Source organism: Pedobacter nyackensis (assembly GCF_032678475.1).
Classification (GTDB): domain Bacteria; phylum Bacteroidota; class Bacteroidia; order Sphingobacteriales; family Sphingobacteriaceae; genus Pedobacter; species Pedobacter nyackensis_A.
In genome coordinates, this window is the sequence record NZ_JAVTSF010000003.1 from 346,030 (window position 1) to 403,700 (window position 57,671).

Genomic DNA, 57,671 nt, shown 5'->3' on the forward strand with positions numbered 1-57,671 from the left:
TTAGAGAAAGACGAGATCTTTAAAAAATATAAAGATAGAGTTGGCGAGATTGTTACCGGTGAAGTTTATCAGGTTTGGAAAAAAGAAACTTTGGTACTTGATGATGAAGGTAACGAATTAATGATGCCTAAAACGGAGCAAATCCCTGCTGATTATTTCAAAAAAGGAGATGCTGTACGTGCGGTGATTTTGAAAGTGGACATGGTAAATGCAACACCAAAAATCATTATTTCAAGAATTGCCCCTGAGTTTTTACAACGTTTGTTCGAAATTGAGGTTCCGGAGATTTTCGATGGTCTAATTACCATTAAGAAAATTGTTCGTGAACCAGGAGAGCGCGCTAAGGTTGCGGTAGAATCTTACGATGACAGAATTGATCCGGTAGGAGCTTGTGTTGGTATGAAAGGTTCACGTATCCATGGTATTGTTAGAGAGCTTAAAAACGAGAATATTGATGTAATTAACTTTACAAATAATATCTCACTATATATTACAAGGGCATTGAGCCCTGCAAAAATCACTTCTATTAAATTAGATGATGAAACCAAACATGCTTCAGTTTACTTGAAACCAGATCAGGTTTCACTGGCAATTGGACGTGGTGGACATAACATTAAGCTGGCTGGTAAATTAACCGGTTATGAAATTGATGTATACCGCGAAGCAGGTGAGGAAGATGAGGATGTGGATATCGAGGAGTTCTCGGACGAAATCGATAGCTGGATTATTGATGAGCTAAAATCGATTGGCTGTGATACGGCTAAGAGTGTATTGGCCCTGTCTGTTGATGAATTGGTGAAACGTACCGATTTAGAAGAAGAGACCATCAAAGAAGTCATGAGCATTTTAAAATCAGAGTTTGAATAAAACAAATGACATACTCATGAAATAAAGAAGAATAAACGTTACTTTTGTATAAGAATTAAAGAAAAAATAGGATATCAATGTCAGACGACAAACCAATAATTTTATTTAAAGCAGTTAAGGAACTTAACGTAGGCATAGCTACGGCCGTTGAGTTTTTAGAAAAGAAAGGCTTTTCTGTTGAGAATAAACCCACTACTAAGCTCTCCCGCGACATGTATAACGCATTGTTGAAAGAGTTTCAGGGCGATAAGATCGTAAAAGAAGAAGCCAATCAGATCGTTATTGGTAAAATTCGTCGTGATGAGCCTGAAGTAACGGACAAAGTTGCTGAAGCACCTAGAAAAAATGTTGAATTTGAAAATGAGGGGATTTTAGTTAAAAACCTTCATTCTTATACTCCTCAGGTTGAAAAACCTGCTGCTGAGACTCCTGCTCCTGAAAAAGCAGAAGAAAAAGCTGATGAAGGAGCTTTACCTGGTGTGAAAATAGTAGGAAAGATCAACCTTGATGATTTGAATGCTAAAACACGCCCTGTTAAAAGAGAGGAAACTCCTGCGCCTGCACCAGAACCTAAGGCCGAAACGCCTGTTGCTCCGGTAGCACCAGTAGCTCCTGTAGAGAAAGCACCTGAGCCGGTTAAGGAAGTAGAGAAGCCGGTTGAACAGCCTGTTGCAGAAATAAAACCTGAACCTGTTAAGCCTGTGGAAACACCTAAAGCCGAGGAGCAGCCAAAACCGGTTGTTGAGGCACCAGTAGTTAAAGCTCCTGAGCCAGTAGTTGCACCAAAAGTAACTCCTGAACCCCCTAAAGTTGAAAAGCCTGAAGAAACTGAAGTGATTAAAGCACGTTCGGTAAAATTATCGGGACCAAACATCATTGGAAAGATTACCTTGCCGGTAACGCCTGATCGTAAATCACAGCCTGTTGCTTCTTCGGGAGAAAGCGCTGATGCGAAAAGAAAACGTAAACGCAAGAAAACTCCTGGAGGACATCCTGGTCAGGGTGGCAGTCATGGTGGCCAACAACAGCAACAAGGTGGACAACACCAAGGTGGTCAGCAAGCACAAGGTGGTGGACAACCGAATGCGCCTAAACCTGCGCCTACGTTTACGAACAGGCCAGATTTTAGAAATAATACTAACAATACAGCCAACAGGCCTAATTTTAGGAACAATAAACCAGGAGCTCCTTCTGGCGGACCTAAAGAAGAGCCTACGGAAAAAGAAATACAAGATCAGATCAAAGCAACACTTGCACGTTTAAGTGGAGCTGGTAAGTCTGGTAAGTTTGCTCAACGTGCCAAGTTACGTCGTCAGAAACGTGATGATGTTGCGATGTCTGCTGATGAGGCGGCAATGGAGCAAGAGTTACAATCACGTGTACTTAAGGTTACGGAGTTTGTAACGGCAAATGAATTGGCTACGATGATGGATGAGCCGGTTACAAAAATTATCGCGACTTGTATGAGTCTAGGTATGTTTGTGTCGATCAACCAACGTTTGGATGCCGAAACTTTAACCATCGTTGCTGATGAGTTTGGTTACGAAATTCAATTCGTTAAACCTGATGATGAAAGTGACATCGTTATTGAAGAGGAAGATTCGGAAGAAGATTTATTACCAAGAGCACCAGTTGTAACCATCATGGGTCACGTGGATCATGGTAAAACATCCTTACTGGATTATATCCGTAAAGCGAATGTGGTTGCAGGTGAAGCGGGTGGTATTACCCAGCACATTGGAGCTTACATGGTAACTACGCCAACAGGTAAAAAAGTTACCTTCCTGGATACACCAGGTCACGAAGCCTTTACGGCCATGCGTGCTCGTGGTGCCAAGGTAGCGGATATTGCAATTATCGTTGTTGCTGCGGACGATGCGGTGATGCCTCAAACAAAAGAGGCGATTAACCACGCACAGGCTGCAGGTGTTCCATTGGTATTTGCCTTCACGAAAATTGATAAACCGGGTGCAAACTCAGATAAAATACGTGAACAACTTTCTATCATGAATATCCTTGTTGAGGATTGGGGAGGTAACTTCCAGTCGCAGGAGATTTCTGGTAAGAGCGGTTTAAATGTAGACTTACTTTTAGAGAAGGTTTTATTAGAGGCTGAGTTATTAGACCTTAAAGCAAACCCGAACAAACGTGCTACAGGTAGCGTAATTGAGGCTACGCTTGATAAAGGACGTGGTATTGTTACTACTGTTCTTGTACAGGCTGGTACTTTAAAAGTAGGTGATCCTATTCTTGCAGGTAGCTATAGTGGGAAAGTTAAAGCGTTGTTTAACGAACGCGGACAGAAAGTAGATAAGGCAGGCCCATCAGTACCGGTACAGGTATTGGGTATGCAAGGTGCACCTACTGCAGGTGATAAGTTCAATGCACTGGAAAGTGAAGTTGAAGCCAGAGAGATTGCAAACAAACGTTTACAATTGATGCGTGAGCAAGGGCTTCGTACACAGAAACACATTACGTTGGATGAGATCGGTCGTCGTTTGGCTATCGGTAACTTTAAAGAGCTTAATTTGATTGTTAAAGGTGACGTGGATGGATCTATCGAGGCATTGTCTGACTCGTTATTGAAATTGTCTACTCCAGAGATTCAAATCAATATCATTAGTAAAGCGGTAGGTCAGATTTCTGAGTCTGATGTATTGTTAGCTTCTGCTTCTGATGCGATTATCATCGGTTTCCAGGTGCGTCCTTCAACAGGTGCACGTAAACTGGCCGAGGCTGAGCAGATTGATATCCGCTTATATTCTATCATCTATGATGCGATCAACGAGATCAAAGCTGCGATGGAGGGTATGTTGGCCCCTGAATTCGAAGAGAAGATCACTGCTAACGTTGAGATCAGAGATACCTTTAAAATCACTAAGGTGGGTACAATTGCCGGTTGTATGGTGTTAGATGGTACGATTACACGTAACAGTAAGATCCGTATCGTTAGAGATGGTGTGGTAATTTACACTGGTGAACTGGCTTCGTTGAAACGTTATAAAGATGACGTGAAAGAGGTATCAAGAGGTTACGAGTGCGGATTGAACATCCATAACTTTAATAACATCGAAGTAGGCGATATTGTTGAGGCTTACGAACAAGTTGAAGTAAAAAGGAAGTTGTAAGACTTCTGGAAATTATATTGCAAAGCGCATTGGAGAGTTAATCTTCAATGCGCTTTTTAGTTGTATTAAAAATCTTCTAAAATAGGAGATTTAGTCAGGTCAAATTTATCTGTCAAATCCTGATCCAGCGCGCTGGCAGTTTTTATATTATCTTTGGACATTTTAAATCCGGCACGACTTTTTGTAGTCATTGAAGTTTCAATAAAACTCTCATAAGTTGCATTGCTTGTAGTGTCTGATCTATGTTTAAACGCTATTTCAGTAATAGTAATACGATATTTATAGTCTTTTACCTGTACCGCTACTGAGGCGTTCATGGGATAACTGAGGATCGTTGATGCATCCAGCTGTCCCCTCTCAAATTTTCCTATGTGACATCGGTAGTCCAATAAACGGCCAAATATATTCGATTCTGAAAGAGAATTTGTTTTGTTAAACCTAAAATTACGCATGTTTGTTAGTAGTGTAGTCAGTTTGTCTAAAAGGTCTTCTTTTTTCAGATTCGAACTGAAGACTTTTTGGTAGATAACTTCTTTGTTTTTTAAAGTAACCCCTGTGTTTGGAATACTGTCTTGCGATGGTACGCGGATTTTCATGGCCGTTCCGTCTTGCGCATAGCAAAATAGTGGAACGAGTAAAGTTAGCATTAGTCGTTTCATAGTTTCATTTTTTGTGTATCGTTAAAATATCAAAAAATGTGCTAATTGTTGTCGTTGGGATGAAGAATTATATTTTGCCTATTGTATTGTTACAGAAATTATCTGTGATTAGAAGAATCTTGTGTGTTAGGTCAAGGCGCCTTTTTTGCGTTTCATTCTATTATATTTTAAAGCAGATGGCAGAGTTGCTTCTCAAAACGTTTTTTATGTTTAATTCCTTCTCTTTCAGCGCTTTGTTTTTTTTATGAAACTTTTATTTTATATTAGAGATAAACACATCGCTAATGTTTAAAGAATCACTTAAAATCAAAATAATAAAGAAAATTTTTAAAAAATTTAAGATTGATCCTCTAATATTTGCATACAATCAGATAGGAATTCTAAATTGGGAAAATGAATATTTGTCGGGCGAAGCATATTTCGTAAAAGAGGTTTTACCAGAAAAAATTAGTGATCTTAACAACCCGGTTTTTTTCGATGTCGGAGCAAACGTAGGAAGATATACGGAAAGTTTACTTAAAACGTTCAATCATGCAGAGGTGCACTCATTTGAACCTTTACCGTCTTGTGTTATTAAACTTAATAGACTTTCTGACAAGTACACTGAACGGATTGTAATTAACGATTTATGCGTTAGCAATGAAGAGGGCCGCTTTTTTATAAATACTTATTCTAATGATTTAGAATCAGAGCATGCTTCACTATATCAGGATGTTTTAAAAACAATCCATCACTCAGGTGAGGTTCGGTCAATACCTGTAACAGCAACCACAATAGATAAATATTGTGAAATCCATAAAATCCATAAAATAGATTTTTTAAAAATTGATACTGAAGGGAATGAATTCAAAGTGTTACTTGGTGCGAAGAGAATGTTAAGTGAAAAGAGAATTTCAATTATACAATTCGAATTCAATGAAATGAATGTTATTTCACGAACGTTTTTTAAGGACTTTTTCGATTTACTTATTGATAACTATAACTTGTATCGGTTACATACTAATGATTTAATCCCGCTAAGGGAGTATGATACTTCATTAGAAGTTTTTAGGTTTCAAAATATTATAGCATTCAATAAGAATTTTTAAAAATTGATTGCAGACTTTAACATTTTCATAAGTCTCGTTAGCTAAAATGCAATTGTAGTCAGCAAGTAATAATGTAGTGTATTAGGGGAAATGCTGCAGAACTCCAGTGATAAAGCCATTTTGGGAAGGGAACACAGAGCTTTACGCTTTTTTTATTTAGTTGTTCGAGGATGCTTATATTCGCGACTATAAATGGTGGGAATGATTAGAAATCAAATAAAATTTAGTTTGACCAGTTTGTATGGTTTGACTTTTCTTTTTTTTATTTGTTTTTCCGCATTAGGTCAGCTCAAAATGCCAGCGTGTAGTAGCTCTGCTGAGTTTTATAAAGGAGATAGTATTAATGTGGTAACTTTTGGTGCAAGTACAGTTGAAGGTATACCTGCGCCTTTTAACTTTCAACAACCTTTAAAATCTTTTATTGAGAATTGTTATATAGGTAAATCGGTTAATATCTATAATTACGGTATTGCAGGTGAAACGACTAGTCAGGGCTTAGCGAGGTTTGATTCTGCTATTGCAGGGAAAACAGGATTTGTGATGTTGCTGATGGGAGTAAATGATGCACTGCAAATGGCGAGCGGTAATGGAGGAAGTGTTGAGGCAACGACAAGTAACATGCGCAAGATGATTGAGAAGGCTCAGCGGGCTAAAATGGCTGTTATTGTAGGAACTCTGCAAGCCTTTCTAGAACCTGTTGGTAAAGGTCCACAGCTTAATCGCATTAGAAAGATAAATAGCATTATTAACGACATCAATATCGCTTACAAAGCATTGGCTGCTTCGAAAGGCTTAAAAGTAGCTGATATTAATTCAGTGATGAAAAAAACGCACTTGTATGCTGACGAGGTGCATCCAAATAAAAGAGGCTATTATGTAATGGCGATGATTTGGTTTGATGCATTTAACCAAGAAATTGTTGCAAATCACCTCAAAGCAACAGTAATACAAAACTATCCCAATCCGGCGGATACTTTTACCAGGATTGGCTTTACCCTGTCTTCTGCATCTGAGGTCAAGGTAAGTATTTTTAATGTTTACGGACAAAGTTTAGGTGTAGTATTTGAAGATTACAAAAACGCTGGGTATCATGTTGAAGAAATTTCTACAACTAGGTATTCTCCAGGGGTTTATGTTCTTTACTTTGAGTTTCTTAACAGGAAATTTACAAAGAAAATGATTGTAGTTCATTAAATATCAATGGTATTTTTATAGAATTGTAAAGATTACCAAACTATGTGTGTATTTCGGTTAGAAGGAGTACGTGTGAATATTGATGAGTGAAATAGAGCAGACTAAAGTAAAAGAGAAGAAGAATTTTGATTTTGTAGATACAATTAGGGGATTATCTATGGTGGGCATTGTTTTTGAACATTCGGCCGATTTGGGCTGGATCAAATACGATGACTTTTCCTCTACCTTTGTTCAGGCATCTGTGCTGCAATTTTTTAAATTTACAACAATTGCCTTTTTTCTAATTTCGGGTTTTTTAATCAATTATAAGTTTACCGAATATACGCCGGTTCAATACATGAAGAACAGGCTGAGGAGTACCATTGGGCCATGGTTGTTATGGCTTCATGTATTGATTCTAATGAATTTTATTGATCTATGGTTTAGGCACGCTAGAAATGCCGTGGCATATCCCTTGCCCGACGATGTAGTAGCTTATTTAGGGGGGGAGTATTATAACGCCGTTACTGGTACGAGTTTTTGGTTTGTGCTCAATTTTTTGATTTGTATTGCATTGCTGCTTCTTTTTAAGAAACACTTATACAAAACCGGCTTTGGGATAATATTGGGCCTAACTTCATTGGTGTATAGTATTAACCTATATTTTGGGTGGTTTATAACCGAGCATACGACCGCGGTGTTTGGCTTTGTGTTTTTTCTGTGGCTTGGGGCTTATATCAATCGTAATTATGCGCGGATTATGCATTTTATCCATAGTATTACCACTGGGCGGTTGCTTACTTTTACTTTTTTGCTTTTTTTGCTGTCCGTTTTGGAAACGGTTTACCTTAAACTGAACGGTGTAACCGACGCCTATAATACTTTGCGCGTCACTAACATTCTCTACTCATTGTCGTTTTTTGCCTTGTTGTTAAAAAGAGGTGCTATGCCAGCCGTTAATAAAATACTGGAGCCACGCAAAACGACTTATGGGATTTACCTCTTGCACCATATCGTCATTACCTATTTGTTGAGAGAAGTTTTGAGGCCTTTTAGTATAGAAATCCAAGATCTGAATGTCTATTTAGCCGCATTTTATAGCTGTATCCGTTTTACAATCTCCTATCTGTTAACTTTTATTATTGTAAAGGGGCTAGTTAGAACCAGGTTAAAATGGACTATTGGTAGTTGATGGCCTGTGATAACCCATTGATCTTGTGTTGATTTCATTTTTTCTATTTATCCCCGTACCTTTGTATTTTATTTTAAATCGAAGCCGATGCCGATTGATTATTCCGTAATTATTTGTACTTACAATCCAGATCCCAGGTTAATAGAGCGATGCCTGAATGCGGTCGCCCGCCTAAATATGGATCATTTAAATGTTGAAGTTATCCTTGTTGACAATAACAGTACAGAGCCTATAAAGGATAGTTTAATGGTTAAAGAATTACTTGGGAACATGAATAACCTGAGATTGATCAATGAGCTAAAGCAAGGGCTTACTTCGGCAAGGCTCGCCGGAATAAAAGATGCCAAAGGCGAGGTGATTGTTTTTTTTGATGACGACAATGAACCAGAAGTCAATTATCTGCAGGAATTACATCGTTTAAACCAGAAGCATAAGCACATCGCTGTATGGGGGCCGGGAAACATTTGGGTAGATTTTGTGGATGGCATTGACGAGGATATTGAAGAATACGCAAGGGGTGTTTTTCAAGAACGACACAATGAACACGTGGCTTATGCAAATACCAGGGAATGGCAAAATTGTTATCCTTTTGGAACAGGTATGTGTGTAAAGGCAACCTACTTGAAAAACTATGTCGAACTGGTAAATGGTGGTAAATTAACTTTATCTGATAGAAAAGGAAATCAACTAAGTAGCGGCGGTGATGTACAAATCGTATTGTCGTCCTTAAAAATGGGTTTAGGTGCAGGTGTGTCACCAGGCCTTAAACTGAACCATATTATCCCGGCCAAGCGTGCGAATTATGATTATATCGCTAGATTACTTTACGGGGTTTTTATAGAAAGTACCATAACGACAGGACAGGTTTTTCCTGAACATTATGAAGCAGAACGATCCAAAACTTTAGGAAGAAGTAAATTCTCCAAAATGGCCATGAGAGGATATTTGAAATTTATTTTCAATAATAATCCTTACAATAGGTTTGCCTATATTATTGAAGTTGCACAAAATTGCGGATTGTATTATGCATTCGAAAAGCCTATTCCAATGCCGGTACAATGGATAATTAGGCAGCTTAAACTGGGTTAATATATTTTTTATTGACGAGTTTTTGCCCATGGAATGGTAATGAGGGATTAGCGCATTAATTTTCCGTAAACGTCTTTAGTCCCCTGCATTGATTTTTCGAGTGGAAATTTTAACAATTGCTTAGTTCCGTAGGCAGTCATTTGCTTTTTAATTGAACTGCTTTCTACTGCCTGAAGTATCTTTTCTTTCATGTCATCAATTGAAAGCGGGTCAAAATAAATGGCGGCATCACCAGCTATTTCGCGGAAGCAGGGGGTATCACTTAAAAGAGCGAGACAGTTGTTGGCAAAAGCCTCTAATATGGGGAAGCCAAAGCCTTCGAGCAGGGAAGGACTGACATAACATATTGCATGTTGATAAAGGGCGTCTAGACTTTCATCAGAAGCTGCAATTTGCACTATTTTATCATTGAGGTTGTTTCTGATTAGGAATTCGCTTTCAACGGGGTTAAATGAATTGCCTGTACATACGAGTTTAAGATTGTTGTGGACGAGGCTGAGTTCTTTAAATGCATAAAGAAGGCGAAAGAAGTTTTTGTATCCTGCCCGGTCTCCAATGTATAAAATATAAGGAGAGTGAACGATTGACAGCGCAGGTAGTTTAGCTTTCAGGCTAGTGTTTATGCCATGGTAAACCACAGTTATTTTTTCATCTGGGATGGCAAAGAATTTTTGTAGATCTTTTTTTGTGGACTCCGAGATGGCAATGATATGATCTGCACGATTAATAGTTAGCCTCTTAAATTTGCTGAATTCATCATAAGGGGCAAAAAATTCAGGATATATTTCATGAATCATATCATGAACGGTAAGCACAAATGGTTTTCTTAATTCTTTAAGAAAGTAGGGGTCATAATATGTAGGGTGAAATATATCAAAATTATTTTCGCTTATTTTTTTTGCAGAAAACTTTCTATTATACTTGAGCTGTTTTTTATGCTTTTTTAAAATAAATTTTATAAACGGATTCTTTGAAAAGACATCTTCTCCCAGGTAAAAATTATTGGTCTTTAGCAGGCTGATTTCGCTTTTGTAGTCAGAATCATCTAGTAAATAATGATATATATTGGCAAAATATCTTGAGATCCCACCATATTTTTGCATATCAAACGTCTGGTGATCCATTAATACATTTATCATGGAGTAAAATTATAAATTTATTCTAATAAACTGTTTTTTGTGCATACATTGAAGCTAGACCTCCATTAATGTAAGCGCTTCCTTGAGTCTTGGTATATTTACTGTAACTTCTACAAGGTGCGTGTTTTCCGTATTACCAGTGTTTAATAGATAAAAATAATCGTGCCCTAAGTCTGATGCTAGAGAAAAGAAACAATTATTGTGGTTGTCGCCTTCATTTCTGAGTTCCATTACCTGGCCATTACAAGGCATAAAGAGCATATTGGTTAAGCCGGCTCCATGTAGGCCTATAAGTGATTTCGTTTCTGACATTATCGCTATCTGTTGCAGAAAATCGTAATCTTCAAAGAAGTGTATTTCGTAACCGTAATGTGATACCAAAGAGATGACCTGATTCTCATTTTGGATTTTTCTTCTGGTCGCCTTTTGCCGACTGATAAATATTTTTCTAGTCGGGAATGATTTCTTGTCTTTTAAAAATCGATCTCTGAGATTATTTATTATATGTTTATTATAGTTCCCTGTGGGGGCGGTATGAGTGCATGTATAGAGATTGCTTATAACTAATCTCTTTCTTGGGTTGTAATAAGATATTTCAAATTTAAGCAGTTCGAGGGATTGGGAGATATAAGGTTTTGTTTTGTAAGATTCAGGTAAGATTACCAGTCGATTAGGTGTAAAAGTTCCAATTGTAATTAATCTGGTTAGTGCATCTGTTAACCAATGAAAATACTCCTCGCTCCAATCGTCATTTATCCAGATAGCATCATGGATTTTATTTTGTGGGAGTATTAATTTAAAAATCTTTTTGAATAGTACTTTTTTTGATACCGGCTGTATACTGGAAAGAGAAGGATAGGACTTTAGTTTACTGACATTGAATATTGTGCCTTTTAGAATGTTTACCTTCTTTAAGTTTAATAAAGTAGTTTGATTAATTTCCTGTTGAAATGCATTTTTAAACAGATGTTCATGATTGTTTTGATAATTTGCAGGCCTCTTTCTGATTGAAAGATGAGCGTTTAATTCTGATTTTAATATATTCATTTATGTGTTTTACGAGGCTTTTTCCAGAATTTTTAAAGGTATTAAAAAAGCTAGCAATTGAATTGCTGGATTTGAGTATTTGTATGTAGACGTTTATTGAAAGTTGGTATCTTTGAAGCAATAATAAAAATGTCTTTATGAATAAAGGTGGGTATGCTATATCGGGTATAAGTTCTATAAAGGAGGATCACATTCCTCTCATTTCCGTTATTACGGTAGTGCGTAATGGAGCCGAATTTCTCCAGGCTTGTATTGATACTGTAAGAAATCAGGAATACCCGAACATAGAGCATATAATATTGGACGGCAATAGCCAGGATCGAACGGTAGATATCTTAATAGAAAATAGTCATAATATAGCTTTTTGGTTAAGTGAACCTGATAATGGGATTTATGATGCTATGAATAAGGCTATTCAATATTGTAATGGGGACTGGTATATGTTTCTTGGTGTTGATGATTTGCTTTTGCCGGGATTTTCAGAATTGGCAAATAATCTGGTTGATAAATCTACTGCTTACTATGGTTGTGTAATTTACAAGGGAATTCCGCAATATGATGGCCCGATAAATAAGTTTAAGCTCGTAAGAGCTAATATTTGCCATCAAGCATTACTTTATCCCAAAATAGTATTTGAAACTCACCAGTATGATGTAAACTATAAGATAGCTGCCGACAATGTTCTCCTTCTTAGACTATGGAAAGAGCAAAAGATTAAATTTGAATATTATGAAATTGTTATTTCAATATTTAATCATTTAGGTATTTCCGGCACAGATTGGGATCGGTTTTTTTTTAAAAACAGAAGCAAACTGATTTATGATAATTTAGGCACATTACCTTATTTATACCACCTATATGTATCCTTTTTAGAAAAGGCGCGCAAAAAAATAAATAAACGAATTCATAAGTTTAAGCATTTTATTGGCGCTGATGCTGGTTAGCGTTTTTTCAGAAAAGATTTTGTGTTTTTCCACATCCTAGATAATTTGTTTTTTCGGGGTGGGATATAGCTTTCTTTTTCTTGCGTAAATACATCCGCTTGAACATTTGGGATGACGTATCGAAGATGGGTTATTGTATTGATCTCTCCAGTAGGTAATGATGCAAAAACATAATTTTGGTCAAAAGTATGTGTAGCATTGGGTCCAAAACCGATATTCGAGATTAAATTGACATTGGGAATCACAGACAGTCCATGGTTTATTAGGTTCGCATAGGCATACTGATAGTCCCAGGTATCAATTTCTCCATTGTAAGTTTTTTCCAATGCATTTAACCATCCTTCTTTAAAAGGAAAGTGACTTTGACAGTTATTGATAAGGTCTTGTTCTTTAAATGAAGGGAAGCTCTTTAGATCAACATCGTAATTGTTCCACGTCCTTCTCCAGCTGGCCCAACCCCATACAGGAGTAAGATTTGAAAAATAATAGCTAGCCTCACTTCTTTTTGTTCCGAGTTGAAAGTTTGAACCACCAATATGAGTAATTCGTGTATCATATCGATAGTGGGCTAATAATGTGGAGCAAAATGCAAAAAAACTAGCTGAAGGTAAGCAATCATCTTCAAGGATGATGCCCTCCTCTTCTTGCTTGAAAAACCAGGAGATACCTTCGCTCATGGCTACCCTACAACCTTTGTTATGTTCGGATAAGTTGGTCAATACCGTGCATTCCCAATCGATATTTTTAAGAATAGCTCTGGTTTGTTCGCAAACTGTTTTTTCTTCTTCAGTACGAGGCCCGTCTGCAGAAACGTACAGTTTTTTTGGTTTTGCACTCCTGATAGCTTCAAAAACTTTAGCTGTATTGTCCGGCCTGTTAAATATTAAAAATAAAACAGGGGTATTTTTATCATAAACCAAAGTGTTCATCTTTTTGAGAATATCGTTTTAATAACTAATAGATGTCTTAATCTTCAAATGTTTGCATATCAATCAGTCTACGATATAGACCATCATTGAGCATTAATTCATTATGAGATCCCTGTTCAATTATCTTTCCTTTTTCAAGTACAACAATAGTATCTGCGTTTTGTATGGTCGACAAACGGTGAGCTATAATTAACGATGTACGATTTTTCATCAGTTTGTAGAGGGCATCTTGTACCAGTTTCTCCGATTCGGTATCAAGCGCTGAGGTCGCTTCATCAAGTAGCATGAGAGGAGGGTTTCCTAATACGGCTCTTGCGATACAGAGTCTTTGTTTTTGTCCTCCTGATAAGCGGACTCCCCTGTCTCCCACAAAGGTCTCATATCCGTGCTCAGATTCTTCAATAAAATCATGTGCATTAGCAATTCTTGCGGCAGCGATTACTTCGTCCATTGTTGCATTGGGCTTTGCGAATGCAATATTGTTAAAGATCGTATCATTAAACAGTATCGACTCCTGATTCACAAAACCCATCATACTTCTCAAAGATTGTATATTGACATCTCTGATGTTTAGATTGTCTATATAGATGTTTCCGGATTGTGGCTCGACAAATCTTGGCAGTAGATCCATCAGGGTAGATTTCCCCCCACCAGAAGGACCAACAAGTGCGATTGTTTTACCTTTTGGAATTTCTAAATTTACATGGCTTAATATCTCTCTTTCTCCATAAGAGAAGCATACATCATCAAGTTTGATTGAATTATCGAACGATTTTACTATTACAGCATTTGGTTTATCGATGAGCTCTGGTTTTACATCGATTAGATCGAGAACTCTTTTACCTGCAGCAAGGCCAGTGTGTATGCCTGTGAAAGCATCAGAAAGTGCTTTTGCAGGACGTGTTACTTGAGAAAAAATAGCGATGTAGGTAATGAATTCTGCTGACGATAAAGTCGATTGACCGGTTAAAACCATCGACCCTCCAAAATATACGATCCCTGCTACCATTATTACACCTAGAAATTCGGATACAGGAGAAGCGAGTTGTTGTCTGCGCGCCATTTTTCTGGTAATATTTGAATAAGTTACATTTTCCTGATGGAAACGGTCTTTTACATATTCTGTAGCATTAAAAGCTTTTACAATCTTTATCCCCGCGAGTGATTCATCTAAATAGCCTAGCATGGTAGCGAAAGTTTCATGTGCTTTGGTGGCCTGTTGCCTGAGTCGTTTTACTATTTTCGCTATGATAAATCCGGATATTGGAATAACCAATAAAGAGAATAAAGTGAGCTTTACAGAAATGGCAAAAAGGAGTGCTACATATACAATTAAGGTTAAGGGCTCCTTAAATACAACTTGTAATGTATTGGTTACTGTAAATTGTACAACCTGAACATCTGATGATACTTTTGCGATAATATCACCTTTTCGTTGACTGTTAAAATAACCTAGATGAAGGTTCATCACGTTATTAAAAACAGATCTCCTTAGGCTAAGCAGAGTATGGATGCGGAGGTCTTCCATTGTTCTGTTAGACAGGTATTTAAATATGTTTGATAAGAATACCGAAACTACAATAACTATGCATACGAATTTTAATGCTTCCTGCGGACCATAATTGTGAATGTAATAATCGGGGATTTGTTTTATCATTCCCATAACATCCCACCATTTTTGGTCTCCCTCAATTGTAGGGAGACTATCTGGAGCTATTGCCTCTGCAGTACGACTATTAAAAAGGGTATCTAACAACGGAGCTAACAGAGCAAGGTTTAATGTGTTGAATAGTATATAAAGCAGGGTCGTAATAACATACGGTATGGCGAATTTTTCAATTGGCCTTGCGTAGGATAGTAATCGGAAGTAGTCCTTCATTCTATAATTATGATAATTAAAAGGGCAAATGTAAGTAATTATCTTTGTTAGGATTAGAAGAATTTGCTTCCAGGTCTTCTGGATTCTTTAAATTTTCTGATCCTGTATCTTACATAAGTTACATTTCCCAGATATTTTTTTACAAATTTGGCTTTGTCTTTTTTAAAAGCCATGTCTTCTGCTGTCGAAGAGAAACCATCCATATTGTAGAATGCAAGGTTGATATTCAAATAGTTTTTTATAAATAAAGGATCACCCCAGCATTGAATATTTAATAGATAGTCGGCAAAAACAGGATATTTAAGGTTAAAAGAGTATTTTTTGAAAACAGTTAAAGGATAAAGAATGGCCTGGTGACATAGATTCATTTTCGCTAGTTTATATGCTGAAAACTCTCCCCCAAACTGATTTTCTCCATTTATACAATTTCCATAGTAAATGGTATTGCTATTGTTGAGGTGGCTAAATATTTTACGAAAGGAAGGCAATAGTCTGTCGTCTGCACCTAAAAACAATACCCACTTCCCAGTGGCAAGACTAGTTCCTTTATTCATTGCATCATAAATTCCTTTGTCCTTTTCAGATATTACAGTCGCGTTTATAGTGGTAAAACTCTTAACAATTTCAAGTGTATCGTCACTACTTTTTCCATCTACAATGATGAGTTCATAAGGTTCAATTATATTTTCAGTAATGGAATAGAGACAATCTTTAATATATTGAGCTGCATTATACGTAGCAATAATAATCGTTAAAATCGGTTGCGAACTTTCGGTTGCATCGGTATTTATCATATTCAAAGATAGGAAATGACATGGTGATTTAAACTATGTATATTTGCCGATATATGTATGTAACTGATGTCATAGATGTTGTAATTCCATCGTTTCGTATGGATGAAGACATATTGCTTAGGATAGTAAATGTTGATAAGCCTGCTGGTTTCAAGCTTAATTTTTACATTGTAGATGATAATCCGGGTTTAGAAATTCCAAGTTCTATTTTAGCACTTGCGAAAAATGGATCTATTCAATTGATTTTAAATGAAACTAACCTTGGTTTTTCTGAGACAAGAAACAAAGGGATAGCTCTTGGTACTGGTAAATGGCTATTGTTATTGGATGATGACGTAGTCCCAGATAAAACGTTATTGACCGCGTATGCCGATGCAATTGCTAAGGACACCGATGCTTTAGGTTTTGCCGGGGTTACGACTTTTCCTGAACCGTATGATATGGCAACATTGGCGCTTGATATCAATGGGAATACCGGACATTCTAAAGGTGCAAAAACGCAAAAGGAGTTAATGTGGATTCCTACTACTAATATTATGTTGAATCGGGATAAAATGGATCCCTCGTTGTTTAGTGAGGTGCTAAAAAAAGGTGGTGAAGACATCGAATTTTTAGTTAGAAATGCGCTGCTGAATGACCAGAAGTATATTTCTGTTCGTGATGCGGTAGTAGAGCATCCCTGGTGGGATGGGGGGCACACGCGGCGTTTGCTTAGATATGGAGCTGGTGCAGCACAAATAGCACCTTTGCCTTCAATTAGGTCATTTACCTATCATGATTTTACAAATACCATAGAAACATTATTATTGCTACTTATCTGTTCCCCATTTATAATAATAAATTATTCATTATCTGGCTTATTTGCAATTCTTTCTGTTGTAGTGTTAGCCGAATTTATAACAAACTTTATAAGAAGTGTTTATCTGTCAGGTAAATATTCTTTATCGCTGGCATTTTACCTGTTCTGGTTAAAAAATTGTTACGAAGCCGGTTATTTGTATGAATCGCTTTCAAAAGGGAGGCTTAGCGGTTTTGCCGAAAGAATTGATATGAGTTTTTCAAAAAAGAATCCCAGTTGGTTCAGGCTAAATAAATGGAAAATTATAAAAACATGCCTTATTGTAATTGGGTCGTTACTGATTACAAGTATTTAATGCCGTTTTTACATTGAATAACGCCGTCTTGAATCACTTTAAGGTATTTCTGATAATTTAAATCCTCATTATGACGTGGATTTATCTTATGATATAGATGGAAACAAACTGCCCTTAATTTTAATTGTCTTTGTTTAATGCCCAGATTGGTTAAGCGGGCAGCTAGTTCGATGTCTTCATGACCCCAACCTTCCAGGTCATTGTTATAGCCATTTACAGCTATAAAATCTTCTTTCCAGAAGGAAAAGTTACAACCTCGCAAATTGTTTGACCTGAACTTGTCTCCTCTGAATATATGAGATAAGGAAGCAAAGTGAGTTGCGTTGATCTTACTGCCAACGCCCGAGCTAAAGGGACTGATATCGGTGTTTTTGAATTTTAGAATTTTATGCGTCCGGGTTGGGGAAAGCATAGCACGGCTGCCTTTGATGTAATGTCCCGGTAAAGCCTCCGATACATGATCTGCAATGAATTTCGGATGAAGAATTATATCCCCGTCAATCTGAATAATGTATTGCCCACCTGCCGCGGCAATGGCTTTATTCATAATAATGGTTTTTCTAAATCCAATGTCTTCCTGCCAAAAATGTTTTATTGGTATTTGGGTATTCTTTTTAAAGAAATCAATTACTGTTTTCGTTGCTTCTCCAGAGCCATCATCAGCAATTAGAATTTCATTAGGCATTCTGGTTTGTGATAAAACGCTTTTTAAAGACAGACGTAAAGCCTCAGCCCAGTTATAAGTAGAAATGACCAACGAAATTGAATTGATTTGCATTACTTAAAGGTATTGATTGATCCCAAACTCATTGTATGTTTTTTTGTGGAGAATTGCTTCTTTAAAGGTTTCTGTGTTTTCCTTTAAAAATGTTTTTGCATTTTCCTTGTGGTAGATGTGAAATGCAATTGCACCAAGTTTAATAAAGCGTTTTTGGACTCCTGAATTTAATAACCTTGTGATAAATTCTTTATCTTCTGGCCCCCAGCCATTAAAAGATTCGTTGTATCCATTAACTTTAATAGCATCTTTTCTCCAAAACGCCATATTACATCCATGTATTTCGTAAAGCTCTTCTCCTTTCATCTTATAGTTTTTTTCGAAGTACTTCCATAAAAATGGGATTCTTACGGCACTGAAAAAATTAGATATTCCTTTGCTAAACGCGCTTATTTTGTACTGACACTTTTCTAGCATCTGATTAGAAACTACTTCATTAATGTAGACCCTGCTTGCCCTGACAAATGAATTGGGCTTGGCAAACTTAATATGATCTTGTATGAAGTATGGATGCATGATGATGTCCCCGTCTATTTGGATAATATAGTCGCTATTCGTTTTTGCTATGGCTTTGTTTCTTATTTTAGCCAATCTAAATCCTTTATCTTCCTGCCATAAATGACGGATTGGAATGGGGAATAATAACGCGTATTTTTCTATTATAGTCTTTGTGCTTTCTGTTGAACCGTCATCTGCAATTAGTATTTCATCCGGCATCTGCGTTTGATTTAATGCTGAAAGGAGTGTTAGCTCCAGCGCTTCAGGCCAGTTGTATGTGGAAATTAATAAAGCAACAGTTATTTTTTTTTGCATTGTATAAGTTGATGAATGCTTATCGCATTCAGAAAAGTTATTTATTTAACGATTTTATAATTGCGGTATTCAAAGAGCCGGACTCCTGTAAGGTCTTCTATTTTTTGTAATACTCTTCTTTTAAGGTTCATTTTCGGAACAGACTTAGTCAGGTCCTCATCAAATGTCCAATTGGTTGCTGTTATTCTGTCTTGAATTACTTTAGGGTGACTTCCTTGAAATCGAATCAGCCGGTCTGCATTTCGCATATCAAAGGTTCCCTGAACCGGAAGGTTTTGCTCGATCCAGTCTTTAGTTTGGTAGAACTGGTTAAAATTCCTGACTTTGCCTTGCAAGGCTTTAGGAGCTTTTACCCAGCCGTAATGATAAATATAAGCATCAATTAACTTTACCCTTAATTTTCGGTCATTGATTCTGAATCCTTGGGCATCTCTATATGAATGTATACCAGGCAGATTTTTCAGCACTCGGATTTCCCGTCTGTACCAACGTCTGGATTGCGCATAATAATCATAAGAACCATAAAAATGCGTGTATTTTAATAGTAATCCTTCTATTTGTTCGTCGTTCAGGTTGTCTTTCATTTCCTGTCTGATCACATCGTGGTATTTTTCATGTATACACTCGTCACCCTGTATGTAAATCATCCAGTCGGTGTCTGCTGAGATGGCTTTGATTGCTTTATTTGTTTCCTCAGCGAAAACTTGCCCTCCTTTTTGAAGAGAATCGTCCCATATGGTATCAATTATTCTTAATTTATCTGATGAGATCGACCTTATAAGTTCAGCGGTGTCGTCGGTAGAATTACCCAAGGCGACAACAAATTCATCGCATAGTGGCAAAACAGAGCGAATGGCTTCTGATACCGGATAATCGTTCGCGATTGCATTTCTTATAAAGGTGAATCCGGTGACTTTCATTGAAGGGGTTAAAAACGTATTTTTTGTAAATGTAAGTTTTATTTGGGAAGGATTGGCTTTAAGCTATCGACCCATTCTTAAGAACGGGCTGGGTTAATTGCTGTTTTTTCCAGTGTGTACCACTCTGGTACAGGAGCTTACTTAACGGGTACTTGAACTTGAAATGTTTATTGTAATCTACTCCAAGTTTACGGTATGGGATGTCTGGGTTTTCTATTAAGCATAGCTTTATCGCTTCTGAATATACCGTGGGGCCAGTCATTGCATGTACATTGTGAGGGAATCTGTTGTTTCTGATATTGTCAGCCATCAGTTCCATCGTTTTTTGTAAAAATGGGTGGTTGGCTTCGAAAACCAATGCCCATTGTACACATAAACCCGAATTCCCCTCATCAGAAATGATTGCAACGTCATTAGGGAGAATGAAATCTTGAAGACTGCCGTTTATCGAACTGTCTATGTCCAGATAAACGCCTCCCTTTTTTAGCAATATAGCATACCTGAAGAAATCGGCTTTTGCTGCTCCAATGTTAAGTCGCTGATACAGCTTTAAGGTTTCATCGCCATACGCTGTGCTCAAAAAAGATTCTATTCTTTCATCATTATAGAATTCATAGGTATAATCCTGGTTTCTTTTCCTGAATCTTGAAATATACCAACGTGTAATTAACGGTAATTTGTCTGATTTAAACGTTTGATAAATTGTCTTGGGTATTGACATTCCTAATAAATTCTATTTCTTTGTAGCAAAGATAATTTTAATTGATGCAAAACGAAGATTCTCTTATAAAAGACATGCAGGAAGGAAGTTATATTGCTTTGGCAAGGGCGATTACGCTTGTTGAAAACGATATTCCACCTGCAGCTCAATTATTAAGGAGAATTGAACTGAATTCAATGGTTCCGGTAATCGGGATAACTGGCCCTCCAGGAGCTGGGAAAAGTACACTGGTAAATGCTATTGCGGGGCAACTGGTACAGGAAGGAAAGAAAATTGCCATTTTGGCTGTAGATCCGACTTCTCCATTTAATTTTGGTTCTTTGCTAGGAGATAGGATCAGGATGTCCCAGCAGTTTAACAATCCAAATGTTTATATCAGATCGTTGGCTACCAGAGGTGCTCTCGGTGGTATTTCTGCTAAAACAATTGAAATTGTAGATTTGATTAAATCTGCTGGATTCGACATGGTTCTGGTAGAGACAGTTGGAGTAGGACAGTCGGAAGTTGAGATTGCTGGCCTTGCCGATAAAACCGTTGTTGTGTTGGTACCTGAATCAGGAGATGAGATTCAAAATATAAAATCTGGGTTGATGGAAGTTGCACAAGGTTTTGTGGTGAATAAGGCTGATAGGGAAGGAGCGGATACTTTTGCTAATAACTTGAAAAAGCTCGTTCACCAGCAACACCAGCAGATTCCTGTTTTTAAAACTGTTGCAGATAAAAATGAAGGAATAGCTGAGTTATGTTCCTGGTTGCTTGAACCTGTTTTAACAAATAATGAGCGCAAATCTTTTCTGATGACTGAGAAAGCATTTAAGATTATTCAGCATTATCGGATGTCGAATGTTGACCGGAAGGAATTACAAGCAGCTATTGATGTAGCAATGAAAAATGCAGCGTTCAATATCTATCAATTTACAGATAGCTGGATTTAAAAATATTTAATTTAGCTCCATTTTGTAGGGCTGTCTTAAATATAGGACTTGCTTGTATGAGTGATTAGGACAATATTTAAGATGATTTGACGATTTTGTTAAAATAAGGAAACAATCTTGAAGTGTATTTTGAACACCATTTAATTATGTCTATATTCTAGAGGAAATTTAAAATGGATTTTTTTGCAGCTTTAAAAGGGCTTAGGGTAGGTTTGATTGGGTTCTGACAGGGTTTTTTCCTATGGTTTCCAAGTTTGGAACGGAGTTTGTACAAGAGTTTTGAGAATTTAAAAATTTGTTTAATTTTGCTACACAAAAAAAATTATACAATTAAAATTTGTTTAACCTTAAAAAAGAAAATTATGAATTATTCTACTTTAAAAAAGGGTCTAGCGGCTTCTTTTGTAGCATTACTAGGAGTTACTACTCTTGCTAGTGCCCAGGACGCTACGACTTCTTCTTCAGCCAAGGTATTTGGTGGAAGAGGCCAGTACAGAACGTGGTCTTTAGGTGTTAACGCCGGTGTGTTATCTCCATTTATTGCAATCGGTGGTACTAACGATTTCACTAATGCTGATGTAAACTTAGGTTACGGTATCTCATTAAGAAAACAATTAGGTCATGCATTTGGCTTAGAAGGTAATGTTTTCCGTGGTAAAATTTCTGGAACGAACAAAGACGGTGGACCAGGTGCTCTTCCGGGATTAAGTTCTTTCGAAACTGAGCTTGGTTATTCAGCTGACTTAAGAGGTGTTGTTAACGTTGCAACTGTTGATTTCTTACGTCGTGAGAACTCAGTTAACTTCTTCGTTACTGCAGGTTACGGTGTTGCCGCTTACAGAGCTGCATTAAACGGTGCTGATCCTAAAGATTTAGGTGAAACATTTGGTGAAGATGGTGATAAAAAATACATCAAAGAAGCTTATATCCCAGTTGGTGCTGGTGTTAAATTCAAAGTTTCTGAGCGTGTATCATTTAACTTAGGTTATACTATGCATTTTGTTGATGCTGATAACTTAGACGGAGTTTGGGCTAAAGCAACTACTAAAGATAAATTCTCTTACGGATATGCTGGATTAGAATTCTCTTTAGGTTCTAAATCTAAACCAAACTTGGATTGGGTTAACCCGTTAGCTTTAATGTATGATGAATTAAAAGATCCATCTTTACGTAATGAAGTTGAAGCATTAAAAACTCGTGTATCTGCTGTTGAAAAATCTGTTGAAGATTTGAAAAAAGATAGCGATGGTGACGGTGTTGCTGATCAGTTTGATAAATGCCCAGGTACTCCAGCTGGTACTGCTGTTGACGGTTCAGGATGTCCTCTACCTAAAATGGAAACTGCTGCTTTAAACACTGGTAACTTAACTGGTTTTGAAACTATCAACTTTGAATTCAACTCTTCAGTTTTAAAAACTGAGTCTTACCCTACTTTAGATAAATTATCTTCAGTATTGCGTGAAAACGGTGGTAAAGTAGCTGTAAACGGTTACGCTTCAAGCGAAGGTACTGCTGCATACAATTTGAAATTATCTAAAGACAGAGCTAACTCTGTTAAAACTTACTTAGTTAACTCTGGTGTTAACGCTAGTCAAGTTGTAACTAAAGGTCATGGCGAAGCTAATCCAATTGCTTCTAACGATACTGAAGAAGGTCGTATCCAAAACCGTCGTGTTGAAACATCTAGAAACTAATTATTTCTAATTAAATACGAAAAAAGAGGGCTTCAGAAATGAGGCCCTCTTTTTTTATTTTATACCTTTGTATACATATGTATTTATTTAGAAAAAAGGATCCTGAAAGACCAACAAGTACCAATGTGAGAATCATGCATATTATTAATGCGATTGCTATTGGTATGTTCGTTTGTGGTATTTTATGGAAGCTCATTGACTGGCTTATTTTAAGCTAAATGAATATCATTTGGTAACTTTTACAAAATAACATCTTAGATATGAAAACGATCATCAATACAACTAATGCTCCTGCTCCTATTGGCCCTTATAATCAGGCAGTGCTAGCCGGAGGCTTTTTATTTTTATCGGGACAGGTGGCTATTAATCCTGCTTCGGGGGAGTTGGTTCAGTCTTCTATTTCAGAGGAAACGCATCAGGTGATGAGAAACATTAAGTCGGTGTTACTGGAGGCTTCTTATGGACTTGAAGATGTCGTAAAAACTACGATCTTTTTATCTGATATGGATCTTTTTGCTGCGGTAAATGAGGTGTATGGATCTTACTTTGATAGCAATTTCCCTGCACGTGAAACTGTAGCGGTGAAGGGTTTGCCAAAGGGAGTAAACGTAGAGATTTCGATGACAGCATTTAAAGGCTAAGCTTTGCCGAAATCTAATTTGCGTTATTTTTTTGCGGGCATTTTATCTTTTGCCATTTGGGGCTTCTTTTCGATTCCACTGAGAAACCTGAAGGCATTCCCATCAGAAGAAATACTCTATTACCGCATTTTTACTTCCCTTGCTTTTATTTGGATTGCTATTGTTCTATTCAGAAGGAAACAACTAAAAGCGGATTTGACTTATTTGTCCTCAATTGGTTTCAGGGAGAAACGTAACATTTTGTTTCAGCTTATAGGCTCTACATTATTGCTTACCTCTAATTGGTACACCTATATTTATGCAGTGAATAATGTTAGTCTTCAGTCGGCAGCTTTTGCTTATATGGTTTGTCCGCTGATTACAGCTTTCGGAGGCTTTTTAATTCTAAAAGAATCCTTGTCAAGATTAAAGCTTATCTCACTTGGAATAGCTTTGCTCAGTATTCTACTACTTGCCACAGGTTCTTTTATAGAAGTAATATGGTCGGTCATTATAGCTTCCTTATACGCGTTTTATCTGATCATTCAACGTAAAATGCAGTATTTGGATAAGCTTAATGTTCTGGCGGTGCAGATTGCGATGGCTGTAATATTAATGCTTCCATTTTACTTGCTGAAACATGAGGGGATCCCTCAGGATTTATGGTTTTGGGGGAATATTACAGTTATTGCGGTGTTTTTTACCATTATCCCATTATTCATGAGTTTGTATGCTTTAATTGGTATACCTTCGTCGACTTTGGGCATTATTATCTATATCAATCCGATTATTGCATTCGCAGTGGCAATTTTTTATTTTGGTGAGCATGTTGATGTACATAAGCTCTTTGCTTATCTGTTGTTGCTGATTTCTGTAATTGTATTTAATTGGAGCATAATAAAAGATATCTTTACCTTTAAGAGAAAAACTATATAAAGCTTTGTTTGCATCTACGTTAGATACCACTATCGAATTCTTGAAGGGCGTGGGGCCTAAGCGTGCAGAACTTCTGCAGAAGGAACTAGGTATCTTTACTTATGATCAGCTGCTTAATTATTTCCCGTTCCGTTATATTGATCGCACCCGATTTTATAAGATTAATGAACTTAGTCCTGAGCTACCTTACGTGCAGATATTGGGACGAATAACAAGTAAAGAGCAGATTGGCGAAAAGCACAAAAAGCGTATCGTCGCCCGTTTAACGGATGAAACAGGATCAATAGAATTGGTTTGGTTTCAAAGTTTGAAATGGGTAGATGAACATGTCATGAAAGGGAAGGTTTACATTGTATTTGGTAAACCGACGGTATTTAATGGTAGTTTTAGTATCTCTCATCCAGAGTTGGAAACATACCCCAGGCCAGCTACAATTACAGGAAATTTAAGGCTTCAGCCGGTTTATAATTCAACCGAAAAGTTAAAGAAGTTTTTTCTTGACAGTAAGGGAATTCAAAAATTGCAGACTTTGCTTCTTGAACAGCACCTTTATGAAGTTAGGGAAACTATACCGCCTTATATTCTTGAGAAGTATCATATGATATCGAGGAAGGAGTCTATTCTGAACATTCATTTTCCCAAGGATGTTGCAACGTTAAAAAAGGCTGAGACGAGGTTGAAGTTTGAGGAACTGTTTTTTATTCAATTGCAGTTGCTGCATAATAAGCAACTCCGGGAACTTAAATTTAAAGGGCACTTGTTTCCAGTTGTTGGTGAACGGGTAAATACATTTTACAATGAAATACTTCCTTTTGAGTTGACCGGAGCGCAAAAGCGCGTAATCAAAGAAATCAGATTGGACACCCAGCGTGGTATTCAAATGAACAGGTTGGTTCAGGGTGATGTAGGTAGTGGTAAAACCGCCGTTGCATTAATGAGTATGCTGTTGGCAAATGACAACGGCTATCAGGCCTGTATGATGGCGCCTACGGAGATATTAGCCCGTCAGCACTATGAATCTATCACCTCATTATTAAACGGGCGCCTGGTTAACGTAGCGATCCTTACTGGCAGTACAACAAAGAAACAACGGACTGTACTGCATGCAGCATTGGAGGCCGGAGAAATAGATATCCTGGTTGGAACACATGCATTGATAGAGGATAAGGTTGTATTTAAGCACCTCGGTTTGGTCGTGATAGATGAACAACATCGTTTTGGGGTTGAGCAACGCGCTAAGTTATGGCGTAAAAACGTAATTCCACCACATATATTGGTCATGACAGCAACACCTATTCCCAGAACGTTGGCTATGACCTTGTATGGTGATTTGGATGTCTCTGTAATAGATGAACTTCCGGTGGGCAGGAAACCTATTGAAACCCGGCATTTGTTTGAAGGTCAACGTCTAAGGATGTTTGGTTTTATGAAACAAGAGATTGCCAAAGGCAGGCAAGTGTATGTGGTTTATCCATTGATCAAGGAAAGTGAGAAGCTGGACCTTTTACATCTGGAGGCAGGTATAGAGCAGATGGGTTATCAGTTTCCAAGACCTGAATATCAGATTAGTATTGTGCATGGAAAAATGAGTAACGCTGACAAGCAATACGAAATGCAGCAATTTATAGATGGGAAAAGTCAGATTATGGTTGCGACCACTGTAATAGAGGTAGGGGTGAACGTGCCCAACGCTTCTGTTATGATTATTGAGAACGCAGAACGGTTTGGTCTTTCTCAACTACACCAGTTAAGGGGCAGGGTTGGAAGGGGCGCTGAACAGTCTTTCTGTATCCTGATGTCAGGAAACAAATTAAGTGCAGATGGGAAGCTCCGGTTGGAAACGATGGTTAAAACAAATAATGGGTTTGAAATATCGGAAATTGACCTTAAGCTTCGTGGACCTGGTGATATTACAGGTACTCAACAAAGTGGGGTCTTAGAGCTAAAGCTTGCTGATTTGGCAAAAGATCAGGCGATTTTGCAGGAAGCGAGGAATACCGTAATTGATTTGCTTGCGGCAGACCCACATCTGGATCTGCCTGAAAATAGTCTTTTGAAAACCTACCTTTCTAAAAGACGTAGTGGTATTGCGTTCGACAAAATCTCTTAATTAATCCTCGTCGCTTCCAGGTAATGATCCTGCACCGGAATAGGCTCCTTTACGAATAACTGGTACACCAAGGTGCTTATACAATTCATCAAGCTGCATCAAACTGCCATTGGTTAAATTGCCTAGAAATATAATGACTATATCTTTTTGGAAATCGCGTACATAGATGTGTCTGAACCCATGCCACCAGCCCGTATGGTACACTACTTTCCGATCTTTTTCTCCGTCAAACATTCGCCAGCCGTATCCATAATTGAAATGGCCTTTGATCGCTTTGTTGCGGCCTTTATATGCTGAATCCAGACTTTTTTGTGTTAGTAGTCTGCCGTTCTTCAGATATTTATCATATAAGACTAAGTCATGTAAAGTGCTGTAAATACCTTTGTCGCCAACAGGGCCATCTAAAAAGTTTTGCACTACAGAATATCTGAAACTGTTACGATCGTGACCTACAACGTCTACAGGGATCTTCTCATACTCTGCCTTAGAATAAACGTGCGTATGTTTCATTCCTGCTGGTTTAAACACATGCTCCATCATATATTGAGAGAAGCGCTGTCCGGACACCTTTTCCACAATTGCGGCTAAAACCATAAAGTTGGAGTTGTTGTAATGAAAATGCCTGTTCGGTTTGGTATATGGGTTAGGTTTTTTCTCCGCAATAACCTGCATTACTTCCTGGTTGGACACTCCCTTTTTCATGTCACGCTTTTCCTTACGCCAAATGTCGTCTATGAAGTATACATAATTCATCATTCCGCTCCGGTGGGATAGGAGTAATTCTACGGTTATTCCATCGTAAGGAAAGTTCGGATAGAATTTTTTTACATCATCTGTTAGTTTTAATTTTCCTGCTTCAACGAGTTGCATGATAGCCACACCGGTGAAAGTTTTTGTAATGGATGCCAGTTCAAATTCTGAGTTTATTTTCAGGCTGTCGCGGTGAAGATAATCTGCCCAGCCCATTGCTTTTTCATATAGTATTTTGCCGCCTTTAGCCACAAGCATATTCCCGTTAAAGCCATATTTTTTATGTAGGTTGTATGCAAAATCAGCGATCCACTTATCTCCTTTCGCGGGATTATAGACCAATAACAGGCTGTCGGCCTTATCGTCTTCTTCGACTCTTATTTTTTTATCAGCTTCGGCTTTTTTAGCTTTTTCTGCCGGGCTTGAACAAGATGAGAGGATTGAAAGCGATAAAATGGCTAGTGATAAGGTTATGGTTAACAGGCGAAACTTCATGAACAATGCAATACAGGTTAAAAAGTCGAAAAATAAGGATTTTTAACCCTTTAAACGCAAAAGAGTTTTAAACATTGTACACTTTGTAGTTGATTAATTACATAAATCCAACTCATTGAGGCACAAAAACCTTAAATTTGCAGCAACAAAAATAGAACACTATGAATTTTAGAACCGAACACGATACGATGGGTGAAGTGCAGGTGCCTGCTGATAAATATTGGGGTGCTCAAACTGAACGTTCAAGAAATAACTTTAAAATTGGTCCTGAGGCTTCTATGCCTAAAGAGATCATTCATGCTTTCGGCTATTTAAAAAAAGCTGCAGCATTGGCTAACACCGAACTAGGTGTTTTAAGTCAGGATAAAGCGGATCTAATCGCAAAAGCTTGTGATGAAGTTGTTGCCGGCAGTCTGGATGACCAGTTTCCTTTGGTAATCTGGCAAACCGGTTCAGGTACACAAAGTAACATGAATGCCAATGAGGTTATTGCTTATCGTGCACATGTTTTAAATGGTGGTGCACTGGGCGACGAGAAGAAAGTTCTGCATCCTAATGATGATGTAAATAAATCACAGTCTTCAAACGATACATATCCAACGGCAATGCATATTGCAGCTTATAAACAAGCTGTAGAAGTTACGCTTCCCGGATTGGAGAAACTACACCAGACCCTTGTTGCAAAGTCTGAAGAGTTTGCAAATATTGTTAAAACAGGTCGTACTCACTTCATGGATGCGACTCCATTAACGCTTGGACAAGAGTTTTCAGGTTACGCGCAGCAAGTAGCAAACGGTATCAGGGCAGTAAAAAATGCTTTGGTGATGATTAGTGAACTTGCTTTGGGTGGGACTGCTGTTGGTACGGGACTAAATACACCTAAAGGTTATGATGTGCTTGTTGCTAAAAAAATAGCTGAGTTAACAGGTTTACCTTTTGTAACGGCACCAAATAAATTTGAAGCATTGGCTGCTCATGATGCAATGGTAGAACTTTCAGGTGCATACAAGCGTATCGCTGTTTCTTTGATGAAGGTTGCAAACGACGTAAGGATGTTAAGTTCCGGGCCACGTTCGGGTATTGGAGAAATCATCATTCCTGATAATGAGCCGGGGTCGTCTATTATGCCTGGAAAGGTTAACCCTACGCAGCCCGAAGCATTGACTATGGTTTGTGCACAGGTGATTGGAAACGATGTTGCTGTAAGTATCGGTGGGGCTACAGGTCATTTTGAGCTGAACGTATTTAAACCCGTAATTGCTGCTAATGTTTTACAGTCGGGCCGTCTGATTGGTGATGCCTGTGTTTCATTTAATGACCACTGCGCTGAGGGAATTCTGCCAAACCTTCCTGAGATCAAAAAACATCTTGAGAATTCATTGATGCTGGTTACTGCACTTAATCCACATGTTGGATATGAAAATGCGGCTAAAATTGCAAAAAAAGCACATAAAGAGAATAAAACTTTAAGAAACGCAGCTATTGAGCTGGGACTGTTAACTGGTGAGCAATTTGACCAGTGGGTTCGTCCTGAGGATATGGTAGGTAGTTTAAAATAAGCAGCTGAATAGCAGTATGGGTATGTCGAGATTGGTGTTTTATCTGCTGGTTATTTTGTGTGTGTCTGCTTGCAGAAGATTGCCCGATGTGCAGGGGAAAGGTGAGGCTTTTTTACAGGGAATATGGAATCAGGATAGCGTAGCAAATTCTGATAAACTGTTAAACTATACACAACATAAGTTTAAGTTTACCTGTGATTCGTTTTACGTTGATTTAACTACACATTCTAAAGTAAACTACTATACAGATTCCTGTTTTAACGGCGGGGTTTGGAAGGAGTATGCAAAAGGCATATATGAAGTAAGGGGGGATAGCCTGTTTTTATCAGGGACTTATACCAAATCGAATTATAAACAAAAGGTATCTGGCTGCTACCAGATCGGCAGGTATGAAAAAGCTTTTTTTATCAAATCTACTGAACCTAACCAGCTGCACCTGGAAAGTATAGGTAACCAGCGGGCGTGTACGCTGGTATTAAAAGAACGAATAGTTTGTGAGCCTAAAGCATTATAAAATATCCTGATGAAACCATTGTAAGTAAAATTATGATGGTTTCATCAGTTAAAAAGAAAAAATATACATCAATGGATATGAAGAAGAGTCTGGCATTTAATGGGTATAAGATTGTATTAGTTTTAGCCGTAGCATTGTATTTTCCACTAAACGTAAGTGCCTGGGGCATGCTTGGACATAGGATCGTTGGACAGATTGCTGAAAGCCATTTAAGTAATAAAGCCGCAAAAGGCGTAAAATCGGTGTTGGGTAATGAGAGTTTGGCTATGGCAAGTAATTGGGGCGATTTTATAAAGTCTGATCCTGCATTTGATTATTTGTACAATTGGCATTTTGTGAATCTCCCTGCAGGATTGGACAAGCAAGGTGTATTTAATCTTTTGGATACAGAAAAAGGTGCCAACGTATACAATAAGATTCCTGAGATGGTTGCTGTTTTAAAGAATAAGCAAAGTGCCGCAGATGAAAAAAGACTAGCTATGCGTTTGCTGATTCATTTGGTAGGCGATTTAAATCAGCCTATGCATACAGCGAGAAAAGAGGATCTAGGAGGGAATAAAGTTTATCTAACCTGGTTTGGTGAAAAATCTAATCTGCACAGGGTTTGGGATGAGTCTCTCATCGAGTATCAGCAATTAAGCTATACAGAGTACGCCAGTGCAATCAATTACCCTTCAGCAGATCAGTTAAATGTATGGAGAAATAACTCCTTGAAGGATTTTGTATATGGGTCTTACGAAGCCTGTAATAAGATTTATGCAAACATTAAACCAGATGAAAGGTTGAGCTATAAGTACAATTTCGAATTTGTTGGTTTATTAAATGAACAGTTGCTGAAGGGCGGAATTTGTCTGGCTAATATTCTTAACGATATTTATAAATAAAAATGAAGATATTAATGGTTTGTCTCGGCAATATTTGTCGTTCTCCACTTGCGGAGGGAATTATGAGGCATTTGGTAAATGAACAGGAATTAAATTGGGAGATTGCATCTGCTGGCACCGGCGATTGGCACGTAAACCAGCCTGCTGATAAGAGAAGTATCGATGTAGCCAGTAGTTTTGGCTATGACATTTCGAAACAAAGGGCAAAGCACTTCAATAAGGAAATGTTTGAAGACTTTGATCATATACTTGTGATGGATCAAAATAATTTAAGGGATGTTTTAAAACTGGCTTCAAATGAAATTCAAAGAGAAAAGGTGAAACTGTTCTTGCCAGATGAGTCGGAAGTAACTGATCCTTATTTTGACGACAGGTTGTTTGAGCCTGTTTTTTTAGAAATAGAAGAACGCTGTAAACAATTGATTGAAGAGTTTAAGCAATAGTATCTGGAATCCCTTTTTGGTTAGTTTACAATAGTTTACTTAAATTTGTTATATCTTTATCCGATGAGCAAAGTCTATTTAGTATTAATTGGCCTGTTTTTTTTGAGTCAGGCCAGAGGGCAATCAGGTCCTTTTTTGTCACAACATATACCGCCTGTTAATGGATCGGTAAATATTGTTGTGTCTAATTTGGAGGAAAATGATGGCGATAGTTATTTTGCTGATGCGGAAAAGAACGAGCGTAGGGGAGATTTAAATGATGCAATTACCTTATATGGTAAAGCTGCATTTGAATACAACAGTTCAAAAAAATTCACACAATATGGTTCTGCATTACTACGGTTAGCAAATGTCCATTACTTATTAGCTCACTATTCTGAAGCAGAGCAAGTAACGCTTAATGTTGCATTGAAAACCTATTCTAAGATTGGTAGTAAATCCGGACAGATGGAATCTTATAGCCAGCTTGGTAAAATATATTTCGCGGCTGATAAGCTAACCCAGTCTTTATGGTTTTATACTCAGCAGGGCATTTTGGCAAAACAGATTAGTGACAATAATGCTTATATCGATTCAATTTTAGGAATTGTGCAGGTAAAAACAAAGAAAAAGGAATATTCCCTTGCCCTAAGAGATTTGAATAAGGCTGAATTGTTAGCCAAATCTTCGAACCTTAACCGGTTTAAAACTCAAATTCGGGAAGCAAGAGCTCAAATTCCCGCTAAAGTAATAGCAAAGAAATAGTTAATTGTACAATTTTTTGTAATAAAAAAACGTTTTTAGTAAAACTGATATTATAGTAAATTAAAACTTTTAGTATGTTTACAGAAAAGAGACAGTAATAATACTGTCTCTTTTCTGTTTATTTCTGAAATTGGTATCATATTAGTGTTACATATAAAAATGGATTTTAAAATAGTTAAAGAGATGTTGAAAAAGATATTACTGGTCACCTTTACTGCCGCCGTTCTAGCCTGCCACGCTTCCCCGCAACCGCTGCAATTGGTTCCGGGTGTAACTAATATTATGCCGGATGAAAAACAGGCTCTGGTAAGTAAGGAGATTGTTGCGCTAATTGAAAATTATAATTACAAGAAGATTAAGGTTAACGATTCCATCTCGTCACTGGTTCTGGATAAGTATATCAAGGAATTGGATCCGTATAAATATTATTTCGTTGAATCTGATATTAAGGAATTTGAAAAATTCAGATTTACGTTAGATGACGATTTTAGGGCAGGAAATCTGAATGCCCCATTTTATATATTTAATCTCTATTTAAAAAGGTATAATGAATTCATAAATTTTGCTTTTACTGAGATCAAGAAAAAGCAAAATTTTAATGCGAACGAAACCTATGTTTTTGATCGCGAGAAAATGCCCTGGGCTAAATCTAAGGCAGAAATCGATAACTTGTGGAAGAAAAGGGTTAAATATGAACTGGTAAATCTAAAGATTGCCGGAACTTCCGAAGCCAAAAATATAGAGACCCTGACTAAGCGTTATGAGGCGCTTAAATCGCAGGCATCAAAATTGAATAACCAGGACGTTTTTCAAACGATCATGGACGCTTTTACTGAGACCATTGATCCACATACAAACTATTTCATCCCAAGTGCGGCACAACAGTTTAATGAGGAAATGGCCAGATCTTTTGAAGGTATTGGTGCCAGACTTCAGTTGGAAAACGAAATATTAAAAATTGCTGAAGTAATTCCGGGTGGCCCTGCTTTCAAAAGCAAGCTTTTAAGTGCAGGCGACAGGATCGTTGCTGTAGCTCAAGGGACTGGCGAATTTGAAGATATTATCGGCTGGAGAATTGAGAACTCTGTTGCTAAAATTAAAGGACCAAAAGGTACAAAGGTTCGCTTAAAGATTATCCCTGCAGGTAAAGAGATGTCTTCTAAGCCAGTGATTATTGAATTGGTGAGGGAAAAGATTGTAATGGAAGATCAATCAGCTAAGAAAAAAGTAGAAACAATACAGTCGAATGGGAAACCTTATAAAATAGGTATCATTACTGTGCCTGCTTTCTACGCAGATTTTAAAGCTGCAAATGCAGGCGATCCAAATTACAAAAGTACCACACGTGACGTAAGGTTGCTGATCGATACTTTAAAGAACATGGATAAAGTTGACGCGATTGTAATGGATCTTCGCGCCAATGGTGGTGGTTCTTTGGTTGAGGCTATTGATCTGACCGGATTGTTTATTGATAGAGGGCCTGTAGTGCAGGTGAAAGACCTTAAGAATGACGTAGAGGTAAGTGAAGATACAAATGCAGGTGTAGCATGGGCAGGGCCTTTTGGTGTTATGGTGGACCGGTTAAGCGCTTCAGCTTCTGAAATTTTTGCTGGTGCTATTCAGGATTACGGAAGAGGAATTATTATGGGTACCCAAACTTATGGTAAAGGTACAGTACAGTCTTCTATAGACATGAACAGATTGGTTAACCCATCTATACTTCAAAGGTTGGCAGCATTGGTAGGTGGTACTGCTGATGGAAAAGGTAAGTCGGACAAGGAAGCTGTTAGATTAGGACAGATTAACCTTACGATGGCTAAGTTTTACAGGGTAACGGGTAGCAGTACTCAACATAAAGGTGTAATGCCTGATATCGTGTTTCCTTCATTGTATCCGATGGATAAAATAGGGGAAGATACTGAGCCTTCTGCTTTGCCTTGGGATGAGGTTAAAAAATCTAATTTTGCTCCTGTTGCTGATCTGACTGCAGTTAAAGCTGATTTGATCAAATCACATAATGAGAGAATGGATAAATCCATTGATTATAAAATCATGGAAGAAGATATTGCTGAGGCAAAAAAACGTGAAGGAGAAGTGTCTATATCCTTAAATGAAACGAAACTGAAAGCAGAAAGGGATAGCCTGGAAGCTAAAAATCTGGCCAAGATAAATACTTTACGTGCAGCAAGAGGATTACCTGCCGTGAAAAAAGGAGACAAGGTGAAAAAAGAAGAGGTATTTGACTTCGTTCAGAATGAGAGTTTGAAGATTATGGCAGACCTAATGGACATTACAACCGGAAAGGAAAAAGACGTTGTTAAAACTACTCCGGGAATTAAGTAAGAAGTTTAATGAGAAAAAAGGGAAGACATCCAATTTGGATGTCTTCCCTTTTTTGTTTTATGGCTTTTGGAGAAAGCTTATTTCTTGCTGTCTGACGACTTCTGCATTTGCATTGCCATCATTTCCTTCATAGTCTTATTCATTCCTTCAGTAGAACCATCCAGGAAGATTACATTTCCTTCGCTATTTTCTGCAAATTGTTTAATCGATTCTGTCCACATCGTGAAAAGAATTACTGAGATGTCCAGGTTAGCCTCTTCCATTTCCTGGGCTGCTTTTGTCATACCGTGTGCAACCTCAGCTCTAAATAAGGCAATACCCTGACCGCGTAATTGTGCTGCTTCACGTTCTGCTGCCGCTGCAATTTTAATGGCATTACCATCAGCCTCAGCTCCCTTTGTTTTTGTAATTAATAAAGCTTGGCCTTCATTCTCGGCAGCTGCTTTTAAATTGTTTGAGGCTACAACGCGACTCATTGAGCGCATAATCTCTTCGTCAAATGTAATGTCATTCAGTTGCAGATCCTGCAGGTGATAACCCCAGGTTTCTAATACCTGGTCAATCTGGTGTTTAACATGCTCCACAATCTCATTGCGTTGAGCAAGTACATTAGCTTGTCGTTGTGTAGCTACATATGCCCTTATAGAGCCTTCTATGGTACGAATTAAGGCTTGCATCAAGTTCGTTGAGTCTACAAACTTAAAAGCGACATTTTTAATAGTTTCCTCGTCGTGGTTGATTACAGAATAAAGTAACATTGCTTTAAAATATACATTCGCCTGATCCTGTGTAACTGCTTGAAAAGATAATTCAACCGATCTGTTTTGTATAGAGATGCGAGAATGTATAGCTTCTATCAGCGGAATTTTTAAACTTAGTCCCGGACTAAGAAGTCTCCTGTATTTGCCGAAAATTGTAATTACTGCAATTGTCCCTTGTTTAACTGTAACAAATGAACTGGCTAGTATAACCAGTAGTAGAAAAAGAATGATGTAAGTGATATACATAAGATGCTTTTATAAGTTAAAATATGAGCATCAAGATACAACTATTTAGGGATTCTTCTTTGGTTCTATACGCCCCGAACCGGAGAATATTAAATTGTGTCCCGGAAAATCAATATTTGTTAATGATTTAATCTTGTTGAAAGCCCCGTTTGCCGGGTCTAAACGGAGACGGTTTATTTTATCTTGTCTTACCGAAATCACATCAGCAGATAGGAAGTCACCATTACTGTTGATTTTAAGCTGTAGCAACGGAGCAATTCCATTAGGGCCTTTAAGACTAAACATACCATAGGTGCAAAAATTACCGAGGCTATAAGCAATGAATTTATTCTTATATACTTCTACAGCTCTTGTTACATGAGGGCCATGACCTAAAACGACATCTGCACCGGCATCGATTACAGCATGGGCAAAGGCGTAAACATCGCCTCGGTTCTCATTGTAAAATATTTCTTTTCTCCTGGGTACATGTTCAAATCTGGCACCTTCTGCGCCACCATGAAAGGAAACAACAACAATATCGGCCTGTGCTTTTAAACTTTTAACCAGTTGTTTTGCGCTGTCAACTTTGTTAATAGATACCGTGTTTTCATTTGGGGCAAAAGCGCAGAAAGCATATCTAACACTATCCTTCTCAAAAATGCAGAAAGGGTGAGATTGGAGCCCTGCGTAATTGATATTTAGAGAATCCAAAATTTTGGTTGTTGTTGTTCTCCCTTTTAAACCAAAGTCGCCAACATGGTTATTGGCAACGCTAAGTAAGTTAAAACCTGCATTTTTAATGATACCTGCATAACGTTCTGGCATTCTGAATGCAAAACAGCTATTGCCAACCGTGTCTTTACACTTGGTAGATTTTCCATTGTTTAAAAAACATCCTTCCAGATTACCGAATACGATGTCACCTTTTAAGAAGGAGTCAACAGCTTTAAAACTATGTTTTCCGTCATCCGGGGGCAGGTTAGATTTTGAAGGATAGGCTGAGCCAATCATAATATCTCCAACTGCGACGATAGATAGGGTGTCCATCCTTTTTATCTTAAGGGTATCTGTTGGTAGTTGTTGGGGAACGCTGGCAGTATTGCTTGTGCAGCTGAGCAATACAAAAGCACCTGCAGTGATGAGTAAGCCTGTAATTGAAAATTTCATTTTAACATAGGTATAAAAAAAGTCCTTCTAAGTATTTAGAAGGACCAGTATTGTTAAAGGTTCAAGAAGAGTTATTCCTGAATAAGGTCTTCCTTCACACCGTCTAATATACGGCCGCCTTTATAAAAATATCTCGAGTAATAAGGTTCATTTAAATTGCTGATTACTACACCGCGACTGGATGATGCATGTGCAAAACGGTTGTCGCCAAGGTAAATGCCAATGTGTGTAATGCTTCTGCTTTTTATCTTGAAGAATACCAGGTCTCCTTCTTTCAGTTCGTCTTTAGGCAATGGATCAACCATACTAAAAATATCACGTGAATTACGCAAAATAGTAGTGTTGAAAACTTTATCGTAAATAGCTTTGGTGAAAGCCGAACAATCAATTCCTTTTTCAGTATTTCCGCCGAACCTGTAAGGTGTTCCAATCCATTCGTAAATGAATTTATACAACTTCACATTTGATGTAGCATCAACAGCAACACCCATAACCTGGGAAAAATATTGTGAAGCTAAATTATCAGGATCTGCTAATTTGTTTGTTTCTTTTGTTTTTGTCTGCGCGTTGAGGGCCGTAAGGCTGCACAAACCAATTAGGGTAGAAAACAAAAACTTTTTTATCATGTTATACTGTTAAGTTTGGGTACTAATCACTTACACTTAAACGTACACCACTAGGGCTTATTGTTTGGATGGCAAACATATACATTTTACAAATGTTATCCAAATACCTTCACAGTTTTAATAAAAGTTATTAACATTTACACAGGAAGTGTGTAAATTGTTGCACCATATAAGTTTTTGCTTGTTGGGTTTTAAGTGCAACTTATGATTGCGTTCTCAATGATCCGTTTGCTTTTAATTTGTTAACTTCGGTATATGTGTTAATATTGACCTTGTTAGTTGCATTGAACGGTAGTTGGATTTATGTAACCATAGTGTGCATTTTACATCAATTACTTCGATATATTGCAATAAAAAAGTAGATTTGCTCTCGTAAAAAAATCAACACCCCAAAAATGAGTGCAGTAGAAATAAATAAAGATACCTATCTGAAGTGGTTTGAGTCGATGTTGCTGATGCGCAAGTTCGAAGAAAAAACCGGTCAACTTTATGGACAACAAAAAATCCGTGGATTTTGTCATTTATATATCGGTCAGGAAGCGGTAGTAGCCGGAGCAATTTCTGCTATGCAGAAAGGAGATTCGATGATTACTACTTACCGTGATCATGCTCATGCACTGGCTTTGGGTGTAAGTGCAGATAGCATTATGGCCGAAATGTATGGTAAAGCTACTGGTTGTTCAAAAGGAAAAGGTGGTTCAATGCACATGTTTAGTAAAGAACACCATTTTTACGGTGGACATGGTATCGTTGGTGGTCAAATTCCATTGGGTGCGGGTATTGCATTTGCTGAAAAATATAAAGGCACAAACAATGTTAATATTTGCTATATGGGTGACGGAGCTGTTCGTCAGGGTGCTTTAAATGAGGCGTTCAATATGGCGATGCTTTGGAAACTTCCTGTAGTTTTTGTTTGTGAGAACAACTTTTACGCGATGGGAACTTCTGTTGAGCGTACCACGAACATGACTGATATTTACAAAATAGGTTTAGGATTTGATATGCCATGTGCTCCTGTTGATGGCATGGATCCGGTTGCCGTACATAACGCAATGGATGAAGCTATTCAACGTGCAAGAGCTGGTGAAGGCCCAACCTTCCTGGAAATGAGAACATACAGATACCGCGGACACTCTATGTCTGATCCTGCTAAATATCGTACTAAAGATGAATTAGAAGAATATAAAGCTAAAGATCCTATTGAGGCTGTGAGAGAGGTTGTTTTGAAAGAGAAATATGCAGATCAGGCCTGGATTGAAGAAATCGAAGGTAAGATCAAGCAGATTGTTGATGATGCTGTGAAATTTGCAGAAGAATCTCCTTTCCCTGATGCATCAGAATTATATATGGATGTTTATGTACAACAAGACTATCCTTACGTAATAGATTAATTAAGAACGCATTTCAATAGATATTATAGAATGGCTGAAATAGTTAGAATGCCCAAAATGAGCGACACCATGACTGAAGGTGTGATGGCTAAATGGCATAAAAAAGTTGGCGATAAAGTAAAGAGCGGCGATGTAATGGCCGAAGTGGAAACCGATAAGGCGACCATGGATTTAGAATCATATTGGGATGGTACCGTATTATACATTGGTGTAGAAGAAGGTAAGGCTGTTCCTGTTGATGCGATCATCGCTGTAATTGGTAAAGAAGGTGAAGACTATAAAGCTGCTTTAGCTGCTGAGGAAGGTGCTGCTGCAGCTCCTGCTAAAGAGGAAAAAGCTGCAGAATCATCATCGGAAAAACCTGCTGAAAGCAAAAAAGAAACTGCAGGTGCTGCATTAACTGATGCAGATCTGGAAAAAATGGGTGTAACAGTGGTGCGTATGCCATTGTTAAGTGATACCATGACTGAAGGCGTAATTGCTGAATGGCATAAGAAAGTTGGTGATAAAGTGAAAGATGACGACATTCTTGCGGATGTAGAAACCGATAAGGCAACTATGGAAGTGATGGGTTACGCAGAAGGAACTTTGTTACACATTGGTGTTGAAAAAGGGCAGGCGGCTAAAGTAAATGGCATTATTGCTATTGTTGGCCCTGCTGGAACAGACATCAGTGGAATTTTAAGTCAGGGTGATGCTCCGGCTAAGCCTGCTGTGGCTGCAGATAAAAGTTCTGATGCCCCGGTTGCTGAAAAAGCTGCTGAAGCAATAGAAGAAACGCCTGTTTCAACGGGCACTGGAGAACGTTTAAAAGCATCTCCATTGGCTAAAAGAATAGCAAAAGATAAAGGAATTGATCTTGCACAGGTTGCAGGTAGCGCTGATGGTGGCCGTATCATTAAAAAGGATATCGAAAACTTTAAACCTGCTGCTCCGGCAAAAACAGAATCTTCTTCAGCTCCGGCTGCAGAGAAAGCTGCACCGGTTATTCCTCAATATGTAGGTGAAGAAAGGTTTACTGAGAAACCAGTATCGCAAATGCGTAAGGTAATCGCTAAGCGTTTAGCAGAAAGTTTGTTTACCGCTCCGCATTTCTACTTGAATATCAGTATTGATATGGACAATGCAATGACTGCACGTACAGCTATCAATTCTGTTTCTCCGGTTAAGGTTTCTTTCAACGATATCATTATTAAAGCTGTTGCTGTTGCATTAAAACAACATCCGGCAGTTAACTCTTCATGGCTTGGCGATAAGATCCGTTTCAATGAGCATACCAACATTGGAGTTGCAATGGCAGTAGAAGATGGTTTATTGGTTCCTGTAGTTCGTTTTGCGGATGGGAAGTCATTATCTCATATTTCTGCAGAAGTTAAGGAATACGGACAAAAAGCAAAAGCTAAAAAATTACAGCCATCAGACTGGGAAGGTTCTACCTTTACTGTTTCTAACCTGGGTATGTTTGGTATTGATGAATTTACATCAATCATCAACTCTCCGGATGGTGCAATTTTATCAGTAGGTGCGATCCAACAAATTCCGGTTGTTAAAAACGGAGCTGTTGTACCGGGCAACGTGATGAAGCTAAGCTTAGGTTGTGATCACCGCGTGGTTGATGGCGCAACGGGCGCTGCCTTCCTGCAAACACTGAAAGGATTGCTTGAAGAGCCGATCAGGTTATTGGTTTAAACGGGATCCTGAAATAAATTCAGGATGACGTAGCGCATAAAAAACAGGCTGTATCATGCAGCCTGTTTTTTTATGCCTGTTAGTTTTGTACTTTTGCGCTTATGTCAAATATCAAACCCTCTTTAGCAAAAGGAACCAGAGATTTTTCTCCACAGGAAATGGTAAAACGTAATTTCATTTTTGATACTGTTAAAGCTGTTTTCAGGAAATATGGTTATGCCGAAATACAAACACCTTCAATGGAAAACCTTTCCACTTTAACCGGTAAGTATGGAGATGAGGGGGATAAACTGATATTTAAGATTCTAAATAGCGGTGATTACTTATCTAAGGTAAAGCCTGATCTGCTGGCACAGGCGAATTCTAACGCAATGATTTCCTCGATTAGTGAGAAAGCCCTGAGATATGATTTGACGGTGCCGTTTGCGCGCTATGTAGTGATGCACCAGAATGATATTTCTCTTCCTTTTAAACGTTTCCAGGTGCAGCCGGTTTGGCGTGCTGACAGGCCGCAGAAAGGCCGTTACAGAGAATTTTATCAGTGTGATGTAGATGTGGTAGGTTCTGATAGCTTATTAAACGAGGCAGAGTTTATCCTGATTTACCAGGAAGCACTAAGTAATCTCGGCTTAAAAGATTTTACTATTAAGATTAACAATCGTAAAATACTAACTGGGATTGCTGAGGTAATTGGTAAACCTGAACTGATTATTGATATGACAGTCGCTATCGATAAGCTGGATAAAATTGGATTGGATGGTGTAACTAAGGAATTGATAGAACGTGGCTTCACTGCTGAGGATATTGATAAGTTAAAGCCAGTTATCTTACTTGAAGGATCTAACGAACAGAAGTTAAATAGTTTAAAAACTGTACTGGCAACTTCTGATACAGGTTTATCAGGGATATCAGAAATCGAAACTGTATTCGATTATGTAAATGAATTGATTAAATCGGATTCATCTTTAAAGCCTGATGTGGAACTTGACATTACACTTGCCCGTGGACTAAACTACTATACCGGTTGCATCTTTGAAGTGAAGACTAACGAAGTGGCTATGGGTAGCATTGGTGGGGGCGGTAGATATGATGACCTGACAGGTATGTTTGGTTTGAAAGGCCTAACTGGTGTTGGTGTTTCTTTTGGTGCAGATAGAATCTATGATGTATTACAAGAACTAAATCTTTTCCCTGAATCTGTAGCAGCGGGTACAAAAGTACTGATCAGTAACTTTGATGCAGCCGCCGAAAGATACGCGCTACCGATCTTACAACAGTTGCGTAGGGCAGAAGTCGCCGCAGAGCTTTATCCTTCCTCAGCGAAGCTTAAAAAGCAAATGAGCTATGCAGATGATAAGCACATCCCTTATGTGATATTGATTGGAAGCGATGAAATGGAAACAGGCTTGCTAACTTTAAAAGATATGCAAAGCGGACAACAACAAAAGTTATCTGCTGAAGCTATTATTGAACTGGTTAAAGCTAACTAAGGTTTCTTGGTTATAAAGGTTTGAAGATTTTTTCTGGCTGTACTGCTGATCTTTTTTCTGAGGAAGCTGGTCCAGCCAAGTAATTTCCCTGTTAAGCCAAGCGCCTGACTGGCCCATTTGTGGAAATTGAAATGATCCCTGTGTTGGGCTATTTTCCCATTCTCAATAACAAATGAAGCTTTTATCTGATTGTGAACTTTATTGCCTGTTTTAGAAAAGGTATACCAGGCATCCCATTCTGCTGTTGCGCCATTTTCGGTGGATTTTATGTTTTTGAATTCAACACGCATATCCTTCCCGTTCTTTACCAACATTGCCCACATAGACCTGACCTCTGTAGCATTTAGATCGGTAAACACAGGGTCGCTAAATTTGGCGTCATCAGCATAGCAGTCCTGCATGGACTCAACATCTTTATGCTGAAAGCTGGTGTAAAAATGATGAATGAGTTTTTCGTTCGTATTCATGTCCGGATCTTTCCATCGAAGCTACGAATTAACAGGTTAATTTAGTAGGTTTTTCCCGCTAGTATGCCTTCAATCCTGTCTAATAAGTCGTCGATGTCAAATGGTTTTGGTAAGAAACCATTTGGCTTAAATTCACCATGCTGAATATTTTGGGCGGTATATTTTGCTGAAATCATGAGCACAGGTAAGCCGGCTGTAGGTGCATTTGTTCTCAATTGTTTTAACAAATCTCTCCCATCTCCATCAGGTAGCATAATGTCTAAAATCAACAGATCTGGTTGGTGTTTCTCAATATTTGCCATCATATCAATGCTCTTATTAAGCCCGGTCACTTTGTAAGATTCGCTTTGCAAGATGAGCGTAATCACGTCAAGGATCGCGTGATTGTCTTCAATTACAAGAATTTTCTTATACGTTATAGCTTGTTTTTTCAATTCAGATGTAATTTGTTAATTGCAAATATATTAAGTTGATTCCTTTGTTTATGTCTTATTTGGTTTTTTTAAACAAAAGTTTGAAAAAAAGCTGGTCTATAAGATTATTTACGGATGACAAAAAAAGTTATTTCTAATGAAACCTTTTGTAACTAAAACCGTCATATTAATAGTTTTTAGTTTTAGGTTAAAAAGGGGAGCGATTGTGGCGGTTGCTCCTCTTTTTTTGTTTCGAAATTTATAAATGAGGCTGAAAGGTGTTTGTATTTACAAGAGCATTTAATTCATGAAGAATAGTATACAGTCCAAAATTGGTACGGTTTACATAAATGAAATGCTTTACACCCCTGGCCTGTTTAAATTCTGGCATAGTGGATATTTTTTCTCCATAGCTATACAGTTGTTCAAAAAACTCAGGCTTACTGAAATCAAAGCTCTTGCTGGTGTATGGCCTGGCAAATAACTCAATCATTTCACGGTAAGCAGTGTAATAGAATTCAATCTGGCTTGTGCTATCATCTGGCTGGATCATTTCCAGTTTTCTGAATGCTTCAATTGTTTTTTTCTTGTCTTTAAGCGTATCAGCGGATATCAAAGAGAAAAAAGGCTCGTAAAAATCATTTGGCATTTCTTTAATGCATCCAAAGTCAATTACGCCAAGTCTTTCATCGGGCGTAATCAGGAAATTTCCGGGATGGGGATCAGCATGAACAGCCCGTAGTTCATGTTGCTGGAAATTATAAAAGTCCCACAAGGCTTGTCCAATTTTGTTACGCAATTCCTGAGAAGGATTTGTATTTAAAAACTCTTTTAAATGCAGTCCCTCAATCCAATCCATGGTGATAATCTTTTTGCCGGAAAGTTGGGGGTAATAGTTAGGGAAAACTATGTTTTCAAGATGAGCACAGGCATTAGAAAATTCAATAGAACGCTTCACTTCTAATTCGTAGTCCGTTTCCTCAAGCAGTCGTTCCTCTACTTCTTTAATGTAAATTGAAAGCTCTTTTTCACTCATTCCCAGTAAGCGGAATGCAAAAGGCTTTACCATTTTCAAATCTGATGAGATGCTATCACCAACGCCGGGATACTGAATTTTTACGGCTAGTTTTTTGCTATTTAGGCTTGCCTCATGCACCTGTCCAATAGAAGCTGCATTAGACGAGGTTAGATTGAATGTGTCGTAAATCAGATCCGGGGTCTTTCCAAAACTTCGTGTAAAAGTTCTAACGATTAGCGGTCCCGACAAAGGTGGGGCATTGTACTGCGATTGACTGAATTTGTTGATGTAAGATTTAGGGAGGATATTTTTGTCCATGCTGAGCATTTGTGCGATTTTAAGCGCACTACCTTTCAGCTCACTCAGTGATTTATAAATATCAGTCGCATTATCTTCGTTTAATTCATCACGACTTAGCCGCGGATTAAAGAGTTTTTTTGAGTAATGTTTTATATAATTACCACCTATTTGAAACCCTGTTTTTACAAATTTAGCTGATCTCTGCCCTTTTGTTACTGGAATGTGGTCTTGTGTTTTCATAGATTAAAGCCCCATTCTTTCTCTCATCTTTCCATTTCTGGATAGAAACTTCCCGTATTCAAAAAGATTGTCTATAGGCGAGCGTTGAAACAAGTCAAAAGTAACATTTATGCCTCTTTCAATAGCTTCATCGGTTTTTTCAAAATCTTCGCTATCATCATCTATCCAGAAATTCACAATAAAAGCGAATTGAAGCCAAACTGCATCTTTATATTTTTTACTCAGGAATTTGCGGTCGGCAAGTTCCCCTGATTCTAATCCTTCGTTGATAATATTTTCGGAAAAGTTTTCAAATATGGGTTTTACACCCGAAAGTACACCTGGTGTTGACAGTTGCGGTCTGTGTTTTTTGAGGCTATAAATTACAAAGCTGCGTTGTTTTTTAAGGACCTCAACATAACTGTAAAAAAAGGCGAGTATTTTATCTCTTGCCGAGTATTGAGCCCATACTTCCTGATCCTGCAGGGTATCGATCGTTTCAGTGGTGAATTCTACCCACGTTAACTTCTCAATACTATCAAATGAAGCATAAAATGTATAAAATTCCGATTCGGTAATTTTTAGTTTTTTAACAAAGCTATAAACCGATTTTGGTCTTTCATCGTTTGTGAGGACAAAGTCGATGTAGGCCGTCTTAATTTGTTGAGCTGTTGCCATTGTTTTCTTTTTTATGATAACGTTGAAAAAGTACCGTTGTTTCGATAAAGCCTTAAAATTAGGCTTTTATTGCATCATCCATTTGTAATAAAACGATACGCCGAATTTAAACTGAGATTTCATTGAGGTCATACAACAGCAATCTTGTAAAGCATATGAATCTAATTCTACAGAATTCAGTAGTTTTGTTGCCAGTTGAAAAGAAAGCACTTACATATTCACCGTATATTATCGGTTTTAATGCTATGGGTATTTGCCATTGCGTTGACTCCCTTTGGTGCTTTTCACAATCATGACCATAACCATAATCATGAGGTCAAATGTTCTACGACACAAAAAAGCTGTACACATAAACTGCATATCGGCACGCAAACAGAACACTGTTTAATCTGCGAAGCACATTTCGAAAAAAACTACACAACCGTTAAACATCATTTTAGGTTTTATGTAGTTAGTAAGCCTTTTCCCAAGTTTTATGGTATCGTAAGTAATTCGTATACCAAATTAATTGATCTTGCGTTACGGGGGCCTCCTGTAGCGTAAAAATCCGAAGCGCAGGCTTCATACCTGTCAATTTCTCAATTATTACTAATATGGGCCGGCGTGTTTTCATACGGGGTCCGTTATTTATTTTATTCAAATGAAAAGAGTACATCTTTTACTATTTATATCGTTATACCTATTTTTTCCCATGCTGAATTTTGCTTCCGAAGTTGCCCAGTTCAGGGGAAAAGTTGTAGACGGGACAACAAATACCCCATTGATAGGGGCAACCATTTACATTACAGATTTAAAAGCAATTACCACCACCAACAATCAAGGCGAGTTTATCTTAAAAAATGTGCCTGCAAAAGGCAAGTTTTTACTTGAAGTACGTTATGTGGGTTACACAACCTATTCGGTAGTAGTAGACTTAGCAGGTCAGCATAACCTGACTATTTCCTTGTCGCCCTCAATTGTCGAAAGTGCCGAAGTGGTAATCACAGGATCCCCATTCAGTTCAAATAATAAAACAAATAGCTTGTCGGTTGTTACTTTAGGTAAAACGAAACTTGCACAGGCAGGTGGAACAAACCTTGTTGATGCGATTGCTAAAACTCCCGGCGTATCACAAGTAAGCACAGGTGGAGCAATCTCTAAACCCATCATTAGAGGACTTGGCTACAATAGAGTTTTAACAATGGTTGATGGGGCAAGAGAGGAATCGCAGCAATGGGGAGATGAGCATGGCATTGAGGTAGACCAATTCTCAGCAGCCAGAATTGAAATATTAAAAGGCCCTGCAAGTTTGCTTTATGGTTCTGATGCATTAGGTGGGGTAATCAATGTGATTGATGATCTGGTGCCTGCTCCAGGTGTCCATAATGGAACATTTAACTCCACATATAGTACCAATAACGGTCTCGCAGCTTCTTCTTTAATGTTGCAGGGTAATGATGATGGTTTTGTGTATCGCGGACGTGCCTCTTATAAAAATGCATACGGTTTTGGCTACAAAAACACCACAGTGCCCAATTCAGGTTTCAACGAACTTAATTTTAATGGGATGCTTGGGTTAAATAAAAGCTGGGGCTATTCTCATCTTACATTTTCCCGCTTTCATACCAATATCGGTTTGGTAGAAGAAGGGCCGGATGCTAATGGTTACTACTTGAATGAAGAGGGGGCAATTATTACACAATCGGAAGCTAAAGAAAGAAGGCTGAACCTGCCATTTCAGGATATCACGCATTATCGAACTGCTTTAAATAGTAACTTTATTTTAGGGAAAGGACAATTGAAAACTGTGTTTGCTTTTCAAAGCAATATCCGGAAGGAGTTTGAAGAAAGTGTACAGGAGCCCGGTTTAAACCTCAATCTTAAATCCTATACCTATGATGTCAAATATAACTTCCCTAATTTTGGTCAGTGGCAGCCTGCTGTTGGTCTTCAGGGGATGTATCAGGATAATGAAAATAGCGGTGATGAATTCCTTATTCCAGATTATAACAGTAACAATATTGGCGCCTTTGTTTATTTGAAGCGTAATTTTTCCAGGGGAGCAATCAATGCAGGCTTGCGTTATGATTATAAAAAGGTTAATGGTAAGGGCCTGAATTTTGATGGAGAAAATGTTTTTACTGGTTTTAGTAATGACTTTTCTAACCTTTCCGGATCATTGGGTTTTGCTTTTGAAATTACGAAAAACCTGGTGCTTAAAGGCAATGCAGGCTCAGGGTTTAGGGCACCTAATATAGCGGAGCTTGGCGCTAATGGCCGGCATGAAGGTACATTCCGATACGAAATCGGAAATAATAACCTAAAGCAGGAAACGAGTATGCAATTTGACCTGGGACTGGAATATACAGCGGAAAGTGTAACCTTTGGTTTGAATGCCTATGCGAACAGGATCTTTAATTATATTTATCCGGGTAATTTTAATGATGAAACTATGCCTTTTCAAAATGAAGATGGAAGTATTGAAACTTTACCAGTGTATCGCTATGTTCAAACCAATGCTGATTTATTTGGAGGAGAAGCCTCTGTCGATTTTCACCTGATCAAATCATTGCACTTTGAAAACTCTTTTTCTTATACCAAGGGCGTAAATCGTGCTACAGATCTGGCATTGTCTTTTATTCCTGCGGCAAGCATTAACAACGAAATCCGATTTGAGCCTAATGTGAAGGGACTGGCTGATACCTATGTTAAGGTGGGGGTAACCAATACCTTTAAGCAGGCACGTTTTGATAGTTTTGAAACGCAGACCAATGGGTATACCTTACTGGATGCAGGTATCGGGACAAGTATTGCCACCAAAAAAGGGTCATTTAATATCTGGGTAACCGGCCAAAATCTTTTAAACAAAGAATATTATAACCATTTGAGCAGGTATAAGCCAGCGGGTATTTATAACCCGGGACGTAATGTTACTTTTGGTATTGCTGTTCCGTTTTTGTAACAGCTTTTTCATGATACATACTAAAGGCATTTGTGAAGAAATGTCTTTAGTATGTATCATTTATTGAATCCTACTTAAGGTATTTGCGTTCAACTTGTCTGAACTTTTTTAAATATCAATCTTTGGTCTAAATGTGCTTCAAAAAATAAATTATGTGTAAGTTTAGAACTTTCACTAGCTATTATTGTTGACTCAAAAACGACCTATGTTTAAACAAATATCTCTATCTCTACTTATTTTTTGTGCTTCAGCTGTTACTGCACATGCACAAAAGGCTGACACCTTATCCATTACTTTAGAAAATGTTCCTTATGCTTACCCTGTTAAGTACTTTCCTATATCGGTTGAAGGACAGGATGTACGTATGGCTTACATGGATGTTGCACCTACCCAGCTGGCTAATGGCAGGACTGTGATGCTTTTCCATGGCAAGAACTTTGGAGGTTATTATTGGTCTGGAGTAATAAAGGCATTAACGGCGAGAGGATTTAGGGTAATTGTACCGGATCAGATTGGTTTCGGTAAATCCTCCAAGCCATTTATCCACTATAGCTTCCATCAAATGGCGGCCTGGAATAAAGCTCTGCTTGATGCACTTGGCATACAGAGAACAAGTGTATTAGGTCATTCAATGGGAGGGATGCTTGCGACAAGATTTGCCTTGATGTATCCGGAAAAGACAGAAAAGCTTTTACTGGAAAATCCTATAGGCTTAGAAGATTACCGCAGGTTTATTCCTTACGTGACTACTGAACAGCAGTATGCCAATGAGTTGAAGGCGACAGCTGAAAGCGTTAGGAAATACTATCAGAGTTCCTACTTTACAGTATGGAAACCGGAATATGAAGAATTGGTGCGTATAGCGGGAGGGGTAACCAATAGTGCCGACTTCCCGAGGTCAGCAAAGGTAGCAGCTATGACTTATACCATGATATACGAGCAGCCTGTGTTTTATGAGTTTATCAATATAAGGGTGCCAACAGTCTTGTTTATTGGGAAAGAAGATAAAACAATTGTAGGTAAGGGATTACTTAGCCCAGATCAGCAGGCCTTGTATGGGCAGTACAGATTTTTAGGAAAACAAACTGCTTTAAAAATACCAGGAGCTAAAATAATCGAGTTTGATGCCTGTGGGCATATTCCTCATATAGAAATACCAACGGAGTTTGCTGTTGCACTTTTAGGTAGCTTGTAAATTATTTACTGGCAGGGTCCTGTAAAAATGTATCAGATAATATCTGATACAGCTGCGGATGCTTTGCTTTTAACTGTTTAGGCTTTTCGAAAAAATATTCAGATACCACAGCAAAGAACTCTGCTTCATTGGTAATGGCATATGGATTAATATCAGATTTACCTTTTTCAATGTTCTGCATTTCCTGATGAATCATTTTTACCCAGGGTACTGTGTATTCATGTTTCATCAGGTTATCTGGTACACCATCAGTCGCCCCATCCGACTTATCCAGTAAATGTACAAACTCATGTATGGCTGTATTCTCTTTATCTGAAGCGTTAACAAAACCTTGTAATAAAGCAGAGCGTGATAAGATCATTTGCCCGTTCATGTAGCCTTCGCCCACCATCCCCAGGATACTTCTTTCGCCACCTTCAAATTGAAATTCCTTATTAAAAGTATCTGGGTAGAGTAAAACGCTGGAAAGGTTTTTATACTTCCAGTCTTCAAAGCCAAATATGGGTATAATGGCGCTTGATGCAATTAATAACCGATCAATAGACTCAACAGCTATCCCCACGCCTTCAATGCGTACATAAGCTAAAAATGCCATTATCCTATGTTCAAATTTCTGTTTATCTTCGGTATCTAGTTGCCTGTAAAAATGTACATATTCCATCAGGAGCTTACGATCTGATTCTGTAAGTTCACTGAGCTTTTCTGATCTTGATGAATTACCCCTCAGAATAAAATAAACAACAATTATGAATATGGGAATGAGTATAAACAGGATGGTCGTCATTCCTTAAGCTTCAAGTATCTCTAGTTGTGTAATGATCTGCTCTTCGGTTATAGGGTAATCGATGTTATGAACGATTGCCTGATAAACAGCTTCGAACAAACCGATGTAATTCCCATTTTCTGAATCTACGTAGGTAACTTGTGGGACTGCTTGTTCATCCATAATAGTTAAACGTCCTTTGCTCTCAGGCGGCTCAATTCCATATACAGGATTGCTTAGTTTCATTCCTTTTAACAGTTGTTCTTCCTGAACATCAGACCGCCCTTTAACAAAGGATCCTGCCGAGCCGTGTAATACAAAAGCTTTTTGAGGATCTGCAGCTAATAAGCTCGAGGTAAGGAATACGTTGAGATCGTTGGGGTAGGCCAGATGAATCATGAAATAGTCATCTACTTTGGTATTTTCCCGATGTTTTCCCAGCACTTTGTAGAAAGATTTAGGCTTGCCAAATAAGCTGATTGCCTGATCTAACAGGTGAGGTCCCAGATCGTACATTAGGCCGCTTGCCGGTTGTGGTTCTTCTTTAAAGGTTTTAGGTCCTATAGCCTTTCTATAACGGTCATATCTGTAAATAACTTCGTTAATCTGACCAAGCTGTCCACTTTCAACAACCTTTTGTATAGAGGTGCAGTCACTGTCCCATCTTCGGTTGTGGTAAATGAAAATCTTTTTACCTACAGTTCTGGCCAGTTCAAACAGTTCTTTCGCTTCTGCTGAAGTAGGTGTGAATGGTTTTTCAACCAATACATGTTTCCCGGCCAGGAGGCATTTTCTGGTATAATCGGCATGTGTAAAGTTTGGTGTGTTTACGATAACCAGTTCAATTTCCGGATCTGAAATCAACTCTTCAAAATTATCATAGCTTTTTACCCCCGGATAGTCGTCTGCTGCTTTTTTCTGATTGCGTTCTAATACGGCATGAAATTTAAACCCGGGATGCGCATCAACAAATGGTGCATGAAATACTTTACCCGACATACCAAAGGCCAGTAAGCCCGTTACAATTGCTTTCTCCATAGCCATAAAATTAACAATAAGCTTTGAATTGCCATTCATTTATTATCATAAAGCTGAGGCATGAAATTGTATCTTTGTATTATGAAGCCTGCAGAAACACATGCAAAATGGAAAATTTTGCAACAAAAGATAGCACAGGAGTTTGAATCGGATATTCCAGATTTAAAAGTAATACTCTTTTTGATAGGCGTACAAGAGCTGGGTAAAGGCCCTGGTAAATATAGTAAGCGTCAAAAAGAAGAACTCATGCATATCGCCACCTGTCGCTTGTTAAGCGAAATGGGGTTCTATGAACTTGAGGGCTTGGATCAGGATGGCTGGCCGCATTGGAAATTGGTGAAACCCGTTCCTTCTTTTGCAATGATGGAGCAGGAATTACTGCTAAAATCATTGGCCATTCAATATTTCGAAGATATCTACGAAGTTTAAAAAGTGAAAAACCCGAAGTACATAGTACAACGGGTTTTCTTTTTTATAGGCGGATGTAAATATTCTTAATTATTTTCCCTGGCTTTTCGCTTCGTTTTTCAATTGATCGTTTGCAACGATAACAACCTCAACCCTACGGTTAGCAGCTCTTCCTGCTTCAGTTGAATTGTCTTCAATTGGCTCTGAGAAACCTTTACCTAAAGTGATCAGACGTGATGCCGGAACGCCTTGAGAAACTGCATAAGCTTTAACTGCTGCTGCTCTTCTTTCAGAAAGGCTCATATTATAAGCTTCAGTACCTTTGTTATCGGTATGACCAATGATTTTGATGTCAGTTCCAGGATATTGATTTATTGAACTCGCTAACGTTTTTACGTTTGTTTTTGCCTGTGCAGTTAAATCCGCTTTATCGAAACCAAATAGAATACCACTGTCGAACTTAACAATGATACCTTCACCTTCACGTATTACTTCAGCGTTAGGGATGGCATTTTGGATTTCAGCAGCTTGTTTGTCCATTCTTTTTCCGATAAAACCACCGGCAGTACCACCAACAGCAGCACCGATAACTGCGCCTACAGCTGTATTACCTGCTTTTTTACCAATGATTGCTCCAAGAACACCACCCGCTGCAGCACCAATACCTGCTCCTTTTTGTGTTTTTGTTAAACTATCGCAACCTTGAAATGCCATGGCACCAAGGGATAATGCTATACTGAATGTTGCTATTTTAAATTTTGAAGTCATCATAATGTTATTGTTTGTTTTATATGGCAGATAAATCAAACCTAATGCCAAGTTTTAATGTTTCCCGATTTTTGCCCTTCTTTCAGATTTATAGGACAACACTTCCATAAAATCTAAGCCAGATGATGCTGGAATATCAGGAAAACAGAGCCGGTAACTTTATTGTGACTATAATTCTATACAGTGCCTGTTTATTCTGAAAAGTATTCTTCCAGCTCCTTTAATGTATTCTCGTCTTTGTTGAAATCCTTAATGATTATTCCTTTTTCCAGTAATATGATCCGGTCGCATACATCGGTAACATGATTTAAATCATGGCTGGAAATTAAGGTGGTGATATTTTGCTCTTCTTTGAGTGATTTTATAAGCGTTTTAAGCCTGATCTGGGTAGTAGGATCGAGGTTCGCAAAGGGCTCGTCCAATATCAGTAATTCCGGCTTCTGCATCAATGCTGCGGCTATTCCTATTTTATTTTGATTACCCTTCGAAAAGTCTCTTATATATTTGCCCTTTTTAATGATTTCTCCATTAAAGAACTCGTCGTATTGTGTTAAGTAATCCATCACGTGTGCCTGACTAAAATTGTGCAGACTGCCAATAAATATAAAATACTCCTCTGCAGTCAGATAGTCTATCAAAAATCCTTCATCCAGATATGACGCCGTATAATCTTTCCACCGATCATTACCAGAAACATCTTCTCCTTTGGAAAATACATGGCCCTGAGTGGGACGAATCAAGTCAAGCAGCATTCTGAAGAGGGTTGTCTTTCCTGCACCGTTGTTTCCAACCAATCCAATAGTTTCTCCCGCGTAAATTTTTAAATCACTGATGTTTACAACCGTTTTGTTGTCATAAATCTTCTTTAAACCGGTAATTTCTAAGATCATATTTGTTCTCTATGGGGGTGGTTCTTTAATTAACGTTCTCTAAAGCCTTCGGCAATTTTATATCTTCTTTTGTTCAATGCCTCAGCGAGGAATTTGATCCAGTATTTGCGTGTAAATAATCCTATCAATCCGGCAAAGCCCAAAAATGCGACACCCCAATATGGATGTCCTGTATAAGAGAATGGGAAATAAAAAAGATAAGGGATAAGGAAATAAGGAATTATCAATACGAATTGTGAAGCACTTACCCCCTGATAATTAAACGTAGAACTTTTGCCTAAATCTATAGCTTTCGAATTCCATGTCGCAAAATAAAGCACAACAACTGCTCCAATACCGAGGTTGTAAAAATAGGCAGCAATTTGAATGAAGAGCACTTTCCAGCTGATAAGGCCGTACAAACTTGTTACGATCAGGACGATGGTCGATATGATGGTAAAAAGTAAAAATTTAGCAGCGATAAAGTTCTTTAGATTGGTTTTGTTAACCATTAAACCATCAAAATGACTGGCTTGCCAACCGAACATAAACTGTCCGTATATAGTGATACAGCTGCCCGTCATGAAAACGGCTGCAAAAATCAGCATGTTAATTTCGCCCTTATCTATCAAATCCTGTTTGTAAAAAAGGAAACCATAAAGCATAAAAAAAAAGCTCATAATAATTGCTGATCGGGTTCTTTTATGCCGTAAGATTAATTTCAGTTCCAGGGCGACCAATACGCCCGTTGCGCCAAACCTGTCTAGAAAAGGATAGTCTGTGCTTACTTTTTTTGCAACAGCGCTACTTAGTTCTTCTGTGTACATGTTACGACGCAGATATGCCGTGTTTATCGTAAATGCCAGTATAGCTGCGGTAGAAAAACCTAATCCACTTAAAGGATAGACAGCTAAAAAGTCAAATACAATATTAGAAATTGCAGAAATAGAGAGTACTTTAAAATATTCAAGTGAGGCTAAGGCGGCAATTACGAGTACAACAACCATAACTGCTTTTACGCTAAGTGTGGTCAGGCGTTTTATATACATCACTACGTAATTGTTAAATGCGCATAATGAAAGAATGGCAATAACATACATGATGGCTGGAAAGGAGCCATATACACTGGCAATAGCTGTGCAGCAGAATGGAATAAATATAAAGAGGGGTAAAATATTAAAGGCACTAAATAAAGACCGGATGTTTAAAAAACTAACTATTTTTCGTCTTGGGATTTTTAAGTGTAAATAAGGAACAATGCTTAATGTAGGTAACTCCTGTAATTGCATCCGCATTAAGAAGTCGACAGCAAAGTAGTAAAGAATAAAGCCATTAAATATAACGAATACGTCTTTGTCGGGAAACATTTTTGAGATAATCAACTCCATCCCAATACCTATGGCAATTGCTAAAACAAGAAGATAGATTACGGCAAGGCCCAGAAAAATTTGTGCAGCAATACTAGCACCTTTATTTCTTGAACGCCAGAAGGCTTTCCATTGGTGGCTTAAAAAGATGCTAAGCATATTAATAATTGTATTTGTTTTTCCAGTTCTTTTTCAACTGCTCCCTTAGCTTGGCTTCAGCGGGGTTATTTCCTGGATCGTATAGTTTTGTTCCACTCAGCTCATCAGGCAGGTATTCCTGTTCGGCAAAATTGCCTTCATATCCGTGTGAGTATTTGTAGTCTTTTCCATAACCTATATTTTTCATCAACTTGGTAGGGGCATTTCGGATATGTAACGGAACGGGTAGGTTTCCTGTTTGTTTTACAACGGCCTGTGCTTTATTTATAGCTTCATAAGCAGCATTACTTTTGACAGAAGCGGCCATATAGGTTACGGCTTGTGACAAGATGATCCTGGCTTCCGGAAATCCGATCACGTTTACTGCCTGAAAGCAGTTGTTTGCCATTAACAATGCATTGGGGTTAGCATTTCCGATGTCTTCGGAAGCTAGAATGAGCAATCTTCTGGCAATAAACAACGGATCTTCTCCACCTTCAATCATTCTTGCCAGCCAGTAAACGGCGGCATTGGGGTCACTACCTCGTATAGATTTTATAAATGCTGAAATGATATCGTAGTGTTGTTCTCCGGCTTTATCATACAGCGCTAGGTTTTGCTGTGCATGTGCCAGAACGGATTCATTAGTTAGGGTTATTTTATTGCCCCCGATACCGTTAATAGCAATTTCCAAAACGTTTAGCAGTTTTCTGGCATCACCGCCCGACAAGCGGATCAATGCTTCATGCTCCTTTATGCTTATTTTTTTGTCTTTGAGTATAACATCCTGCTTAATTGCAGTTTGCAGTAAGCCGGAAAGTTCCTCTTCATTCAGACCTTTTAAGATATAGACCTGGCATCGTGATAATAGTGCTGATATGACTTCAAAAGAAGGATTTTCTGTAGTTGCACCAATTAAGGTGACTAAACCTCTTTCAACAGCTCCAAGCAGACTGTCTTGTTGTGATTTACTGAATCTGTGGATCTCGTCAATAAACAGGATAGGCAAACCCATTAAGCTGTCTTTAAGTAACGCAGCCCTGTCAATTACATCTCTGATGTCCTTAACGCCCGAATTAATTGCGCTAAGGTTAAAAAAGGGCCTATCTAAAGTTTGAGAAATGATATAAGCCAGGGTAGTTTTACCTACTCCGGGAGGTCCCCAGAAAATCATTGAAGGTAACTGCCCGCTTTGTATAGCCTTTCTTAATACTGCATTTGGTCCTACCAGATGTTGTTGCCCTACGTATTCATCCAGGTTTTGTGGACGCATACGTTCGGCTAAAGGAGGGAGATTCTGCATAAGAGTAAAGATACAAAAATGTGGGTTATCCCTCCACTGAATTACGGAGTTTTAAGCTAAGTGCCTGTTTGTTTACTTGGTTTCTTTTTCCAGAATTTGCGTTTAGGCTTCCCATTCGCTGCTTTTCGTACAGGCTTTGGTGCCAGCGGATCAAGTGCTGCTTCTACAGGTGCCTCCCCAATATGTTCAGGTAAACTCATTCTGTCAATCTGCTTCTCGATCAGCTTTTCAATACTGGCCAGTTTGCGCTTGTCTCTATTGTTTACCAGGGTGATGGCGGTGCCTTTAGTGGCAGCCCTTGCGGTACGACCAATACGGTGTACATAATCCTCCGCATCGTGAGGTACATCAAAGTTGACTACAAGGTCAATACCTTCTACATCAATACCCCGGCTTAATACGTCAGTACCAATAATGATAGGCAGTTGTCTGTTTTTAAACTTGAGTAATATACCTTCTCTTTCTTTTTGACCAAGGTCAGAATGAAAGGCTTCTGCTTTAAGTCCGAGGTTTCTGAATACTTTACCCAGGTTTTTTACCTTTTCTTTAGTCGATGCGAAAACAATAATGCTCTTGTAATCATCTGTTTTTAACAGACTGGTGAGCAATGGAACTTTTTGTTCGTCATGAACCAAATACACTTGTTGCGATATACCTTCTGCTGGTTTGGAGATGGCAAGACTGATTTGCTCAGGATGATTCAGCAGTGTTGCAGCAAGCTTACGGATTTTTGGAGGCATAGTAGCTGAAAACATCACCGTTTGTCTTTCCTGGGGCAGATAGCTAACAATCTTCATGATGTCGTCGTAAAAACCCATGTCAAGCATTCTGTCCGCTTCGTCAAGTACCAGGTGTTTCAGCTGGTCAAGTTTTAAAACACCTGACGAAAGATGGGAAATTAACCGTCCGGGTGTAGCGATGATGATATCTACACCTTCGCGCATAGATCTTTTTTGCTGCTCGTAGGCGATGCCGTCACCACCACCATATACCGTTAATGAACTGATATTGGTAAAATAGGAGAGTGCTTCAACCTGCAAGTCTATTTGCTGGGCAAGCTCTCTTGTTGGAGCCAATATCAATGTGTTGTTATGACGCTCCTCTGTACCTGCTATCATATTCATGATGGGTAAAAGGTAAGCTCCTGTTTTTCCTGTTCCTGTTTGTGCACAGGCAATTAAATCTTTCTTATCTGAAATAAGGGGAATTGCCTGCTGCTGGATTGGAGTAGCATTACGAAACCCCATTGCTAATAACCCTTCAAGTAGTTCGGGGTTAAAATTAAAATCTTTAAAATCCAATATACTTTTATGTTGTTAGTATTTACCGTATAAAAGTAGCCTTTTTATTTTACTTATTCTTATCTGCATAGCCAAACACCTTTTGTAAGAGCGAGGTAGACCTCGCTCCAAGGTTATCTCTTATCTTAAGTTCTTCCTGTGCAACCTGAATAAACATGCCCTCAATGGCTTTTTGTGCTACATAGTCGGAAAGATCAGAATTCAATGGTTTTACAAGTGGAAGTTTGTTGTATTGGGTCGTTGCATCTCCCCAGTATTTGGTCGCACCTACTTTTGCCAGACTGGTGTTAATTACCGGTTTAAATTTTTCCATCAGTTGTGCAGTGGTTACTCTTTTGAAGTAGTTGGTCGCTGCATCCTGACTGCCTAATAATATATTGGTGGCATCAGTAATGGTCATCTGTTTAATAGCCGAAATAAAAATTGGCTTAGCTTCTTTTGCGGCATCTTCTGCGGCACGGTTAAGGCTCAATATTACATTGTCAGCAAGTTTACCCATACCAACTGTGCGTAACGTCTTCTCTACCTTTTGTGCTTCAGGAGGGAAAAGAATCTTTACAGCAAGGTTACCCATGAAACCATCTTTAGCCGAAAGCAGGTCTGCCCCACGGGATGTTCCTATTTCCAGTGCTTGCTTTATCCCCGATGCGATCTCTAATGTACTCGGCTTTCCGCTTGTATTTGTTCCACTGCCAGTAGCTTTTTTAAAGATGTCTCCAATTTTAAACTGAGCCTGTGCAGAGAAATTAGTCAGTAAAAAGCAAGCCAGGAGGGTAGGGTAAACAAGTTTTA

The 57,671-nt window shown here is 38.3% G+C and carries 52 protein-coding genes (2 of these 52 only partly in view); 26 read left to right on the forward strand and 26 right to left on the reverse strand.

Going from position 1 to position 57,671, the window contains the following annotated elements; translation table 11 throughout:
* Positions 1-867: the 3' portion of a transcription termination factor NusA gene (nusA, locus tag R2Q84_RS12525; RefSeq protein ID WP_316816885.1), read on the forward strand. Its footprint begins 369 nt before the window's first position; the window shows 867 of its 1,236 coding nt (coding positions 370-1,236); its start codon lies beyond the left edge, outside the window; it ends in the stop codon at positions 865-867.
* A 77-nt stretch (positions 868-944) separates the two neighbouring features.
* A complete protein-coding gene (gene infB, locus R2Q84_RS12530; protein ID WP_316816886.1) occupies positions 945-3,995 on the forward strand; it encodes a translation initiation factor IF-2 in 3,051 nt (1,016 codons plus the stop codon).
* 65 nt (positions 3,996-4,060) lie between these two features.
* On the opposite strand, the gene R2Q84_RS12535 is transcribed toward infB, so the two are convergent.
* Positions 4,061-4,654, reverse strand: coding sequence for a hypothetical protein (locus tag R2Q84_RS12535; RefSeq protein WP_316816887.1), 594 nt, complete (start codon positions 4,652-4,654; stop codon positions 4,061-4,063).
* Positions 4,655-4,938: 284 nt separating this feature from the next.
* On the opposite strand from R2Q84_RS12535, the gene R2Q84_RS12540 reads away from it, so the two are divergent.
* The 4 genes from R2Q84_RS12540 to R2Q84_RS12555 all read left to right on the forward strand — a co-directional run bounded on the left by R2Q84_RS12540 (position 4,939) and on the right by R2Q84_RS12555 (position 9,196).
* Entirely contained in the window at positions 4,939-5,742 is an 804-nt protein-coding gene (locus R2Q84_RS12540; RefSeq protein ID WP_316816888.1) for an FkbM family methyltransferase, read from the forward strand.
* Positions 5,743-5,943: 201 nt separating this feature from the next.
* Positions 5,944-6,936, forward strand: a complete 993-nt coding sequence (locus tag R2Q84_RS12545) for a GDSL-type esterase/lipase family protein (protein WP_316816889.1) — start codon at positions 5,944-5,946, stop codon at positions 6,934-6,936.
* Between the two features lie 82 nt (positions 6,937-7,018).
* Positions 7,019-8,107 (forward strand): acyltransferase, encoded by a 1,089-nt coding sequence (locus tag R2Q84_RS12550; RefSeq protein WP_316816890.1) that lies wholly within the window; start codon positions 7,019-7,021, stop codon positions 8,105-8,107.
* 87 nt (positions 8,108-8,194) lie between these two features.
* Positions 8,195-9,196, forward strand: a complete 1,002-nt coding sequence (locus tag R2Q84_RS12555; protein ID WP_316816891.1) for a glycosyltransferase — start codon at positions 8,195-8,197, stop codon at positions 9,194-9,196.
* A 47-nt stretch (positions 9,197-9,243) separates the two neighbouring features.
* Here the strand turns inward: R2Q84_RS12555 and R2Q84_RS12560 are convergent, their stop codons facing one another.
* Both R2Q84_RS12560 and R2Q84_RS12565 read right to left on the reverse strand, forming a co-directional pair.
* Complete coding sequence (locus R2Q84_RS12560; protein WP_316816892.1) at positions 9,244-10,335, reverse strand: glycosyltransferase family 1 protein; 1,092 nt, start codon at positions 10,333-10,335, stop codon at positions 9,244-9,246.
* A 54-nt stretch (positions 10,336-10,389) separates the two neighbouring features.
* Positions 10,390-11,382 (reverse strand): glycosyltransferase family 61 protein, encoded by a 993-nt coding sequence (locus R2Q84_RS12565; RefSeq protein ID WP_316816893.1) that lies wholly within the window; start codon positions 11,380-11,382, stop codon positions 10,390-10,392.
* A gap of 137 nt (positions 11,383-11,519) precedes the next feature.
* Between R2Q84_RS12565 and R2Q84_RS12570 the strand changes: the two genes are divergently transcribed.
* Positions 11,520-12,326 carry a glycosyltransferase family 2 protein gene (locus tag R2Q84_RS12570; protein ID WP_316816894.1) on the forward strand — a complete coding sequence of 269 codons (807 nt, stop codon included), beginning with the start codon at positions 11,520-11,522 and terminating at the stop codon, positions 12,324-12,326.
* Here R2Q84_RS12570 and R2Q84_RS12575 read toward each other — a convergent pair.
* The 3 genes from R2Q84_RS12575 to R2Q84_RS12585 are packed head-to-tail and all read right to left on the reverse strand — an operon-like array spanning position 12,323 to position 15,928.
* Positions 12,323-13,255, reverse strand: coding sequence for a nucleotide-diphospho-sugar transferase (locus R2Q84_RS12575; RefSeq protein WP_316816896.1), 933 nt, complete (start codon positions 13,253-13,255; stop codon positions 12,323-12,325). The genes R2Q84_RS12570 and R2Q84_RS12575 overlap by 4 nt on opposite strands.
* 37 nt (positions 13,256-13,292) lie before the next feature.
* Positions 13,293-15,134 (reverse strand): ABC transporter ATP-binding protein, encoded by a 1,842-nt coding sequence (locus tag R2Q84_RS12580; RefSeq protein WP_316816897.1) that lies wholly within the window; start codon positions 15,132-15,134, stop codon positions 13,293-13,295.
* Positions 15,135-15,187: 53 nt separating this feature from the next.
* Positions 15,188-15,928, reverse strand: coding sequence for a glycosyltransferase family 2 protein (locus R2Q84_RS12585; RefSeq protein WP_316816898.1), 741 nt, complete (start codon positions 15,926-15,928; stop codon positions 15,188-15,190).
* A gap of 35 nt (positions 15,929-15,963) precedes the next feature.
* On the opposite strand from R2Q84_RS12585, the gene R2Q84_RS12590 reads away from it, so the two are divergent.
* Positions 15,964-17,082, forward strand: coding sequence for a glycosyltransferase (locus R2Q84_RS12590; RefSeq protein WP_316816899.1), 1,119 nt, complete (start codon positions 15,964-15,966; stop codon positions 17,080-17,082).
* On the opposite strand, the gene R2Q84_RS12595 is transcribed toward R2Q84_RS12590, so the two are convergent.
* The 4 genes from R2Q84_RS12595 to R2Q84_RS12610 are packed head-to-tail and all read right to left on the reverse strand — an operon-like array spanning position 17,069 to position 20,314.
* Positions 17,069-17,860 (reverse strand): glycosyltransferase family 2 protein, encoded by a 792-nt coding sequence (locus tag R2Q84_RS12595; RefSeq protein WP_316816900.1) that lies wholly within the window; start codon positions 17,858-17,860, stop codon positions 17,069-17,071. The genes R2Q84_RS12590 and R2Q84_RS12595 overlap by 14 nt on opposite strands.
* Before the next feature lie 3 nt (positions 17,861-17,863).
* Positions 17,864-18,673 (reverse strand): glycosyltransferase family 2 protein, encoded by an 810-nt coding sequence (locus tag R2Q84_RS12600; RefSeq protein WP_316816901.1) that lies wholly within the window; start codon positions 18,671-18,673, stop codon positions 17,864-17,866.
* A 41-nt stretch (positions 18,674-18,714) separates the two neighbouring features.
* Positions 18,715-19,593, reverse strand: coding sequence for a glycosyltransferase family 2 protein (locus R2Q84_RS12605; protein WP_316816902.1), 879 nt, complete (start codon positions 19,591-19,593; stop codon positions 18,715-18,717).
* Positions 19,594-19,651: 58 nt separating this feature from the next.
* Complete coding sequence (locus R2Q84_RS12610) at positions 19,652-20,314, reverse strand: glycosyltransferase family 32 protein (protein ID WP_316816903.1); 663 nt, start codon at positions 20,312-20,314, stop codon at positions 19,652-19,654.
* Positions 20,315-20,358: 44 nt separating this feature from the next.
* On the opposite strand from R2Q84_RS12610, the gene meaB reads away from it, so the two are divergent.
* The 6 genes from meaB to recG all read left to right on the forward strand — a co-directional run bounded on the left by meaB (position 20,359) and on the right by recG (position 26,609).
* Positions 20,359-21,249 (forward strand): methylmalonyl Co-A mutase-associated GTPase MeaB, encoded by an 891-nt coding sequence (meaB, locus tag R2Q84_RS12615; RefSeq protein WP_316816904.1) that lies wholly within the window; start codon positions 20,359-20,361, stop codon positions 21,247-21,249.
* A 362-nt stretch (positions 21,250-21,611) separates the two neighbouring features.
* Positions 21,612-22,943 carry an OmpA family protein gene (locus tag R2Q84_RS12620; RefSeq protein WP_316816905.1) on the forward strand — a complete coding sequence of 444 codons (1,332 nt, stop codon included), beginning with the start codon at positions 21,612-21,614 and terminating at the stop codon, positions 22,941-22,943.
* Between the two features lie 77 nt (positions 22,944-23,020).
* Positions 23,021-23,161, forward strand: a complete 141-nt coding sequence (locus tag R2Q84_RS12625; protein ID WP_316816906.1) for a DUF6728 family protein — start codon at positions 23,021-23,023, stop codon at positions 23,159-23,161.
* A gap of 42 nt (positions 23,162-23,203) precedes the next feature.
* Positions 23,204-23,584, forward strand: a complete 381-nt coding sequence (locus R2Q84_RS12630) for a RidA family protein (protein ID WP_316816907.1) — start codon at positions 23,204-23,206, stop codon at positions 23,582-23,584.
* Positions 23,585-23,587: 3 nt separating this feature from the next.
* Positions 23,588-24,499: an EamA family transporter gene (locus tag R2Q84_RS12635; protein ID WP_316816908.1), complete on the forward strand. Its 912-nt coding sequence runs from the start codon at positions 23,588-23,590 to the stop codon at positions 24,497-24,499.
* Between the two features lie 4 nt (positions 24,500-24,503).
* Positions 24,504-26,609, forward strand: coding sequence for an ATP-dependent DNA helicase RecG (gene recG, locus R2Q84_RS12640; protein ID WP_316816909.1), 2,106 nt, complete (start codon positions 24,504-24,506; stop codon positions 26,607-26,609).
* On the opposite strand, the gene R2Q84_RS12645 is transcribed toward recG, so the two are convergent.
* Positions 26,610-27,854 (reverse strand): serine hydrolase domain-containing protein, encoded by a 1,245-nt coding sequence (locus tag R2Q84_RS12645; RefSeq protein ID WP_316816910.1) that lies wholly within the window; start codon positions 27,852-27,854, stop codon positions 26,610-26,612. It lies immediately after the preceding gene.
* A gap of 161 nt (positions 27,855-28,015) precedes the next feature.
* Here R2Q84_RS12645 and fumC point away from each other — a divergent pair, with 161 nt between their 5' ends.
* The 6 genes from fumC to R2Q84_RS12675 all read left to right on the forward strand — a co-directional run bounded on the left by fumC (position 28,016) and on the right by R2Q84_RS12675 (position 34,341).
* Positions 28,016-29,413 carry a class II fumarate hydratase gene (fumC, locus tag R2Q84_RS12650; protein WP_316816911.1) on the forward strand — a complete coding sequence of 466 codons (1,398 nt, stop codon included), beginning with the start codon at positions 28,016-28,018 and terminating at the stop codon, positions 29,411-29,413.
* Between the two features lie 22 nt (positions 29,414-29,435).
* On the forward strand, positions 29,436-29,927 hold the full coding sequence (locus R2Q84_RS12655) for a fumarate hydratase (protein ID WP_316816912.1): 492 nt from the start codon (positions 29,436-29,438) through the stop codon (positions 29,925-29,927).
* A 32-nt stretch (positions 29,928-29,959) separates the two neighbouring features.
* Positions 29,960-30,811 (forward strand): S1/P1 nuclease, encoded by an 852-nt coding sequence (locus R2Q84_RS12660; protein WP_316816913.1) that lies wholly within the window; start codon positions 29,960-29,962, stop codon positions 30,809-30,811.
* 2 nt (positions 30,812-30,813) lie between these two features.
* The gene (locus R2Q84_RS12665) at positions 30,814-31,254 is read left to right on the forward strand and encodes a low molecular weight protein-tyrosine-phosphatase (protein WP_316816914.1); all 441 of its coding nucleotides are present in this window, start codon (positions 30,814-30,816) and stop codon (positions 31,252-31,254) included.
* Positions 31,255-31,317: 63 nt separating this feature from the next.
* Entirely contained in the window at positions 31,318-31,998 is a 681-nt protein-coding gene (locus R2Q84_RS12670) for a hypothetical protein (RefSeq protein WP_316816915.1), read from the forward strand.
* A 159-nt stretch (positions 31,999-32,157) separates the two neighbouring features.
* Entirely contained in the window at positions 32,158-34,341 is a 2,184-nt protein-coding gene (locus R2Q84_RS12675) for a carboxy terminal-processing peptidase (protein ID WP_316816916.1), read from the forward strand.
* 77 nt (positions 34,342-34,418) lie between these two features.
* Here the strand turns inward: R2Q84_RS12675 and R2Q84_RS12680 are convergent, their stop codons facing one another.
* The 3 genes from R2Q84_RS12680 to R2Q84_RS12690 all read right to left on the reverse strand — a co-directional run bounded on the left by R2Q84_RS12680 (position 34,419) and on the right by R2Q84_RS12690 (position 37,123).
* Positions 34,419-35,348: an SPFH domain-containing protein gene (locus tag R2Q84_RS12680; RefSeq protein WP_316816917.1), complete on the reverse strand. Its 930-nt coding sequence runs from the start codon at positions 35,346-35,348 to the stop codon at positions 34,419-34,421.
* A gap of 45 nt (positions 35,349-35,393) precedes the next feature.
* Positions 35,394-36,497 carry a CapA family protein gene (locus R2Q84_RS12685; RefSeq protein ID WP_316816918.1) on the reverse strand — a complete coding sequence of 368 codons (1,104 nt, stop codon included), beginning with the start codon at positions 36,495-36,497 and terminating at the stop codon, positions 35,394-35,396.
* Between the two features lie 71 nt (positions 36,498-36,568).
* Complete coding sequence (locus R2Q84_RS12690) at positions 36,569-37,123, reverse strand: C40 family peptidase (RefSeq protein WP_316816919.1); 555 nt, start codon at positions 37,121-37,123, stop codon at positions 36,569-36,571.
* A gap of 395 nt (positions 37,124-37,518) precedes the next feature.
* Between R2Q84_RS12690 and pdhA the strand changes: the two genes are divergently transcribed.
* The 3 genes from pdhA (at position 37,519) to hisS (ending at position 41,693) form a co-directional block, all read left to right on the forward strand.
* Complete coding sequence (gene pdhA / locus R2Q84_RS12695; RefSeq protein ID WP_316816920.1) at positions 37,519-38,514, forward strand: pyruvate dehydrogenase (acetyl-transferring) E1 component subunit alpha; 996 nt, start codon at positions 37,519-37,521, stop codon at positions 38,512-38,514.
* Positions 38,515-38,544: 30 nt separating this feature from the next.
* The gene (locus tag R2Q84_RS12700) at positions 38,545-40,203 is read left to right on the forward strand and encodes a 2-oxo acid dehydrogenase subunit E2 (RefSeq protein WP_316816921.1); all 1,659 of its coding nucleotides are present in this window, start codon (positions 38,545-38,547) and stop codon (positions 40,201-40,203) included.
* Between the two features lie 101 nt (positions 40,204-40,304).
* A complete protein-coding gene (gene hisS, locus R2Q84_RS12705; RefSeq protein ID WP_316816922.1) occupies positions 40,305-41,693 on the forward strand; it encodes a histidine--tRNA ligase in 1,389 nt (462 codons plus the stop codon).
* On the opposite strand, the gene R2Q84_RS12710 is transcribed toward hisS, so the two are convergent.
* From R2Q84_RS12710 to R2Q84_RS12725, 4 genes are all read right to left on the reverse strand, one after another.
* Positions 41,690-42,160, reverse strand: a complete 471-nt coding sequence (locus R2Q84_RS12710; protein ID WP_316816923.1) for a nuclear transport factor 2 family protein — start codon at positions 42,158-42,160, stop codon at positions 41,690-41,692. The two genes, hisS and R2Q84_RS12710, sit on opposite strands and share 4 nt — an antisense overlap.
* 41 nt (positions 42,161-42,201) lie before the next feature.
* A complete protein-coding gene (locus tag R2Q84_RS12715) occupies positions 42,202-42,594 on the reverse strand; it encodes a response regulator transcription factor (RefSeq protein ID WP_316816924.1) in 393 nt (130 codons plus the stop codon).
* 238 nt (positions 42,595-42,832) lie between these two features.
* Entirely contained in the window at positions 42,833-44,131 is a 1,299-nt protein-coding gene (locus R2Q84_RS12720) for an AarF/ABC1/UbiB kinase family protein (protein WP_316816925.1), read from the reverse strand.
* Positions 44,132-44,134: 3 nt separating this feature from the next.
* Positions 44,135-44,788 (reverse strand): TetR family transcriptional regulator C-terminal domain-containing protein, encoded by a 654-nt coding sequence (locus tag R2Q84_RS12725; protein WP_316816927.1) that lies wholly within the window; start codon positions 44,786-44,788, stop codon positions 44,135-44,137.
* A 691-nt stretch (positions 44,789-45,479) separates the two neighbouring features.
* On the opposite strand from R2Q84_RS12725, the gene R2Q84_RS12730 reads away from it, so the two are divergent.
* Together R2Q84_RS12730 and R2Q84_RS12735 are read left to right on the forward strand one after the other, a co-directional pair.
* Positions 45,480-47,729 carry a TonB-dependent receptor gene (locus tag R2Q84_RS12730; protein ID WP_316816928.1) on the forward strand — a complete coding sequence of 750 codons (2,250 nt, stop codon included), beginning with the start codon at positions 45,480-45,482 and terminating at the stop codon, positions 47,727-47,729.
* Positions 47,730-47,934: 205 nt separating this feature from the next.
* The gene (locus R2Q84_RS12735) at positions 47,935-48,924 is read left to right on the forward strand and encodes an alpha/beta hydrolase (protein ID WP_316816929.1); all 990 of its coding nucleotides are present in this window, start codon (positions 47,935-47,937) and stop codon (positions 48,922-48,924) included.
* 1 nt (position 48,925) lies between these two features.
* On the opposite strand, the gene R2Q84_RS12740 is transcribed toward R2Q84_RS12735, so the two are convergent.
* Together R2Q84_RS12740 and R2Q84_RS12745 are read right to left on the reverse strand one after the other, a co-directional pair.
* Positions 48,926-49,708, reverse strand: a complete 783-nt coding sequence (locus R2Q84_RS12740; protein WP_316816930.1) for a zinc-dependent peptidase — start codon at positions 49,706-49,708, stop codon at positions 48,926-48,928.
* Positions 49,709-49,711: 3 nt separating this feature from the next.
* On the reverse strand, positions 49,712-50,725 hold the full coding sequence (locus tag R2Q84_RS12745) for a Gfo/Idh/MocA family oxidoreductase (RefSeq protein ID WP_316816931.1): 1,014 nt from the start codon (positions 50,723-50,725) through the stop codon (positions 49,712-49,714).
* An 81-nt stretch (positions 50,726-50,806) separates the two neighbouring features.
* Here R2Q84_RS12745 and R2Q84_RS12750 point away from each other — a divergent pair, with 81 nt between their 5' ends.
* Positions 50,807-51,154 carry a hypothetical protein gene (locus R2Q84_RS12750; protein ID WP_316817180.1) on the forward strand — a complete coding sequence of 116 codons (348 nt, stop codon included), beginning with the start codon at positions 50,807-50,809 and terminating at the stop codon, positions 51,152-51,154.
* 69 nt (positions 51,155-51,223) lie between these two features.
* Here R2Q84_RS12750 and R2Q84_RS12755 read toward each other — a convergent pair whose 3' ends face one another.
* The 6 genes from R2Q84_RS12755 to R2Q84_RS12780 form a co-directional block, all read right to left on the reverse strand.
* Positions 51,224-51,904 carry an OmpA family protein gene (locus R2Q84_RS12755; protein WP_316816932.1) on the reverse strand — a complete coding sequence of 227 codons (681 nt, stop codon included), beginning with the start codon at positions 51,902-51,904 and terminating at the stop codon, positions 51,224-51,226.
* Positions 51,905-52,092: 188 nt separating this feature from the next.
* Positions 52,093-52,791 carry an ABC transporter ATP-binding protein gene (locus R2Q84_RS12760; RefSeq protein WP_316816933.1) on the reverse strand — a complete coding sequence of 233 codons (699 nt, stop codon included), beginning with the start codon at positions 52,789-52,791 and terminating at the stop codon, positions 52,093-52,095.
* 29 nt (positions 52,792-52,820) lie between these two features.
* On the reverse strand, positions 52,821-54,296 hold the full coding sequence (locus tag R2Q84_RS12765; protein ID WP_316816934.1) for a DUF5687 family protein: 1,476 nt from the start codon (positions 54,294-54,296) through the stop codon (positions 52,821-52,823).
* A gap of 1 nt (position 54,297) precedes the next feature.
* Complete coding sequence (locus R2Q84_RS12770; RefSeq protein ID WP_316816935.1) at positions 54,298-55,578, reverse strand: replication-associated recombination protein A; 1,281 nt, start codon at positions 55,576-55,578, stop codon at positions 54,298-54,300.
* Between the two features lie 56 nt (positions 55,579-55,634).
* On the reverse strand, positions 55,635-56,879 hold the full coding sequence (locus tag R2Q84_RS12775) for a DEAD/DEAH box helicase (protein WP_316816936.1): 1,245 nt from the start codon (positions 56,877-56,879) through the stop codon (positions 55,635-55,637).
* Between the two features lie 49 nt (positions 56,880-56,928).
* Positions 56,929-57,671: the 3' portion of a DUF4197 domain-containing protein gene (locus tag R2Q84_RS12780; protein ID WP_316816937.1), read on the reverse strand. The gene runs 10 nt beyond the window's last position; 743 of the gene's 753 nt are visible here — the last part of the coding sequence; its start codon lies beyond the right edge, outside the window; its stop codon occupies positions 56,929-56,931.

Excerpts from the sequence above, each read along its gene's own strand:
- R2Q84_RS12655 (WP_316816912.1), top strand. The coding sequence starts at position 29,436 with ATGTCGAGATTGGTGTTTTATCTGCTGGTTATTTTGTGTGTGTCTGCT.
- R2Q84_RS12725 (WP_316816927.1), bottom strand. The coding sequence starts at position 44,788 with ATGGCAACAGCTCAACAAATTAAGACGGCCTACATCGACTTTGTCCTC.
- R2Q84_RS12555 (WP_316816891.1), top strand. The coding sequence starts at position 8,195 with ATGCCGATTGATTATTCCGTAATTATTTGTACTTACAATCCAGATCCC.
- R2Q84_RS12595 (WP_316816900.1), bottom strand. The coding sequence starts at position 17,860 with ATGCAAATCAATTCAATTTCGTTGGTCATTTCTACTTATAACTGGGCT.
- R2Q84_RS12565 (WP_316816893.1), bottom strand. The coding sequence starts at position 11,382 with ATGAATATATTAAAATCAGAATTAAACGCTCATCTTTCAATCAGAAAG.
- R2Q84_RS12660 (WP_316816913.1), top strand. The coding sequence starts at position 29,960 with ATGATGGTTTCATCAGTTAAAAAGAAAAAATATACATCAATGGATATG.
- R2Q84_RS12700 (WP_316816921.1), top strand. The coding sequence starts at position 38,545 with ATGGCTGAAATAGTTAGAATGCCCAAAATGAGCGACACCATGACTGAA.
- R2Q84_RS12535 (WP_316816887.1), bottom strand. The coding sequence starts at position 4,654 with ATGAAACGACTAATGCTAACTTTACTCGTTCCACTATTTTGCTATGCG.
- R2Q84_RS12675 (WP_316816916.1), top strand. The coding sequence starts at position 32,158 with ATGGATTTTAAAATAGTTAAAGAGATGTTGAAAAAGATATTACTGGTC.
- R2Q84_RS12580 (WP_316816897.1), bottom strand. The coding sequence starts at position 15,134 with ATGAAGGACTACTTCCGATTACTATCCTACGCAAGGCCAATTGAAAAA.
- R2Q84_RS12765 (WP_316816934.1), bottom strand. The coding sequence starts at position 54,296 with ATGCTTAGCATCTTTTTAAGCCACCAATGGAAAGCCTTCTGGCGTTCA.
- R2Q84_RS12685 (WP_316816918.1), bottom strand. The coding sequence starts at position 36,497 with ATGAAATTTTCAATTACAGGCTTACTCATCACTGCAGGTGCTTTTGTA.
- R2Q84_RS12720 (WP_316816925.1), bottom strand. The coding sequence starts at position 44,131 with ATGAAAACACAAGACCACATTCCAGTAACAAAAGGGCAGAGATCAGCT.
- R2Q84_RS12575 (WP_316816896.1), bottom strand. The coding sequence starts at position 13,255 with ATGAACACTTTGGTTTATGATAAAAATACCCCTGTTTTATTTTTAATA.
- R2Q84_RS12545 (WP_316816889.1), top strand. The coding sequence starts at position 5,944 with ATGATTAGAAATCAAATAAAATTTAGTTTGACCAGTTTGTATGGTTTG.
- R2Q84_RS12625 (WP_316816906.1), top strand. The coding sequence starts at position 23,021 with ATGTATTTATTTAGAAAAAAGGATCCTGAAAGACCAACAAGTACCAAT.
- R2Q84_RS12680 (WP_316816917.1), bottom strand. The coding sequence starts at position 35,348 with ATGTATATCACTTACATCATTCTTTTTCTACTACTGGTTATACTAGCC.
- R2Q84_RS12600 (WP_316816901.1), bottom strand. The coding sequence starts at position 18,673 with ATGCAAAAAAAAATAACTGTTGCTTTATTAATTTCCACATACAACTGG.
- R2Q84_RS12590 (WP_316816899.1), top strand. The coding sequence starts at position 15,964 with ATGTATATTTGCCGATATATGTATGTAACTGATGTCATAGATGTTGTA.
- R2Q84_RS12570 (WP_316816894.1), top strand. The coding sequence starts at position 11,520 with ATGAATAAAGGTGGGTATGCTATATCGGGTATAAGTTCTATAAAGGAG.
- R2Q84_RS12735 (WP_316816929.1), top strand. The coding sequence starts at position 47,935 with ATGTTTAAACAAATATCTCTATCTCTACTTATTTTTTGTGCTTCAGCT.
- R2Q84_RS12690 (WP_316816919.1), bottom strand. The coding sequence starts at position 37,123 with ATGATAAAAAAGTTTTTGTTTTCTACCCTAATTGGTTTGTGCAGCCTT.
- R2Q84_RS12710 (WP_316816923.1), bottom strand. The coding sequence starts at position 42,160 with ATGAATACGAACGAAAAACTCATTCATCATTTTTACACCAGCTTTCAG.
- R2Q84_RS12665 (WP_316816914.1), top strand. The coding sequence starts at position 30,814 with ATGAAGATATTAATGGTTTGTCTCGGCAATATTTGTCGTTCTCCACTT.
- fumC (WP_316816911.1), top strand. The coding sequence starts at position 28,016 with ATGAATTTTAGAACCGAACACGATACGATGGGTGAAGTGCAGGTGCCT.
- R2Q84_RS12730 (WP_316816928.1), top strand. The coding sequence starts at position 45,480 with ATGCTGAATTTTGCTTCCGAAGTTGCCCAGTTCAGGGGAAAAGTTGTA.
- R2Q84_RS12630 (WP_316816907.1), top strand. The coding sequence starts at position 23,204 with ATGAAAACGATCATCAATACAACTAATGCTCCTGCTCCTATTGGCCCT.
- R2Q84_RS12560 (WP_316816892.1), bottom strand. The coding sequence starts at position 10,335 with ATGATAAATGTATTAATGGATCACCAGACGTTTGATATGCAAAAATAT.
- R2Q84_RS12620 (WP_316816905.1), top strand. The coding sequence starts at position 21,612 with ATGAATTATTCTACTTTAAAAAAGGGTCTAGCGGCTTCTTTTGTAGCA.
- R2Q84_RS12750 (WP_316817180.1), top strand. The coding sequence starts at position 50,807 with ATGAAGCCTGCAGAAACACATGCAAAATGGAAAATTTTGCAACAAAAG.
- R2Q84_RS12670 (WP_316816915.1), top strand. The coding sequence starts at position 31,318 with ATGAGCAAAGTCTATTTAGTATTAATTGGCCTGTTTTTTTTGAGTCAG.
- R2Q84_RS12745 (WP_316816931.1), bottom strand. The coding sequence starts at position 50,725 with ATGGAGAAAGCAATTGTAACGGGCTTACTGGCCTTTGGTATGTCGGGT.
- R2Q84_RS12610 (WP_316816903.1), bottom strand. The coding sequence starts at position 20,314 with ATGTCAATACCCAAGACAATTTATCAAACGTTTAAATCAGACAAATTA.
- hisS (WP_316816922.1), top strand. The coding sequence starts at position 40,305 with ATGTCAAATATCAAACCCTCTTTAGCAAAAGGAACCAGAGATTTTTCT.
- R2Q84_RS12550 (WP_316816890.1), top strand. The coding sequence starts at position 7,019 with ATGAGTGAAATAGAGCAGACTAAAGTAAAAGAGAAGAAGAATTTTGAT.
- R2Q84_RS12540 (WP_316816888.1), top strand. The coding sequence starts at position 4,939 with ATGTTTAAAGAATCACTTAAAATCAAAATAATAAAGAAAATTTTTAAA.
- R2Q84_RS12585 (WP_316816898.1), bottom strand. The coding sequence starts at position 15,928 with ATGATAAATACCGATGCAACCGAAAGTTCGCAACCGATTTTAACGATT.
- R2Q84_RS12760 (WP_316816933.1), bottom strand. The coding sequence starts at position 52,791 with ATGATCTTAGAAATTACCGGTTTAAAGAAGATTTATGACAACAAAACG.
- R2Q84_RS12755 (WP_316816932.1), bottom strand. The coding sequence starts at position 51,904 with ATGATGACTTCAAAATTTAAAATAGCAACATTCAGTATAGCATTATCC.
- R2Q84_RS12770 (WP_316816935.1), bottom strand. The coding sequence starts at position 55,578 with ATGCAGAATCTCCCTCCTTTAGCCGAACGTATGCGTCCACAAAACCTG.
- R2Q84_RS12645 (WP_316816910.1), bottom strand. The coding sequence starts at position 27,854 with ATGAAGTTTCGCCTGTTAACCATAACCTTATCACTAGCCATTTTATCG.
- infB (WP_316816886.1), top strand. The coding sequence starts at position 945 with ATGTCAGACGACAAACCAATAATTTTATTTAAAGCAGTTAAGGAACTT.
- R2Q84_RS12605 (WP_316816902.1), bottom strand. The coding sequence starts at position 19,593 with ATGAAAGTCACCGGATTCACCTTTATAAGAAATGCAATCGCGAACGAT.
- R2Q84_RS12740 (WP_316816930.1), bottom strand. The coding sequence starts at position 49,708 with ATGACGACCATCCTGTTTATACTCATTCCCATATTCATAATTGTTGTT.
- pdhA (WP_316816920.1), top strand. The coding sequence starts at position 37,519 with ATGAGTGCAGTAGAAATAAATAAAGATACCTATCTGAAGTGGTTTGAG.
- meaB (WP_316816904.1), top strand. The coding sequence starts at position 20,359 with ATGCAAAACGAAGATTCTCTTATAAAAGACATGCAGGAAGGAAGTTAT.